Consider the following 56,207-nt stretch of genomic DNA (forward strand, 5'->3'; position numbering starts at 1 on the left):
CCCCAATGGATACTGAACAGGCATCTCCCACCCAGCAAAATCAACCAACTTACCACCCAACTCAACATGCAAAGCGTGAAGAGGCGTGCGTCTTAAGGATGTCATGATGGCTACCTTCTTATTATATAGTGAACAGAAGCTATCCCGTCAGTCTGACCCAAGCTGAATATTTTGCAACGATTCAGCCCCGGTTTTCGATGGCAGACCAAGGACTGGCCAGGCTCGTATGCGAGTGTATGCTTTAATAATGTTCCTATAGGAAACTTTTTTCCATTAAGCAACACTCTTTAGATCGCGCCTAACATACTGCTTTGCTTTTCCAATCCTTCCCAGACCATACGAAGGTAGAAGCTCAGATCTTACAGCACCTTATCACATTCATGACCTCAGTTTCTGAACCGCACAATCCAGAACCTTCAAGCCGGCAACCAGGTCAGTTTCGGCTGTATCCTCGGCAAAATCGTGGCTGATTCCACCAATCGACGGGACAAACAGCATCGCAACCGGCATCATGCGCGAAACATTGGTTGCATCATGCAAAGCCCCTGATGGCATCCGTCGCCACCGGCCTGGCGCGATCTGCTCGGCAGCCGCTTCCAGCGCTTTGCGAAGTTTGTGATCCATCGCCACAGGCTCCAAGCCCAGAAGGGCTCCAAAGCTAAGCTCCACACCCGTTTGTGCGGCGATATCGCTCGCGGTGTTGCGAATGATCTCTTCCATCCTTGCCAGCCGATCTGCATCTCCATCGCGCCACTGCATCGAAAAACGCGCACGGCCCGGCACGATTGAGGACGCGCTGGGGTGCAGGTCTACATGCCCAATTGTCCAGACTGTTTGCGGCGTTACGACGTTACAAAATTGGTCATTAAGGCGTGTGTTGAACAGGGACAGCGCTTGAAATGCGTCGCGTCGCAGGTGCATGGGCGTTGTACCTGCGTGGTTTTGCTGGCCATCAAACTGAACCACCATATCGCGAATGCCGACGATGTCGGTAACAACACCGATCTGGTCACCTTGCGTGTCAAGCGAGGGGCCTTGTTCGATATGCATTTCGACAAACCCGGTGAACCGACCCGGGTCGACGAAACTAGCGGCACAATCCGCCATCGACGCGCGTGCGCAACCAAAGGTCTCTCCGGTATGGTCAGTCAGCTCATCTGCCCGTTCCAGATCCAATCCGCCAGACCAAACCACCGAGCCCGTCGTGACACCGAACCGACCTTCTTCATCTTGAAAGCTGACAACTGAAATAGGTTGCTCACTGGACCGCGCGACCTCAAGCGCCGCTATCACACCCAATGCGCCATCCAGCCAACCGCCTTCGGGTTGGCTATCTGAATGCGACCCCATCAACAGCGACGGTTCTTCGGCTAATCCGAAAAGGTTTCCAACCGGGTCGAAATGGGGGGTCAACCCGGCTTCGGCCATGCGGCCTGCCAGCCAATGACGGGCTGCAATATCAGCTTCAGAATAAGCAGGCCGAATGACACCTTTGCCCACGCCAGAAGCTCCGAACTGCCGTAATTTGTGCAGATCTTCCAGAAACCGTTTTTCGTCGACTGCCATTACATTCCCCCGATCAACCAGAATGCACAATACGCCCGTCAGATTAGCTCGCAAGGGAGGGGCGTGAATTGATGCAGTTTTTCCCCAAACCCCTCTGGCCCCGAACGCGAAGCTGCCCTAAGACTTCGTCGCAAGAGGGTTCGAAATGTCATTCATTACATTGGTGCGTCACGGGCAGGCCAACACCGCCGCGCGGGACGAGAATAGCTACGACAGGCTCAGCGATCTGGGCCACCAGCAAGCGCGTTGGCTGGGTGCGCATCTGAAAGATACCCAGGCCCATCACCCTCGGGTCTATTGTGGCACCCTTACACGTCATGTGGAGACAGCAGCCAGCATGGGTTTGGCCGAACCTGTGCACGACGCGCGCCTCAACGAAATTGAGTACTTCACCCTCGCGCAGCTGTTTCATGAGCAACATGGCGTGGCGATTCCAATCGACCGCGAAGAGTTTGTGGAACATCTTCCCAAGACATTTACCGCTTGGGCCAATGGCGAAATTGAAAACCCGCCAGAGACCTTCGTCGAATTTGAAACCCGCGTCCGCGACGCGTTGCGCGACATCGGGACCGAAGGCGGGCCCGCGATTGTTGTCACGTCCGGGGGGCTGATCTCGATGGTGGTCCGGCAGGCTATGATGCTGGATATCACTTCGATGGCACGGGTGGCGCTTGCCATCATGAATACGTCGATGCATCGACTTCACCCAATCGGTTCACAGCTGAGCCCGGTCCTGTTCAATGCAGTGCCCCATCTGGAAGCACCAGATCGGCATTTTGCCCAAACCCACCTGTAAGGAGGCTCGGATGCAGCTCTATTTTGCCCCCCGCACAATCTCAGTCGCTGTGGCGATTGCGCTGGAAGAGGCCGACTTGGAATATGAAGCCGTGCAGCTTGATTTCGCCGGTGGCGAGCAGACAAAGCCCGCGTACAGGCAAATTAATCCCAAAGGCCGTGTACCTGCGCTTGCGGTTGATGGTGGCATTTTGACTGAAACCGGCGCCCTACTGGAGTTTGTTGCCGCCAAAGCACCCGAGGCCGGGCTGGTTCCGGCTGATCCCGTGATGGCAGCGCGAATGCGGGAGGTAATGTATTATCTGGCCTCGACCATGCATGTGAACCACGCGCACAAACTGCGCGGGCCTCGTTGGGCGGACAAGAAGGCCAGTTGGAAGGACATGAAGGACAAGGTACCCCAGACGATGACCGCGTCATGCGACTATATCGTTACAAACGGGCTGCGTGGTCCGTTCGTGTTGGGTGAGACACTCTCGCTAGCCGACGCTTACCTCTATGTGGTCTGTAGCTGGCTGGAAGGTGACGGCGTCGACGTTTCGGCCTTTCCCAAGATCATCGCCTTCCGCGAGGCGATGGAGGCTCGGCCATCGGTTCAGGCGGTGCGCGCCGCCGGAATGCTCTGACAAAAGGAAGTATGATGACACATCTCTGGGTCCGGGCGGAACAGCGCCCGAACGAGGAACGGGTCGGGCTTACCCCTGAAGGTGCCGCCGCACTGATCGCTGCAGGCATTCGTGTGACGGTCGAAAAAAGCTCTGTACGGGCTATTCCTTTGGATGGTTACAGACAGGCAGGTTGCGAAATCGCGTCCGAAAATTCGTGGCCAGAAGCCCCGCTTGACGCAATCGTCTTTGGCTTGAAAGAGCTGCCCGAGGATGGCACGCCCTTGCCTCACCGCCACATCATGTTTGGCCATGCTTATAAGGGTCAGCATTCTGGACGCGAATTGTTGCGGCGGTTTAAGGCCGGTGGCGGCACGCTTTATGACTTGGAATATCTGGTGGACGCAGATGGCCGCAGGGTTGCAGCCTTTGGCTATTGGGCTGGGTACGCCGGGGCTGCAGTTACACTGAAAACATGGGCAGCGCAGCAACGCGGGCGGGAATGCCCACCCGTTGGTGTTTATGCCAACAAAGACGCGTTGAATGCTGAACTGATGGCCGAACTGGATGCTACAGGAGCCGAGCGTCCCCGCGCCATCGTTATCGGCGCGTTAGGCCGTGTCGGCACCGGCGCCGCCGATATGTGCGAGGCCATGGGGGTTGCCGTCACCAAATGGGACATTGCCGAGACGTCCAGCGGCGGGCCATTTCCCGAAATCCTTGATCATGATCTCTTCCTGAACTGCATCTTCGCCCGACCGGGCACCCCGGTTTTTGTCCCGCGCGATGCTCTGAGCGCAAAACGCAGTCTGACGGCCATCGGCGACGTGGCCTGCGACCCGGACAGCGATTACAACCCAGTGCCGGTCTATGACCGTGCCACCTCATGGAACGCCCCTGCTTTGCGCGTGGCGACCAACCCGGTCATGGATGTGATGGCCATCGACAATTTGCCGTCGATGCTGCCCGTCGAAAGCTCGCAAGACTACGCGGCGCAATTGCTACCGTCCCTGCTGACGCTGACCGATCTGGACAGCGGTGTCTGGGGACGGGCTGAGGCAACCTACAAAACACATATCGAAGGGATCTGAGAGATGACGATTCACTGGTGTGGCACCGGCCTGTCGGCCATCCCCGGCCTGCGCCGCCTAATCGAAGGCGGGCACAAGGTCGCTGTCTGGAACCGGACCGTGGACAAGGCCAAGGCCGAGGTCGGAGACCTGACTGATGACATCCGCGCCTTCGACATCGACGCCCTAGGCGCGGTGCTTGAGAAGGGCGACATCATCGTCTCGATGCTGCCGGGTGACTGGCATGTACCACTGGCAGAGCTGGCAATTTCGAAAGAGGCCAACTTTGTGTCGTCTTCCTACATCGCGCCCGAGATGCGCGCTTTGGACGACAAGGCGCGCGAGGCAGGTGTCGCGCTGGTCAACGAGGTCGGGTTGGACCCTGGGATCGACCACCTGATGGCGCATGCTCTGGTCGCCGACTACCGCGCCTCGGGCGCCTTCGATCCCCAGAACCACCTAAGCTTTATCTCGTATTGCGGCGGGATCCCGAAGAACCCAAACCCGTTCCGCTACAAGTTCAGCTGGTCTCCATTGGGTGTTCTAAAGGCGCTGCGCTCACCGTCGAAATCAATCCGCGACTATGCCCCATTGGACGTCGCGCGCCCGTGGGACGCGATCAGCAGCTATATCGCCCCGCTGCCCACGCCCGAAAGCTTCGAGGTCTACCCGAACCGCGACTCGATCCCGTTTAAGGCCGAGTACCAGTTCGAGGATCACTGGCCGGTCAAAGAATTCGTCCGCGGCACCCTGCGCCTGAACGGTTGGGCTGACGCGTGGTCGGATGTGTTTACTGAAATCGAGACCCTCACAGGGCCAGAAGGCGACGCCCGCCTGAAAGAGATGTCGGATCAGTTCTGGGAAGAAAACGCCTATGACGAGGGCGAACCCGACCGCGTGGTTCTGTGTGTGGGCCTGAAAGCCGAGAAAGAAGGCGTTGAGGTCTGGCATAAGACCTATGTCATGGACGCTTGGGGTGACGAACGCGGCACGGCCATGGCACGCCTGGTTTCGATCCCGGTGTCCCTTGCAGTCGAAGCCGTCCTGAACCGTGCTATCCCTGCCGGTGTCCACGCCGCGCCAAGTGATCCGAAACTGGTACAGGGTTGGATGGACGAGATCGACACACTGGCGCAACACCTGCAAATCGCGGACCACACTGCCTAAAACGCAATCAGCCGCTTCGAACACGCGAAGCGGCTGATCACATTGTGGCGTCGCTGACAGCCGTCAAATATATTGCGCTATCACCGCTTCAACATCGCAGCGATTGAGCCCAAGCTCTGACAATTCGAAATCTGAAAGACGGTTCAGCTCTTGACCGGCGCGAACGATATCGGCTTGGATTGCGCGCATTCTCATCGCCTGATCGAACAATAACAGCGCACTGTTAGACACGTTCTGTTTCGGATTTGGGTTGCTATCCAGCATATTCGTTACCTCGCGCTTACTTACATAGATTGCTTTTCGGATCGCACCGGACAGTACCTAAGAGCAGGCCTGATAGGGCGTGTTGTGATAAACGTTTCGATATACGCGCTGCCGTATCTCAGCGCGTGGGATGCCGATATCGCTAAGCTGATGATCATTGAGCTTTTCAAGCACTCGGATCGTCTTGTTGTAAACTCTGCGACGCTGCCATGCAGATGGGGCCTCAGGCTGGTTCGCAAACTGGCCGAAGAAAAGAGACCGATAATCAGCCGCGGTTGTATTGACGTGTGCCATGTCGAATTCCTCCAGTATTCATCGTTGCTGTTGATGAACCTGATAAAAGAACTCGACATTAACCTCGGAGGAACGCCGCATTAATATTGTTTAATGAAAGCGGATCAACCAATCCGATGCGCCAGCATCCGGACCAACCCATACGCCATAACGCGAGAACAGGGATTACATCAGATCGTTTTCAACATCTTCGGCAGAGATTCCCAGCGCATCCAACCCATTTTCCAGGTGATCGGATAAATGCGGCGTTCCTATCAGATAATCCGCGCAAGGGGTTGAGGCCTCGGACTTTGCGGTAGCAATGGCCTCGGCCAGATCTTCAGCGAAGAAGCTCTCACGACCGACCCACATGACGGCGACCAGTTCTGCTTGTTCATCCTCGCTCATGCGTTCGATGAATGCGCGTAACTCGCCCTCGGCCCGGTTCAACTCTCGCCCCATCATGGCAACCTGGGCGATTTTTCTTGCCGAGATTTCCAACATGTCCCAACTCCTCGTGTTCGCGGTTCACTGTTATCTGAACGATGCCACAGGCGACCGTCTTTGATCTTGCGCAAAGCAGAGGGTTTTACTGATGTGAACGCGATACAGGCTGATCAGGGACGGGAGCGGTGCGAAAGGGGCTGAATCGTGCGCGCTTGACCCATAGCTTAAGCGCTTGCCAGTGGATCAGAAACACCGCCCTTCGCGCTCCGAAAGGTCGGCGCCAGAGCGATTTCAGAATAATGCGGTTGCTAAGCGGCCGGCGTGAACCCGTCAGGGTGGCGATCAGCCCCCCGCTGTCGCGACCATAATCGATCCAGACACCCACGCGCTCGTCGCGATAATCAAATCGAAACGTATAGGTCCCTTCAATCTCTTGAAACGGTGAGACATGCATCAACTTGTCAGCCAGTATCCGATCAGTTGACGCGATGGGCGAATGATCGGGTTTGTGGCACAGATAGCTGTGACGCGTACCATAAGTATTGGTCACTTCAGCAACCACAGCATAGAGCTGATTCACGTCATCTAAGCAGAACCAGAAACTCACGGGATTGAACACATGCCCAAGCATGCGCGGTTGGGTCAACAGAGTGATCTGATCCGGCTGAGGAATACCCTGCGCCTCAAAACACTCACGCAGCCAAATCGCGCCGCGACCCCGACCAGGCTCGCCACCGTGATCGCTATCTCGCCATCCGGTCAGATTCACCTTGTTGAACGAAAACAAAAAGGGCGTCTTGGCACATGCTTCAGGGTCAAACAGAACATAATCGATTGAATAGCGAAACGAATTATCGATCGCACCCTTGCGCCCGTGAAAGGTATGACCCGCGATGTGATCAACAGTGTTCATAACGCAGATGTTCCGTACTGACTGCAAACTGTTCAAAAGACATCCATTTCCGAATGCCCCTGCATCATACATTACGAAATACTGCTCGTTTTGGATGAAATTTTTTGCACCAGACTGATCCAACTTGGGTCAGACAACGTAATGAGGTTATGTTTACCGAGATAGATACCGTGACCTTGGACGATGCGGCAGCACAACCTGCTGTCAAAAGTGCCGTGCACGGAGCCAAACGATTCAAAGGTAAATCGGTGAACGGACAAAACAAAGGTTGTGACACGAGAAAGGAATGGGTGGATCACATCCGTCGCATCCGAGATGCGAAGGATCAGATCGCATTTGCTGAACTGTTCCAGCATTTTGCACCTCGAATAAAGGCATTTCTAATCAAGTCCGGGTCAGACGCTGCACTGGCGGAGGAATGCGCGCAGGAGGTCATGGCGACCTTGTGGCACAAGGCGCATCTGTTTGATCCGACAAGGGCAACGGTTGCGACCTGGGTGTTCACTATCGCAAGAAACAAGCGCATTGACGTATTGCGAAAGCAACGCCGCCCTGAACCCGAAGACCTCTGGTGGGGCCCAGAGGCGGAGCCGGAACAGGAAGACGTTCTGGCGCTGCAACAGGAAACCGCGCAGCTGCGTGATGCCATGGCGGCATTACCCGAGGCGCAAAGACAGCTGATCGAGAAGGCCTACTTCGGAAATCTGAGCCATCGAGAAATCGCATCTCAGACCGGGTTACCTTTGGGGACGATCAAATCACGGATACGGCTGGCGCTGGACCGCTTGCGCTACGCGATGAACTGAGATGACGAGCATGAGAAACGAGATTAAACATCACCTGACAGACGACCTGCTGATGGCCTATGCCGCAGGCAATCTGCCCGAAGCGTTCGACCTGATGGTCGCCACGCACCTATCTCTTTGCGACCACTGCCGCGCCCGCGCTGAAAGCTTCGACGCAGTTGGCGGATGCGTTTTACAGGAACAAGATGCGTCTGCAAGCATGAGCGACGGTTCATTGGCGGCAACAATGGCATTGATTGCTCAGGGTGCACCAAAGGCGAAACCCGCGCGCCCATCTTGTGCAGTGCTTCCGGCACCGCTGCAGGACTATGTTGGCGGCGACGTGAACGCGATCAAATGGAAGCCCGTCGGCATGGGTGTCAAACAGGCAATCCTGCCCACGACCAGCGAAGCCACCGCCCGGTTGTTGTTTATCCCCGCCGGGGCAGCGGTGCCGGATCACAGCCATAATGGCATAGAACTGACGATGGTCCTGCAGGGTGCATTCTCTGACGAGATCGACCGCTTCGACCGCGGCGATGTCGAAATTGCAGACCAATCTATCCATCACACGCCTACGGCAGACATCTCTGAAGACTGCATTTGTCTGGCCGTCACCGATGCTCCACTGAAGTTCAGCAAGCTGATGCCGCGCCTGTTCCAGCCATTCCTTCGAATCTGATCCGTTATGGTAGGGTTGTTTATCGACGCTAACCAACTGGGGGATTTCAGCAATGTTAAGGATGGCAACTATGGCGCTGTTGATGGCCTTCGGAGCCAGCGTTTCCGCTCAGATGACAGCCGACGTGAAATTCCAACCGGGCAATTTCGGTACGATGGTGAATGGTACTGTAACCGGAAACGAGTATTTCGACTATAAACTGGGCGCCAAGGCTGGGCAGGAGATGTTCGCCGACCTCAAGGTCAGTGACACCAACGGCTATGGCGTGATCTATTTCAATATCCTGCCCCCGAACAGTGACGGAGTTGCAATTTACAATGGTTCAATTGATGGCAATACCGCCCGGATCGAGCTTCCAGATAATGGCGACTACACCATACGTGTTTATCTGATGGGGAACGATCGCGACACCGGCAAGACGGTTGGTTATAATCTGGACCTATCCATCCAGTAACGCTCAGCCTTCGGTTTTTCCCAGCGGCACGACGTTGGTGTGGTCATCCGGCGCAAGCTCTTCGAAATCGAAATTGTCCAAACGTTGCGCCCGGCGACCCGCCTTTTCGGCGCTTATCTTGATTTCCGAGATGTCCTTGGCCGCCTGACCAAAATGGCGATCCAGGTTCGAGACACGTTCACCCAAACGGTCCACATCCTTGTGCAGCATTCCCAGCTCCTTGCGGATGGCACCGGCCTGCTCGCGCATGCGCGCGTCTTTGAGGATCGCGCGCATGGTGTTCAGCGTCGCCATGCAGGTGGTCGGGGACACGATCCAGACGCGTTTCGAAAAACTCTCCTGCACAAGTTCCGGGAACTTGGCGTGCAGCTCGGCATAGACCGCCTCAGAAGGCAGGAACATCAGCGCCCCATCAGCTGTTTCACCGTCCAGAATGTACTTCTCGGCGATGTCGTTGATGTGCTTGCGCACGGTACTGCGGAACATCTGCACCGCAGCTTTCAGCTCCATATCGTTGGTCGATCCGATCAGCGCCTCATAGGCCTCCAACGGAAACTTACTGTCGATCACGATAGGTCCGGGAGGGTTTGGCAATTTGATCAGGCAATCCGCCCGTCGTCCATTCGACAAAGTTGCCTGCAGCTGAAAACTATCCGATGGCAACGCCTTCGAGACGATATCGTTCAGCTGAATTTCCCCGAACGCCCCGCGCGTCTGCTTGTTCGACAGGATATCCTGCAAAGACAGCACGTCGCCGGAAAGCTTGGTGATATTGTCCTGCGCCTTGTCGATTGCCGCCAGACGTTCCTGCAATTGCGTCAGCGAGGTCGCCGTCTGTTTCGACGAACCATGCAGCGATTCCTTCATCCGCTCCTGCATCTCAGCCAAGGCGCGCGCCGATTTCATCGCGTTATCTGCCAGCCGGTCATTCATCTGCTGCTGCACGGAAGACAGGCGGGATTCGACAGTTTGGATCACCTGCACCTGCGCATTGGCCTGCGTGTCCGAGACATGCTGCAATCCGCCGCGTAGTTGCTCCTGCCCTTGGCCTAGTTGCTGCACATGCTGTCCCAAATGGGCCATCTGCCGGGCCAAGGGTTCGGCCATCCGGGCCGAACGTTGTGACGCCCGTAGCGACAGAAACAGCAAGAGCAGAATCAACGCCACAACTCCGCCAGCGATCAGGATGACGGGGTCATTCAACGCATATTGAGTACCAGCTATCTCGATCATGTCGCCTCGGATGTTCTTGTTTTATTCTTCATAGCCCGACAGGGCCGATGGATCAACTGCGACCGAACAGGCGTTCGATATCGCTGAGCTTCAGTTCCACATAGGTCGGCCGCCCATGGTTGCATTGGCCGGAATGGGGCGTCGCCTCCATCTCGCGCAGCAGGGCGTTCATTTCTTCTGCCCGCATCCGACGGCCTGATCGGACTGAACCATGACAGGCCACCCGGCTGAGGATCGCCTCAATCCGTGCCTGCACGGTTTGGCTTTCGCCCTGATCGGCAAGCTCATCCAGGATATCGAGGATCATGGCTCGAGCATCGACTTCACCCAGAATGGCCGGAGTTTCGCGCACAGCGACCGCTCCACCGCCAAAGGGTTCGATGGTCAGCCCAAAGCGCGCAAGATCATCAGCGGCTGCCATCAACCGCGCGCAGTCCCCATCTGTCAGATCGACAATTTCAGGGATCAGCAAGGCTTGGGCGGCAACGCCGTTTTCGGCCGCCTGGCGTTTGAGCTTTTCGTAAACCAACCGTTCATGCGCGGCGTGCTGATCCACGATCACCATGCCATCTGCTGTCTGGGCAATGATGTAATTCTCGTGCACCTGACCTCGCGCGGCCCCCAATGGCAGGTCCTGCGGTTCTTCCACTGGAGCAGTTTCTGGCACCGGCTCCACGATACGCCCGCTATAATTCTGTGACAGCTCCGCAAAGCCAGGAGATTGCGCACGATAGGCCGCCTGACGCGCCATCGGCGACGGACGATCCATCTGATACACCCGCGTTGGCGCAGCGGGCGCGGGCTCGGGCCGCATCGCACCCAAGGTTGCATTTGCGACAGTCGAAGACGCACGATGTCCGGCCTCGGCCAGCGCGTGGCGCAGGCTGGATACGATCAACCCACGTGCTAGGCCCGGATCGCGGAACCGAACCTCGGATTTAGCCGGATGCACATTCACGTCCACCATCGTTGGATCACAATCGATAAACAGCGCTGCGGCCGGATGTCGATCGCGACTGAGAAAATCGAAATAGGCCGCGCGCAGAGCTCCGGTTAGCATCTTGTCCCGCACGGGTCGTCCGTTGACAAACAGATACTGCGCGACGGCAGCCCCACGCGAATAGGTCGGAAGCGCGGCATAGCCATACAGCCTGAGCCCTTCGCGGGTGGCATCAATCTGCAACGCGTTCTCAGCGAATTCACGTCCTAGTATGCGCGCCAATCGGGCGTGCAACGCATCAAACAGATCGCCATTCTCGCGGTCGGCGCGGAAGGTCACGCGACCTTCTCCACCACCCGAAACATCACGTAGGGTGAACGCTATTGCAGGCTCGGCCATTGCAAGACGTTTCACGATGTCGGAAATTGCCTGCGCCTCAGCCCGGTCCGTGCGCATGAACTTCAGCCGTGCCGGGGTGGCGTAGAATAGGTCTCGCAGCTCGACCACTGTCCCCGTGCGCAAAGCGGCAGGCTTCACCGCCTCCATTTTGCCACCCGCCACGTGGATTGTAGCGGCTTCAGAGCCCGGTACCCGACTGGTGATGGTCAAACGACCAACCGCTCCCAGCGAGGGCAGCGCTTCCCCGCGAAACCCAAATGTGTGGATATTTAGCAGATCGGACCCGTCGATCTTTGATGTCGCATGACGCGACAACGCCAGCGGTAAATCTTCAGCGGCGATGCCGCAGCCATCATCGGTGACACGAATCAGGGTCTTGCCGCCATCCGCGACTTCGACGGCAATGCGTTTGGCCCCGGCATCTATGGCATTTTCGACCAATTCTTTAACTGCAGAGGCCGGCCGTTCCACGACTTCACCAGCAGCAATCCGATTGATCGCTGCATCATCAAGCTGCCGAATTACCGGGCGATCGTTGCTGATATTGGGGTCTGCATACACCATACCACTAGACCTAGCATAGATATGCGCGATTCGACCACAGGTTTGGATGGTTCAGCGGGCGAGCAAATGAGGTATCCGGCCAGCTTGACCCTGTCGTAAAGGGGGTAGCGACTTAGGTCAATACTGGCCGGATATACCAGAGTGAGTGGTGGTCTTGTGGTATTTGATTAACGCTTGCGTACCATCGCACATAGAATAAATCCCGTTAATATTTGGAAATTGTTTCCATTTGGCGAAGTTCAGCCGAAACCTTGCGAAAACCATTGGCGTGAATACGCCAAGTTAAGCCTGGCTGGGGGCTCCGCTGCGGGTTCGACAGGGGCCAAGGACGGCGGTCAGCGCCAGTATCAAGCCAGATATCGTCGCGATCATTCCCGCAGCACTAACAGCATCTGCACCCCCCAGCCACAATGGGCCGTACCCAGCCAGAACATATCCCGAGATGGCTGAAATGGTCGCGAACAGAACGCTCCAGACAATCTGGGTTTCCAGTCGGTTCGTCATCATCCGAGCCGCAGCGGGTGGACAGATGAACATGGCGATCACGATGATTGATCCCACGGCATCAAATGCAGCTACGGCAGCGATCGCCGCTGTGATGACCAGCGCCATACCCAACGCTCCGGTTCGGATGCCAATGGTACGAGCAAATCCTTCGTCGAATGTCGAGATCTTGAGCGGCCGCCAGAACAACCAGGTAAACAAGATGACACCCACCATCGTCAGTGCAATTCGGGGCAATTCGGGGGGCAGACCAGCCAATGCCTGTAAGTCCAGCAGAGACGACCATCCTGTGGCATCCAACCAGATCAAGCTTTCCAGATTGCCATAAAGCGCGTGTTCCACGTCCAGATGAACCGTCGAAGTATCAGTCTGTTCCAACAGTAATACCCCGCCCGCAAACATGGTTGTGAACACCACTCCCATTGCGGCGCCGGGTTCAATCTGACCTAATCGTCGGATCGCCTCGATCATCACAACGGCAACGACAGCGGCCCCGGCCGCGCCGAGCATCATGGGCCAAGTAGAGATCGCACCTGTCAGCAGAAACGCCACGACAATGCCGGGCAGCACCACATGGCTGATTGCATCGCCAATAAGGGCCTGTTTACGAAGAACCAGAAAGTTTCCGGGAAGCGCGCAAGCGATGGCTGCAAATGTTCCAATCAACAGAGGGGTCAGCGACAGAGGGACAAATTCTTCACCACTCATGGCATGACCTCCTGCGGGCCACCGATGCGACGGTCTATTTCGGCGATCTGATCGCGCGTTAGAACAGTCTCGATATCACGCAAACCATCGTACAGCGCCGCGGTGGCCTCGTGCGCCTGATCGGCACGTACGAATTCCCACCGCTTTTCGTCCCGCAGCGCTTTGGCGGCGCGCGCTTTCCCTTCATCGGTCGCGACACCATCGGCGCGCACGATACCCGCACGACGCAGCAGGCGAATGGTCAGTGGCTCATAGATCTTCTGACCTTGCGCCAGCGCCAGAAGACCCTGCCGGATATGCACGCGTCGCTGGAATCTAAGGTGCCGCAGTACCGCCGCCAAAACGCCGCGAACCGGTGCGAACAAAAGTGACAGCGCGAAAGATCCAAAACTGACCAGGACAATGATCGGACCGGTTGGCAGGTTCGGTGCCGAGGCCGAAATTCCTGCCCCCAAAAAGCCAGCAAGCCCCCCGGATATCCCTGCCAGCAGCACAACACGATCGGATCGCTCTGTCCAAAACCGCGCAGTCACCGGAGGAATGATGAGCAGCGCGACAATCAGGATCAGGCCAACGATCTTCAACCCGACCACAGTGACCGCCATAACAAGCCCCATCATCGCCAGATCAATCCGGTGCACAGGCAATCCACGCGCGGCGGCGTATTCAGGATCAAAGGCCACCATCGTCATCGGACGGCGGATAATCATCACCAGCAACAGAGTCGCCGCACCACCGATTGCAATCACGAGCGCGTCTGCCCAGAGCATTCCGGCGGTGGACCCAAGCAAGAACCCCTCCAAACCGGCTTGACGTCCAACACCCATGGTCTGAATCACCGTCAGCAGGACAACACCAAACCCGAAGAAGACCGAAAGAACCGCACCGATTGCAGCATCCTCTGCAAGCCGCGTATGGCGCGTTAGCCAGTTCATGCAAAGCAGGCCGACCCAAGCCGATATGGCCGAACCGACCAACAGTCCAATTAGATTGCGCCCATCCCCTCCAAACGCCACCAATGCCATGAAGGCAAGGCAAACCCCCGGCAGGGTCGCATGGCTAATGGCATCACTTACGAGGGCACGCTTACGTAGGAATAGAAACGTGCCGGTCACTCCCGCTGAAATGCCCAGCAACGTCGCACCGATCGCGACCAGCGTGGCGTTATAGCCAAGCTGCAGGGTCAGAGCATCCCAAAGCATGATTATCCCAGTGCGCGTGAAATCTGATCGATCTGTGCCGTTGCGAGGCGTCCGCCAAAAGCGGCTTGCAACGTTTCCGCAGTAAAGGCCTGCTCAACCGAACCTTCGGCCACTTTGCGGGTGTTGATCAGGAACACATGATCGAAATAGTCCGCGACCGTCGCCAAGTCGTGATGTACCACGACAACGGTCTTGCCAGCTTCTTTCAGCGATTTCAGTACAGCAATGATAGCCCTTTCGGTCGCGGCGTCTACGCCCGCAAAGGGCTCGTCCAGCAGGTACAGATCAGCATCCTGTGCCAATGCACGCGCAAGAAAGACCCTCTGCTGCTGACCACCGGAAAGCTGACCAATCTGACGGTCAGCAAACTCTCGCATTCCGACACGGTTCAAACAGTCCATGGCGCGGGCCATATGACGTGCGCGAACACGACCCAGCAGACCCAACTGGCGCGACAATCCCATCAGAACCACGTCAATCACGCGTGTCGGAAAATCCCAATCCACACTGGCGCGCTGCGGGACATAGGCGATGCGCGCACGCTGATCTTCGAGCGGCTGGCCAAACACCGTCACCTGACCGGAAAGAGGCGATACGATCCCCAACGCGGCCTTGAGCAAAGTGGACTTGCCAGCCCCATTCGGTCCGATGATCGCCGTCATCGCGCCGGGTTGCACCGTCATATCCACCGAGAACACTGCGGGCTTCTGACCGTACGAGACAGTCAGACCGCGAATGGCGAGCGGGCAGCGATCAATATCCTGCCCTTCAATTGAAACACCTTGAACTGTTGCGAGTTCCAGCATGGCTCAGAACCCCGCCGACAGTTTGCCGTTCATGCCACGCTGCGGCACATCCGCGCCCAGCGCCCCGGCAATCACGGTGATGTTGTGATCAAGCATTCCGATATAAGTGCCCTCATATGTGCCGGGCTCTCCCATCGCGTCCGAGTAAAGCTCTCCACCGACACCGACCTCGTGGCCTTCAGCCGCGGCACCCTCGATCAGAGCACGCATAGACCGGTCAGAGACCGAGCTTTCCACGAAGACCGCTTTCAACTGACGGTTCACGAGTGTGTCGACCAACTCACCGATGCGGTTCAAACCGGCCTCTGATTGGGTCGAGATGCCCTGAACACCCAGCACTTCATAGCCATATTCAGCACCGAAATAGCCAAAGGCGTCATGGGCGGTTACCAACATACGGTTGTCTTCAGGAACTGCAGTAAGCATCTGTTCGCCATAAGCGCTCAACGCGTCGATCTCGGCCAGAAACGCTTGAGTATTTGCAGAAAAGAATTCTGCAGCCTCAGGGCGAGCTAGAGTCAGAGCGTCTTGCACCTCAAGCACAACATCACGCCATAGCACCGGGCTCATCCAGACATGCGGGTCATATTTGTCGGCGTAGTCGTCATGAGCGCGTAATTTGCCTTTGTCGACACCCTCCGCAACTGCCACAACGGTTTGCTTGCGTCCCAGATCATCGAAGAAATCTTCCATCTGCGCTTCGAGATAGAGGCCGTGCCACAGCACTAGATCTGCGCGGGTCATCGCAACAATATCTGTGCGCGTCTGACGATAAGCATGTGGGTCAACACCTGGGCCCATCAAACCTTTAACTTCAACCTGATCACCGCCGATTTGCCGGGCCGTATCAGCGATCATGCCGGTCGTTGCGACAACCTTCAACGGCGCCTCGGCAATAGCGGCGGCTGGTAATGCAGCAACGAAAGCCAATGCTGCAAGAAAGGTACGGCGAATCATTTGCGACTCCATTTAGGTGCCTTGTTACCTCTGAATATGCGAACCATTCGCAACTAAGTCAATGCAAATGCGAATTACTCGCAAGAAAACATCTTTTTTGTCCATTTGGTCAAAATTTTACTCTTTGCAGGGGTCGGCACACCTTTCTTTTCTTCGCAGCCCATGCGAATTTGGCGCAAACCTCCAAAAGGACGGAAAAATGGAAACGCAGAGCTCAGAAAGCCCCGTGCGCACCCCGCATCTGCCGCAAGTGACCGAGCCCCGGAACCCGGGAATGGACCTGGATCTGGATTGGGTGCGGGCCGTACAGGCCAACACTTCGGCCATCGAACGCCGCGCCGCGACGCTGCCCGGTCGGCGGTCGGTAAAGAAGGAATACCAGGCAGCATGGCTGCTGAAGGCGATCACAATGATCGACCTGACCACCCTATCGGGTGATGACACAGTAGGGCGGGTTCGCCGCCTTTGTGCCAAGGCTCGGCAACCAGTGGCATCGTCGGTTCTGCAGGCGCTGGACATGCCGCCAATCACAACCGGAGCGGTCTGCGTCTACCATGACATGATCGAAACGGCTGTGGACGCATTGGAAGGCACTGGTATTCCGGTTGCGGCGGTATCCACTGGCTTCCCGGCTGGTCTATCTCCATTCCATCTGCGCGTGGCCGAGATCGAAGAAAGTGTGAAAGCGGGCGCCGAAGAGATCGATATTGTGATATCGCGCCGTCATGTGCTGTCCGGCGATTGGCAGGCCCTTTATGATGAGATGAAAGCGTTCCGCGTCGCTTGTGGTGATGCCCATGTCAAAGCCATCCTTGCCACCGGCGAACTGGGCAGCCTGCGCAATGTCGCCCGCGCCTCTCTGGTCTGCATGATGGCAGGTGCTGATTTCATCAAGACCTCGACCGGCAAGGAAAGCGTCAACGCAACCTTGCCTGTTTCGCTGGTGATGATCCGAGCCATTCGCGACTATTATGACCGCACCGGCTATCGCGTAGGCTACAAGCCTGCGGGTGGGATTTCGAAAGCCAAGGATGCGCTGGTCTATCTGTCGCTGATCAAGGATGAGCTGGGCGACCGCTGGCTGGAACCGGATCTGTTTCGCTTTGGCGCCTCATCACTGCTGGGCGATATCGAGCGGCAGTTGGAACACTATGTCACCGGCGCTTACTCCGCTGGTTACCGTCACTCCATGGGCTGAGGACAAAAACAATGACAGTCAAAGAGATTTTCGAGACCATGGACTACGGCCCTGCCCCCGAAAGCGCAGCCGAGGCTCTGGCCTGGCTGGTCGATCAGGGCGACAAGTTCGGCCACTATATCGATGGCGCATTCACCAAACCCGGCAAAGGGTTTGATAGCCGCAATCCGGCGACCGGAGAGGTTCTGGCCAAGCTGACGCAAGCGAAACAGGGTGACGTGGACGCTGCCGTTGCCGCCGCGCGCAAGGCGCAACCCAAATGGGAGAAGCTGGGCGGCGCGGGGCGTGCACGTTATCTCTACGCGATTGCGCGCCTGCTGCAGAAGCATTCGCGCCTGTTTGCCGTGCTCGAAAGCCTCGACAACGGTAAGCCGATCCGTGAATCGCGCGATATCGACATCCCGCTGGCGCAGCGGCATTTCTATTACCATGCGGGCATGGCGCAGTTGATGGAAAGCGAACTGCCCGACGCTCAGGCGCTGGGGGTTTGCGGCCAGATCATTCCGTGGAACTTCCCGCTGTTGATGCTGGCGTGGAAAATCGCGCCTGCGCTGGCAATGGGCAACACGGTGGTTCTGAAGCCGGCCGAGTACACCTCGCTGACCGCACTGCTGTTCGCCGATATCTGCTCGCAGGCCGGGTTGCCGAAAGGCGTGGTCAATATCGTGACCGGAGACGGTGCGGTGGGCGAGATGATCGTAAACGCGGACGTCGATAAGATCGCCTTTACCGGTTCGACAGTTGTGGGGCGGCGCATCCGCGAGGCGACTGCAGGGTCGGGCAAGGAGCTGACATTAGAATTGGGCGGTAAGTCCGCCTACGTCGTCTTTGATGACGCCGATATCGACAGTGCCATCGAAGGTCTGGTCGACGCCATCTGGTTCAATCAGGGTCAAGTCTGCTGCGCAGGCTCGCGCCTTCTGGTTCAAGAGGGCATCGCCGATCGTTTCCACGCTAAGTTACGTGCCCGGATGGACACCCTGCGCATCGGTGACCCGCTGGACAAGTGCATCGACGTGGGCGCTGTAGTGGACCCTGTTCAGCTGCAGACCATCAAGGGCATGGTTGAAAGTAACACCGCTGGTCGCGTTCATCAGGCCGCTTGCGACTTGCCCGCGAACGGCTGCTACTACCCGCCAACGCTGATCTCGGGGTTGGAGACCTCTGACCCGCTGATGCAGGAAGAGATCTTTGGACCGGTACTAGTTTCGTCTACCTTCCGCACCCCCGAAGAAGCGGTCGAACTGGCTAACAACACCCGCTACGGGTTGGCCGCAACGGTCTGGACCGAAAACGTAAACCTCGCGCTGGACATCGCGCCCAAGCTGGTTGCTGGTGTGGTCTGGGTGAACGCGACCAACCTGTTTGACGCCGCCGCCGGGTTTGGCGGCGTGCGCGAAAGCGGCTTTGGTCGCGAAGGCGGCTGGGAAGGTTTGGCGGCATACACAAAGCCCAAGGGCAAAGGTAAACCGCTGGCGAAGATCGAGGCGACCATGGGCGAAGGTGCTCCGGTCGATCCAATCGACCGCACCGCCAAATTGTATATCGGCGGTAAACAGGCGCGGCCTGACGGTGGCTATTCAAAGCCCGTCTGGGGTAAATCCGGTCTGCTGGGCCATGTGGGGCTTGGTAATCGCAAGGACATCCGGAATGCGGTTGAGGCCGCAGCTGGTGCCAAGGGTTGGTCCAAGACAACCGGCCACCTGCGCGCGCAGATCTTGTACTACATCGGCGAAAACCTCTCGGCCCGTGCCGATGAATTCGCCGCGCGTATCGACGCAATGACCGGCAAAAAGGACGGCGCGAAAGAGGTTGAAGCCTCAATCCAGCGTCTGTTTGCCGCCGCTGCCTGGGCCGACAAGTATGACGGTCAAGTGCATGGCGTTCCGATCCGGGGAGTCGCTATTGCGATGAAAGAGGCCGTTGGCGTGATCGGTGCTCTGTGTGCCGACGAGGCACCACTTCTGGGTCTGGTTTCTGCGATGGCGCCGGCGATTGCTATGGGCAACCGGACAGTTCTGCTGGCTTCCCAGCCCTATCCACTGGCGGCAACAGACTTTTACCAGATCCTCGAAACTTCGGACGTCCCCGCTGGCGTGGTCAATATCCTGACCGGCAGTCATGCGGAATTGGCGAAACCGCTGGCCTCACATATGAACGTCGATGCGGTCTGGTCGTTCTCGTCCACCGACTTGTCGAAAGAGATCGAGGTTGTCTCGGCCGGGAACCTGAAACGGACCTGGGTGAATAACGCGACGGCATTTGATTGGGGCGTGGACCATTCCCGCCGCTTCCTTCAGGCTGCGACCGAAGTGAAAAACATCTGGGTGCCCTACGGCGAGTAGGGCTCCCTGCCAAGGGAGGTCTACATGGATTTTTCAGGAAAAACCGTCATCGTCATCGGCGGAACCAGCGGCATCAATCGCGGCATTGCCGAGGCCTTTGCGGCCTCGGGCTCCAAACTGGCTGTAGCCAGTCGTTCGCAGGAAAAGGTTGATGATACAGTCGCGGCTCTGAAAGCCGCTGGCGCGCAAGATGCCATCGGTGCAGCGTTTGACGTGAGGAACCCTGAGGCCGTAGCGGCGGGACTGAAACAGTTCCATAATACATTAGGCGATTTTGACGTTTTGGTCTCGGGCGCAGCAGGTAACTTCCCGGCGCTGGCGGCAGAGATGTCAGTCAATGCGTTCAAAACTGTGATCGATATCGACCTGATGGGCACGATCCACGTGATGAAGGGGGCCTACCCGTTCCTCAAACGCCCCGGCGCCAGCATCATCAACATTTCGGCCCCGCAGGCCTACTTACCTTATGAAGGTCAGGCCCATGTCTGCGCGGCAAAGGCGGGCGTGGATCAAATCACCCGGACCCTTTCGATGGAATGGGGTGTGGAAGGCATTCGTGTGAACTCGGTCGTGCCCGGTTTCATCGAAGGCACCGAGGGAGCCAAACGCCTTGCCCCCACCCCGGATGCTGGGGAAGCGTTACGCAAAGACGTACCGTTGGGCCGTTGGGGCCAGCCGCAGGACGTGGCAAACGCCTGCCTGTTCCTCAGCTCAGATATGGCGAGCTATATCAGTGGCACGGTTCTGGCGGTCGACGGGGCACTTTATCAGCGCGGGTCAGGCAAGTTCGGGCAAATGATGGGGCAAATGCTGCGTGCACAGGCAAAACAGAACTGAGCACCTGTCAGGACATTGGCATCGCCAACATTTTAGGACTCGCGGGATTACCGTTTCAAATAAGGCTAGGAGCGTTTGACATACAGTCCAGCTGCAACCAAAAACGTAGTCAGCGAACCGGCCACAACATAGAGAATGAATGCGCTGAGCAGGGATTGGCCGAGAGCCAGAGAGGCCGCAAATGTCAGCAGCCCCGCAAGTATCCCAATTCCTAATGCCGCAACTATCATGGCGTCTTTCTGTCCTACCTATTGTCGAACGAGACACCGGTTTGATCTAACCGCTCAATCGCCTCGACAATGAAAGCATCCTTGATGTTTCTGGCCAAATTATGACCGCGACTCATTAATGAACTCTTAAGTCACAAAATTGCACGCCAAGGGATTTCTGGTACCCTTGGCAGATTTATAGATTGCGACTAGCTCAACACAATCACACCGTCATGACGCGCAGCAAGGTCGTCTGGCCGCTATCCGTCCAGACCGATCGGTTTCCCAACCACGGTGAAATGCAGGCCTTCGGGGTCCAAAAACTCGGTCGCTACCCGGTTTATATCCTCCAGTGTCACCGCGTTCACCTTGTCATTGCGGGTTGCGATATAGTCGATGGGTAAGTCTTCCATCTGCATCCCCACCATGATCCCCGCAATCTGACCATTCCCGTCGAACCGTAGCGGATATGCGCCTGTAAGATAGGTCTTGGCGTCATCCAGTTCCTCTTGGGTAAATCCCTCGGACGCAGCCCGGGCCCACTCATCTCGGATCACGTTAACCGCGTCGGCAATCCGGTCGTTGGCGGATGAGACCGAACCAAGGTAAACCGAGGCCAGATCCTTGGGCACCAGAAAGGTCGAGACACCGTAGGTTAGACCACGCTTTTCCCGCACTTCGTGCATCAGGCGGCTTTCAAATCCACCACCGCCTAATATGTGATTCAGGATAAAGGCTGCAAAGAAATCAGGATCGTCGCGGTCAATGCCTTTTTGGCCAAAAAGAGCAACCGATTGAGGCGTGTTGAATTCCACCACACTTATGCCGCCATCGATCTTAACATCGGCCTTATCCGGGATGGCTTTCCCTGTTGCTGGCAAATCCACCAGCAACGTATCCAACAATGTGCCCAGTTCTTCGGCGGTGATGTCACCGACGGCCCCAACATATAGCCGATCCTTGGCAAAAACGTTCTGGTAGGCCGCAATGATATCGTCACGGGTCAGCCCCGAAACACTTTCGATCGTCCCTTTTCCGTCCGTCGCGTAGGGGTGATCTCCGTAAGCCATTGCTGCAAAACTGCGTCCGGCAATATCGTTCGGATCAGTTTGGTCCGATTTCAGACCCGAGAGCACCTGCCCCCGCACCCGTTCAATGGCATCTTGGTCAAAGCGGGGTTCGTGAATTGTAGTCCGCAACAGATTGACCGCATCATCGCGGTTCTCGGTCAGGAAGCGGGCTGAAATCGAGACTGTATCATCCGTCGCGCGGTAGCTGAATGAGGCCGCCAATGCCTCAAGCTCGCGCGCATAGGTCCGGACATCCATGTCGCCCGCGCCTTCCTCGATCAACCCGCTCATCAGGTAAACCGCGCCGCGTTTGTCGGGATCATCCAAGGAGGTGCCGCCGCGAAATCGCATCTCAAGCGCGGTAAAGGGTATTGAGTGATCTTCGACCAGCCATGCGGTGATTCCTCCTGGCGAGGTTACCTCCTGGATTTTGATTTCAGCCCATGCGGGCAACGCGATAACAACAGCGATCAGGGTCGCGAGAATGCGTTTCATTGTGTCACCTCATCATCGCGCATCAACCAACCGGTTACAGATGTTTCGGGCTGTATCACTTCTCGTGCCGCCGCGATGATGTCATCGCTTGTCACCGCCTGCAGGATATCCGGCCAAGCCTGTACATCCTCAACCGTCAACCCGCTGGTCAGCGCGCGTCCATAGCGGTTTCCGATACCGTCCACATTGTCGCGCGCATAGGTTTGAGCGGCGCGAAGCTGCATCTTGATGCGATCCAGATCCTCTTCATTCACGCCTTCGGCAATAAAGTCTGAAACGACCTGATCCATCGCATCCTCGGCCTCCTGCAACGAGACACCTTCAGCCGGAACAACAATCAGATCAAAGGTTGTGTCATCCAGTGAAACGCCCCGGTAGAACGCACCGGTATAGACGACCAGTTGCTGCTCAAACTGCAGCTTTTCATTCAGATAGGATGTAGTGCTACCGCCCAGTAACTCGGCCAGAAGAAACAGCGCCGCGGCTTTCTCTTGTGCGCCTGCATCGCGTTCGGGTGCCAGATAACTGCGTTGCACATAAGGCTGCGAGACTCGGGCGTCTTTGTAGGTCAGGCGGCGCTCAGCCGTTTGCGGGGGCTCCTGCGAACGGATCCTTTCGGGCAGGTCCGGATTGGCGGGTATCACACCATAATACTGATCTGCCAGCATTTTGACCTCGTCCGGGTAAACATCACCAGTCACGACCAGAATGGCGTTATTGGGCGCATAATGGGTCTGATAAAAGGACAGGGCATCGTCCATGTCGAGCTCTTCCATCTCGTGCTTCCAGCCGATAATGGGAACGCCATAGCGGTGGTTCAGATACTGCGCTGCGTTCATCTGTTCGCCAAACAGCGCGCGTGGATTGTTCTCGGTCCTCTGGTTACGTTCCTCAAGGATGACGTCGCGCTCGGTCACGATGTCATTTTCGGTCAGGCGGATGTTGCGCATCCGGTCCGCCTCCATCCGCATCATCAGTTCCAACCGATCGGCGGCAACGCGCTGGAAATAGGCAGTGTAGTCATACGAGGTAAATGCGTTGTCATTTCCCCCGTTGGCCGCGACGGTGGCCGACAACTCGCCCGCTTCCATTGTATCTGTGGCCTTGAACAAGAGATGTTCCAGAAAGTGCGCTACACCAGAGGACCCGATCGGTTCGTCTGCCGAGCCTGCCCGATACCAGACCATATGCTGCACCACCGGCGCGCGGTGGTCTTCGACCACTACGACGTCCATGCCGTTATCAAGCGTGAAAGTGGTAACCGCCTCATGCCCCTCTTTGGCCAAAAGAGGGGATGCTGCGATCAGGGCAGCCGACAATGCCAGGGCCCGAACCATGGGGCATCCTCCGTTTCGTTTCTGGTATTCAAACTACGGTGGTGCTGCCAGTGTTCAAGGCCAATGACGGAATGTTAAGAAAAGTTCATTCCAACGGAGGCGCAGAAGGTGTTTCGATACCACGCTGCCGCGCCGCTTCGTTTGCATTGTTCGCATCGATCGACTCGCGCCGATATGCCTGCGAATAACGATCCACCGGGAAAAGGCGCAAACGCGTGAAGCGCTGCTTCTTCTTACGGAAATCCGCATCTTCCTGAGCAACAACCTGCCGCGTATTGGCGGGAACACCATATCGGCTTGAAGCTGTGACCAGCGCTGCATCACTCGCAGGGATCGCGGTATTGGGGTTCAGGGCCGCTTCGCTGCCGCCGAGAGCCACAACAGCATCTGCCTTTGGATTGGGATCCGTCAGATTCGCACCACCGGGGGTAGGTGCAGGTAGAAACGCATAATCCTTTGGTTGGGTCAGCGGCTTAACCGGCAGGACCGAGAACTCATCCGGCCCGGGTCCGGGCGCCCGAAGATTGCGCAAACCAATATCAGAACAGCCCGCAACTGTCGCGGCGAGTGTCAGAACAAGAATGGTGCGTGGCATACGCATCAGTGTCTCCAGTCAGTTTCAGGCGCTTTTATCGCATATCATCGGGCAGGTCACGAGGGCTTTTTGCCATCGAACAGGACCAGACCCAATGCTCCCGCAAATATGAACACATCCGCCAGATTGAACACAAACGGGTTATTGATCCCACAGCAGGACATGTTCAGAAAATCCAGAACATAGCCATAAAGCACCCGGTCCACGACATTTCCCAGCGCGCCGCCGATCAGCAGGCCACCGCTGAATTGTTGAAACCTCGTCGGAGCTATTCGGCCCAACCAAATCAGGACACCCAGACAAATCGCCAGAGAAATGCCGATCAGGACCCAGCGCGCTGCATCGCTGTCGCCCTGAAACAGCCCGAAGTTGATGCCGCGATTCTCACCGTATTTGAACACCAGAAACGGCGGCAGGACGCCGATATCGCCCTGCGCCACGCGCAGCACATGAACGACCAGATACTTGCTGATCTGGTCGATCAAAAACGCCGCCAGTCCGGCCCAGAGGAGGAGCGGGCTGCGCATCAGTGACGGAAATGCCGCATACCGGTGAAGACCATGGCCAGACCTGCCTCATCTGCCGCCGCGATCACCTCATCGTCACGCATCGAACCGCCGGGCTGAATGACGCAAGTGGCGCCTGCCTCGGCGGCCTCCATCAATCCGTCGGGAAAGGGAAAGAACGCATCAGATGCCACGGCCGAGCCGATGGTCAGTGGTTGGGGCAGTTCCAGTACGTCGGCCATGCGCTCGGCCTTTTTGGCGGCGATCAACGCTGAATCGACGCGGCTCATCTGGCCTGCACCAACGCCTACGGTTGCGCCGTTTTTAACGTAGACTATAGCGTTGGATTTTAGGTGTTTGGCGACCTTCCAGGCAAACAGCAGATCGCGCATTTGTTCGTCAGACGGGGCCTTCTTGGTGACGACCTTCAGGTCATCCATGCCGACAAAGCCGTTATCCTTGTCCTGCACCAGCAGGCCACCGGCGACCTGACGCACGGTTTTCCCTCCTGCTGTCACGTCAGGCAGAGCCTCTGTGGTAAGCAAGCGCAGGTTCTTCTTCGCGGCAAATATCGCTTTGGCCTCGTCCGACGCACCCGGAGCGATCACGACCTCGGTAAAGATTCCAGTGATCTCTTGCGCGGTTTGCGCATCCAGAGGCTGGTTCAGAGCAACGATTCCGCCAAAGGCCGAGGTCCGATCACAATCGAACGCGGCTTTGTAGGCCTCAAGCAACGTAGCCCCCTTGGCCACACCGCACGGGTTCGCGTGCTTTATGATGGCACAGGCTGCGCCGTCCGCCGGATCAAACTCGGCGACCAGCTCAAACGCTGCGTCCGTGTCGTTGATGTTGTTGTAGCTCAGTTCCTTGCCCTGATGCTGCACAGCGGTCGCCACGCCAGGGCGATCCGTACCATCTGTGTAGAATGCAGCCTGCTGATGGCTATTCTCGCCATAGCGCAGGGTCTGTTTCAACTCACCCGCAAAGGCGCAGCGTTTCGGCGCCTCAAGCTGCAATGCGTCGGCCATCCACTTGGACACGGCGGTGTCATAAGCGGCGGTCCGGGCATAGGCCTTTTGCGCCAGCCACTGTCGGAAACCCAGCGACGTCTTACCGTAGTTTTCTTCAAGTTGATCCAGCAGCGAAGAATAATCCTCGACATCCACAACGACGTTAACGAAGGCATGGTTCTTGGACGCCGCCCGGATCATCGCAGGTCCACCAATGTCGATATTCTCGATGCACTCATCGTAACTTGCACCCTTCGCCACGGTCGCTTCAAACGGATAGAGGTTCACGACCAGCAGGTCGATCGCAGCAATCCCGTGTTCGTTCATCGCGGCAACGTGGGTATCATTGTCGCGCAGCGCCAGCAGACCGCCATGCACCATCGGGTGAAGCGTTTTGACCCGGCCATCCATCATCTCAGGAAAACCGGTCACCTCGCTCACATCTTTGACCTCTAGGCCAGCATCACGCAACGCTTTGGCCGTGCCGCCAGTCGAAAGTAACTCGACCCCGCGTTCGGACAGTGCCTTGCCCAGTTCGATCAATCCGGTCTTGTCGGAAACGGAAAGCAACGCGCGGCGCACGGGGTGAAGATCGGTCATGGGTCCAATGGTCCTTTTGGCGTCAGTCGAAAACGGGCTCGTCCCGGTGCGTATCGCGCACGGCATAGGCTGTATCCTGAGCCTTGCTGAGCGTCCACCGGATGCGCGTCGCATACTCCATTGCGCGCCCAGATAGAACGATCTGTTTTGTCGCGCGCGGCTTTAATCGACCTTTTTCCAAGTAAACGCTTGGTTCAACTGACAACTTTCCAACGCGATCGTGGCGGAAAACCCAGATCTCGCCGCTTTTGAGCGCCATCGACACGGCCGCACCGCCCAAATCCAACGCCGCATCAACGTCGGGATGCAGGTGAAAACGGATATCAAAGGCGATCCCATTCAGGCCCGCCCCGTCCATGGCCCGGTCAAATTGCCGTTTGGCTTTGTCGGTTGCGGTCAACAGTATATCTTCCCCTTCAAGCTCGCGCCCATCAAATCGCAGCTCGAGCGTACGGGCGTGGGTCAGACCGAACACTTTGTTGTAACCATCATGGCCGACCATGAACCGTGTGCCCTCAAAGGCATCTTCGAAATCCACCGGGACGTCCCGAGGGCCATCGACCAGCGCCTCCTGCGACGATCCTTTTGCGACTTCGGCAAGCCGCGCGCTGGAGTAGCCGTCGACACACAGGGTTGAATGGGACGGGGTTGCGCGCCCCGCACGTCGCCAATCCTGACCAAAACTGCCACCCGATCCACAGTTCACGATCAGCGGGCGCCGGCCCGAGGTCAGTTCAAACGCAAGGGTGGACGCGTGCGCGTTATACGAGGCTGCGCCTTTGGGTGGCGCGCTGGCATCCACCAGAACCGTCGTGCGCGAGGCCGCCAGACGCGCATAACCCATCGACAGGTCCGAGTGCTGCTGCGGCTTTACCCCGCTTTGCGCCAACGCCTGATCCAACCGTCCTTCCAACCCGCGCCCACCGCCGTGAAATCTGGCCAGCGCCCCATCCGCATGGCGCAGATTTCGCAACGTCGGCGCGATGCGTTTGATCGCTTCGGTCTGCGAAGCAGGTGTGCCGCGGCCCACTTCGCTGAGAGCCGCCGAAGTCCAGGACAACAAGGTAAACACCTCAAGCAATTCTTCGGGATTGCGGGTTGGGATACCGCCTTCGGCATCAATCTGACGTTCACACTCACGGGCCAGAGCACGCAAGGCCGGGTCTGCCATCTGCTCCTGACCTTCCAACGCCAATCCGGCCTGCACAAGACCGGCCAGAGCCTCGAACCTTGGCAATCCCGGTGTTGCCGCTGTCCAGCGTTTGGACAGAAACCACGTCTGCTGCGACAGCGATCGAAAGAAAGCCTTGCTTTGCGCCTCATCAACACCGCGCAGCAGAAAAACCGCGTGATTGATCCAACGCATGACCCGCCGCCCTGTCAGGTCCGGCGCCCAACCAGGGCCTTTGCCGCGCCCATGCGCATCTATCCAACCCCAGACCCAACGCTGCGCTTTTTCCCGGGCGCGCATGTCGCCCACGGCCGCCAAATCGTCCAGCCACACAAAACCGTGGCGTTCGTCATCGAAATCAAGGCTTGGCGCGACCACATCCCAGAGGTCGGTGTCATCAGCCTCGACCAGATATCCCGCAAACAGCAAATTCCCGGCCACCAGTTGCCGACCACGGGCAAAAGACCCAACCGTACGCGGCTCGGGCTGGCCGACGAATCCCGAGACCGCCTTCCGCCTTTGACTCAGGCGCGCGTAAAGACGGTTCTGAAACCGCGTCCAGCGATTGGCCATTGTATCCGTGTTTGACATGACGCTTGCGACTCTGCCCCTTGCGCTCTGCGGGCGCTTGAGCACACGATAGACCGGTCCGCTCGTCAAGTCATCGAAAAGCGTCGCGTCAGGCGGATTTGTTCAGACAGGCGATATAAAACCCGTCCATCCCGCCCTTGTCCGGCCAGTAATCGGGACGCAAGCGCAGGCCACCTTCTTCAGTGATCCAATCTGCTTCAACGCCCGCAATCTCAAGAGCGGCGCGGTCAACCTGCATATCGGAATAGCTATCCAGTGCCTCTTCAATCTGTACTTCACCCTCGTCCGGCAGCAGCGAGCATGTGCAATAGACCAACCGCCCGCCAGGCTTCAGCAAAGTCCAGGCATGGGCCAGCATGCGCGCCTGTAACTCGATCAACCCGCCAAATTCCGAACCGTCCTTGGCGAAAGGCAAATCCGGATGGCGGCGAATCGTACCCGTTGCCGAACAGGGTGCGTCCAGCAAGATAGCGTCATACTGGCCCTTATGCTCCAGCGCATCTTGGGCGAAAACCTTAGCTTTCAGGCCGGTTCGTTTCAGGTTCTCGCGAACGCGCACAAGCCGCGCTTCCGAGATATCCAGAGCGGTGACATCTGCACCTGCAGCAGATAGCTGCAAGGTTTTTCCACCCGGCGCGCCGCAGAGATCCAGAATTTTCTCTCCGGCTTTCGGGGCCAGAACCCGAACGGGTAACGCCGCCGCCGCATCCTGAACCCACCAATCCCCGGCCTCATATCCCGGCAGGGTCGAGACCTGCCCCGCATCCTGCAGCCGCGCCGAACCGGTGGGCAAGATCTCTGCACCCGCGATCTCGACGCTTGGTTTTGGCGTCAAATCCAATGGTGCCCCGTTGAAATGCGCGTGCTCCATACCTTTCACGGCGTCTTCACCCCACGCCATGATCAGCGGTTCGCGCAACCACTCTGGCAGGCGAGGCACGCGCATCTTAGGCCAAGCGTCGGGACCGTCGGCGGCAATCTTGCGCAGTACCGCGTTCACCAACCCCTTCAGTCGACCATGCTTGCGCGAACGGCCCACGATCTCGACCATGGAATTCACCACCCCGTGCGCTGCTTCGCCCTGACACAGCTCGACTGTGCCAAGCCGCAAGGCGTTGTGAACCGTCAGCGCGGGCGTTTGTCGCAGGTGATCGGCCAGCAGCCGGTCGGCACGCTCGAGCCCGCGCAGGGTTTCGATCGTCAATCGTTGCGCCCGCGCGCGATCCTCAGGGGCCAATCGATCCAGCGCACCTGCCGCAAGACATTCGGGCAACAGCCGCCCCTCGCCGAGTATCTGATCCAGCAGATAGATCGCACTTCGGCGCGCTGCTGTGGCGGAATTTAACATGATGCTGAGTGCCTCTCGTGACCTTTGCCCGCATTGCCTTGGGCGGACGAGGGCGTATATCAAGGCCCTGTACGGAAAGGAACCCAATGTCATGAGTGACGAGCGCAAAGACCTGCCCCCTGCCGCCCAGCGCGCCCTTGCCGAGGCAGAAGAACGCCGCAAAAACGCAGAGGCCGAAGCGAAGGCACGGCCCAAAGAGCTGGGCGGGCGCGACGGACCAGATCCGGCCCGTTACGGTGATTGGGAGAAAAAGGGCATCGCAATCGATTTCTGATCAGCCATCGCGCAACGCCTGCAAGAAGTCATCGATCAAAGCGCGCTGTCGGTTCGAGCGCACCCTATCCTCGGGCCATGTCAGCCAATAGCCATCTTTTGTCGCAAGCTCGGGCATATCCAGTCTGCGAAGTTGACCGGTCTCCAAACTGCTCGACGCCAATGGGAGTGATCCCAACGCGATCCCCATGCCCTGACGCGCTGCAGTGATGGCATGACCCACCGAGTCGAAACTGATCCGGCCAGCCGGCAATTCATCAACCCCCGCAACCTGCGCCCAATCCTTCCAGCCGGGGCGTTCTCCGCGTAGATCAATCAGCGGCGCGCCCCACTTGATGCCAGATGCTGCCATCGGTGCCAGCACTTCAGGCGCGATAAGCTTTGCCTTTCGCCCAGGCCAGACGCCTCTGCCATAGCGGATCTGCAGCCAGGTACGCTCTTCCTCCAGCGAAGCGCGACGCGCCATCGAATCTGTCATCACACGCACTTTGGGCTGCGCCTCCAGGAACGTGGGCAAGGCAGGGAGAACCAGCGCGTGGATATGCGACGAAAGTCCTGCGACGCGAAGCTCGCGCGGGTTTTTTCCGAAAAGGTCCTCGGTATGGCGTTCCAGTGCCTGCAGACTGTCCTGCACCAATGGCAGATAGCTTTCACCCTCGATTGTCAGCGACACGCCCCGTGCCTCGCGCACAAACAGCGACCGACCCAACCAAGCCTCAAGATTGCCGATCCGTTGACTGACCGCTGCCTGCGTCAGACCAAATTCGCGCGCAGCGGCAGAAAAACCGCCCAGTCGCCCGGCAGCTTCGAACACGCGCAGCCAGTCCAGAGGGGGTAATCCGATCTTATTCTTAGCCATAAGATTTTCCAGGCCTCAGTGGCAATAAGGTTTAATTGTGGTAATGCCACGAAGCGCGTATCTCCTCAAGCAAAGCCCGCGCTGAACAGGAGAACCCCCATGCTGCGCTCTGCCACCCATGACCCCTCGATGGTCACCATCGATTTTGCGAACGGCACTCAATCCCGATTTCACGCCATCTGGTTGCGCGACAACGCTCTGGACCCCGAAACACGAGCGTCGGGCAATGGTCAGCGCCTGATCACAATCAGCGATATTCCGGCTGAGACTTCGATCAGCGCGGCAGAGGTCGTTAACGGAGATCTGATCGTCACATTCCAACCCGAAGACAAAACTGTGACTTTTCCGGCCAGTTGGTTGGCCGAACACATCTATGATCGCGATCGGGACAGCGAGATCGGCCGCCTGGCCCCAGACATCACAACTTGGGAACGCGGCATCGACGCGCCGTGTGGTGACTGGAATGCGGTACATGCCAACCCCACAGCCAAGCGCGACTGGCTGGCCGCAGTGGCGGAATACGGGTTCGCTAAGCTAACAGATGGCCCCACCGAGCCAGAATCGCTGCTGAAAGTGGCCGATTTGTTCGGCTATGTGCGTGAGACCAACTATGGTCCCTATTTTGAGGTCCGGACCGAGGTAAATCCAACCAACCTCGCCTATACCGGATTAGGGTTGCAGGCCCATACCGACAACCCTTATCGCGACCCGGTCCCGACGCTGCAAATCCTCTACTGTCTTGAGAATTCGGCCGAAGGTGGGGATTCCATTGTTGTCGATGGCTTCCGCGCGGCCGAGCGTCTACGCGATCAGAACCCCGAAGGTTTCGCCCTGCTGGCGGGCTATCCGGCGCGGTTTGAATACAAAGGCTCTGACGGCGTCTGTCTGCAGTCGCGTCGCCCGATGATCGAACTGTCTACGGATGGCGAATTGATCGGCATCCGCTTCAACAACCGTTCCTCCGCTCCGTTCGTTGATGTGCCTTTCGATCAGATGGAGGCCTATTACGCCGCCTATCGTCTGTTGGGTGAGATCATCGACGATCCTGCCATGGGCGTGTCTTTCAAGCTGGAACCGGGCGAAAGCTTTATTGTCGACAACACCCGCGTCCTGCATGCGCGTCTGGGTTACTCCGGCGCGGGGTCACGCTGGCTGCAGGGCTGCTATGCTGACAAGGATGGGTTGCTTTCGACCTTGGCAGCCATGCGGATGGCACAGCCGGAGGCAGCAGAATGAAACCCGACTTTTCAACCCTGAACCAGGACAACATCGTGGCATTTATCGGCGACATCTTCGAGCGCCGTGGTGGCGAGGAATATCTGGGCGAACCCGTGACCATGGCCGAGCACATGCTGCAAGGTGCCACGATTGCCGAACAAAATGGGCAGCCCGAAGAAATCATTGTCGGCGCGCTGTTGCATGACATTGGTCACTTCACATCTGAATTTGGCACCTATCATCCCGACGACACCGAAGATCGCCACCACGAGGACGCGGGAGCAGAGGTGCTCGAGCAGTTCTTCCCCGCGGTCATCACCGATTGCTGCCGTTATCATGTGGCGGCCAAGCGATATCTCTGCGCGACGAAGCCTGATTATTTCAACCGCCTGTCCGCCGCCTCGATTCATACGCTAGAACTACAAGGCGGCCCGATGAGCGCCGCGGAGGTCGCGGAGTTTGAGGCCAACCCGAACCTGAAAGAGATCATCCAGGTGCGCTATCTCGACGAGGCGGGCAAGCGCGCGGAAATGGAAACACCGGATTTCGCCCATTTCGCGCCGATGGTGCAGCGCATGGTCGATAAACATCTGGGTTCGTCATGACCGCGCCAGAGTACATCTTCGAGGCCAGTTCAAAACCATCCCTGCCCTGGCACGAGGTGCCGCTGATCCGCGCAACGGATACTTCGGTCAAGGGGTATGGCTGTCTGGTCGACACCCCGGATACGTTCGAGATCGAAATTGTGCGCTGGCCGCAGCAAGGTTGGCGACCAATTGACGAAGGAACCGGCGACGAAGCGGGTTGGGTCGAAGGCACGTTTAACTGCGACTGGCAGGGCGATGTTCTTTATGGTGAGAACGAGGCCGTCAAAGGCCACTACGTTCTGGGTTGGTCCACCGATCCGCAAAAGGCACAGAAGGGCCGTCAAACCGGACCCCGCGATCAGGTCTTGCTGTGGCATATGAACTACCACCCGGACGGGGGGCAGATGTTCTGGCCGCTGGACAACAAACCCTTCATCGTCCCCGCCGCCCTGCCCGGCGACAACCTAACGCCCGAAAAAGTGGTGGCGTTCTGGTGCGACGGCTCACGCGGGCTCTATATTCACCCCGGCATCTGGCACGAGGGGATTTTCCCGGTCGAAGACCACCAGCGTTTCCTTGACCGGCAAGGACGGGTTCATGCCCGCGTCAGCGCCGATATCGGGAAAGAATTCGGCGTCTATCTGGCCTGCCCGCTGCGAGCGGACAAGATCAGGGATTTATGACCAACGCCGCCTGATGACTCGAACGTTTGCGGGCGATCCAGAACTGTACGACCAGCAGATAAGGCACGAAGAACGCGAAGTTCTGCACCAGATCGAAAGGGCCCGAGAAATCGGGCTCTGACCCCACTCCACCGGTCAGCAGGTACCAAAGCGTGTAATGAACACGGTATAGCCATGACCCAAGAGCCAGCCAGAACAGCCGCAACCCCCAGGCCCAATGCCCTGCACGATCCCTGATCAGCGCCATCCTCGCCACCATTAATCCAGCGGTGAACAGGCAGAGCCCATACAGAAAGAACGCTGCAGACATGAGCGGTCCGCCGATGGTTCCGCGCAACGGGATATAGGTCATGCCCGCCAGGCCGGTTATCAGCGCCATCGTGACCAGCAGCCCGCCCAACATGCGATGAAATCCGATAAACCGCAGCCGAAGACCCCGCAGCAGCTGCAGCGGCACCAGCGCCACCAGCAAAGTTCCGGCAAAGATATGCAGCATCATGACCGCGTTGCCGACATCTTGACGGTCGGAAAAGAGATAGCTCTGCCTAGCCGCGTCCTCGGACAGGCCAACACCGATCATACCCAGCCCGTGCATCAAAAAGGGCAGCAGCGTCAGATAGAACACGATCAGCACCAATCCGGTCGCCACTCGAGATGTAAGGTTCCGCATAGGCCCGAGTTTAACGCCGTTGCGCGGCCCGTCGATGGCTTACAGCCCGAGCACATCCACCATGTCATACTGACCCGGTGCCTTGCCCTGCCCCCATAGCGCTGCCTTCAGCGCGCCGCGGGCAAAGATGACGCGATCCGTGGCGAGATGGCGCAATACGATGCGTTCTCCTGGCGCGGCAAACAGGACGTCGTGTTCGCCGACGATGTCTCCACCGCGGATGGCGTGGAAGCCGATATCGCCGCGTTTGCGCGCGCCGGTTATGCCGTCGCGACCTCGGTCGGACACATCCGCCAATTTGACGCCGCGCCCTTCGGCAGCGGCTTCACCCAGCATCAAGGCCGTACCAGAGGGTGCGTCGACTTTATGATGGTGGTGACCTTCAATTACTTCGATATCGAAATCCTCATCCAGCGCGGCGGCGACCTTTTTGGTCAGTTGCACCAGCAGGTTCACGCCAAGGCTCATATTTCCTGCCCGCACGATCACCGCATGGCGCGAGGCCGGTTCCAGCGCCGCAATCTGTTCGTCACTCATGCCGGTGGTGCCGATCACATGCACGCAGCGCGCCTGCGCGGCCAAAGCGGCAAACTCCAGCGTCGCCTCGGGTGCGGTGAAGTCGATCACCGCCTGCGCCTGCGCGAAGGCCTCCAGCGGATCATCGGTGACCAAAACTCCCAGCGCAGGGCCACCCATTGCTTCACCAACATCCTGACCGATCCAATCGTGACCCTTGCGCTCGACCACACCAACCAGGCGTGCCTGATCACTGTCGGTCACGGTCTTGATCAGCATCTGCCCCATACGGCCCGAAGCCCCTGTAATGACGATCCCCGGAATATGGGTCATTGCGTTGGTCCTTTTCTAAAGTCGGCTCAAAGCCTCCTACCCCGTTCGCACCCGCTTGGCAAAGCCCGGCTTTGCGCTTAGATCGGGGTTTATGGCTAAGAACAAATTCCACGATGGCCCCGGCCCGTCCCAACGACAGCTGCGTGTCGGCGAACTGATCCGCCGTACCCTGTCCGAAGTTTTGGCGCGCGGAGATGTCCACGACCCCGATTTGAACCGCATGTCGATCACCGTGGGCGAGGTGCGCACCTCGCCCGATCTAAAGATCGCCACCGCCTATGTGCTGCCATTGGGCGGCAAAGGGCAGGAGGACGTGATCGAACTGCTCGCTCGCAACAAGGGTGAATTGCGGCGCATGGTCGGCAAGAAGGTCGGACTGAAATTCTCTCCCGATCTACGTTTTCGGTTGGATGACACATTCGACCGACTGGATGACACCCGTCGCATGTTCGAACAGGACGCGGTGCGCCGCGATCTGGACGAGTGATCCGCCTATCTGTCACATTAGGCGCAGTTGTTTGGGCCGCACAGGCTGGGGCAGTGACTTGTGAAAAGCTGACCCACGAGGACAAGCGCTATACCATTTGCGAGGTAGACGCGGCATCCGAAGATTTGCGCCTGTTCCTGAACGATGAGAATGGCGACCTGTTGGGCCATTTCTCGTCAGTGAACGAAGCTCTGGCCCCTGACGGTAAGCGTTTGGCCTTTGCGATGAACGCGGGCATGTATCATGATGATCGCTCGCCCGTGGGTCACTTTGTTGAAGACGGCGAAGAACAGATGCGTGTGATCCCGAATGCTGGCCCGGGAAACTTCGGTCTGTTGCCCAACGGTGTGTTCTGCATTCGCGACGGACGCGCCGATGTGTTTGAGACATTGGATTACATCGAACGCGCGCCGGAATGCCGGTTCGCCACCCAATCCGGCCCGATGCTTGTCATCTATGGAGAGTTGCACCCCCGATTCCTGCCGGATTCGACCTCTCTCTATATACGCAATGGGGTCGGAACCAACGCTGAAGGGACCCGTGCGGTATTTGCAATCTCTGAGGATTACGTCACCTTCCATGAATTCGGCAGGTTGTTCCGCGACGCGCTGGATACTCCGAACGCATTGTTTCTGGATGGCAATATTTCGCGGATGTATGACCGCGCCAACAACCGATCGGACATCGGGTTTTCACTGGGACCAATAGTAGGCGTCGTCGAGAACGTACCGGCAAATTGACAGCGTCGAAGCGATCCGCTAACTCGCGCGCCTCAGTAAGTTTCAAGGTGCAAGATGGGACGCAAACGCAAGGGTCGTGACATTTCCGGTTGGCTGGTGGTGGACAAGCCTGCGGGCATGACTTCGACCGCTGTGGTCAACAAGGTGCGTTGGGCGATGGATGCCAAGAAAGCAGGCCATGCAGGCACGCTGGACCCCGAAGCGACCGGCGTTCTGGCGGTAGCTTTGGGCGAGGCGACCAAGACTGTTCCCTACATCACCGATGCGCTGAAAGCCTACACATTCACTGTGCGATTAGGACAGGCGACTAATACCGACGATGCCGAAGGCAAAGTTATCTCGGAAAGCTCTGCACGCCCGACGGATGAAGACATCAAACAGGCGCTCTCACCGTTCCTCGGGGACATCATGCAGGTGCCGCCCAAGTTTTCAGCTGTGAAGATCGACGGTCAGCGCGCGTACAAACTGGCCCGCGATGGCGAAGATGTGGAACTGTCCGCACGCCCCCTGTGGGTTGAAGAGTTGATCCTTGTCGACCGACCCGACACCGATCATGTGGTGTTGGAAATGACCTGCGGCAAAGGCGGGTATGTCCGTTCGATCGCGCGCGATCTGGGCGAAGCGCTGGGCTGCTACGGCCACGTCAAAGAACTCCGTCGCATCTGGTCGGGTCCGTTCGAGGCCGAAGACGGCCTGTCCATCGAACAGATCGACGAGATGGCCAAATCCACAGCATTGGATGAATACCTGCACCCGTTGGAAACCGGCCTGTCTGATCTGCCTGAGTTGAAATGCACCTCGGAAGGGGCAACCCGACTGCGCAATGGCAATCCGGGAATGGTGCTGGCATCCGACGTCGAATACGGCGACGAGGCCTGGGCTTCGCTGGATGGCAAGGCTGTGGCCGTCGGGATATACAAATCCGGCGAATTGCATCCCAGCCGGGTGTTCGTCGTTTGAACCACGTGTTAGGCGAAGGGCATGATCACCCGTTCTCATACCAAGGGCGACGCGCCCTCGACCGCCATCTACTCCGACTGCGAAAAGTATCGCTATAGCCTGACCCGCATCTGGGATCCGGCGGGGCGCAAGGCGCTGTTTGTGATGCTGAACCCATCAACCGCAACCGAGGTACAGAACGACCCGACGGTTGAACGCTGTGAACGGCGGGCGCGAACATTGGGCTTCGGCGCATTTCAGGTTACCAACATTTTTGCGTGGCGCGATACCGACCCGCGCAAAATGCGCGCAGCCGCGGATCCTGTTGGACCGCAGAACGACCAAGCCATTCTGGAAGGTGTTGGCTGGGCCGATCAGGTTATTGCTGGATGGGGCACACATGGCGCGCATCTTGATCGCGGTCGATCTGTCGAAGCACTGCTGCGCGCCACTGGTCAACCGATGTATCATCTGGGGCTCACCAAAGACGGCCATCCAAAGCACCCGCTCTACATCGCTTACGCGCAACAGCCTCAGTTGTGGTGACGAAGGGTTAACCACGCCTGCAACTTGGCTTTGACCAACCTCTTGATTGCATGAGATTTTTTACACTCGGGGCAAGTGTGCTTGCGGAGGGTAATCATGTTTCTGATCGGTTTATTCGGGATGGCTGCATTAGGAGGGGCCGCCTATGCGATAAGCGACGTTCTCGTACCCGACGAAACAACCGAGGAGGATGGTGAGCAAATTTATGACTCGGTTGAGGATGAATTGACCGAAGGCAACCTCCTCGAACTGGATGAAGATGTTGAAGAGCCCGATTCATCCGAAGATGCCAACACAAGTGAAATCATCTCTGAGCATGAGGGAAGTCTGGTCATCGCGGGCGATGAGGATGCAAATGTTCTGACCGGACAAGAGGGTAATGATCAGATTAATGGGTACGAAGGCGGCGACCTCATCGACGGGGGGGACGGAAACGACATCATCTACGGTGGTTCCGGAGAGGACACGCTGATCGGAAACGTCGGGAACGATGTGCTCCATGGCGGGTATGGCGACGACAATTTGGCCGGAATGTCAGGCAATGACGACCTGTATGGTCATTTCGGAATGGATGAGTTGGAAGGTGGCGACGGCGATGACCGGATTTTCGGCGGTCAGGACGATGATGTCTTGAGGGGCGATGACGGCGACGATCAATTGCAAGGTGGCGACGGCGATGACTATCTGACAGGCGGTGCAGGACAAGATGCCCTGTTCGGTGGAGACGGGGATGACATTCTGAACGGCAACGATGGTCGGGAGGAGACTTCCCCTGACTTTCTGAACGGCGGCGCTGGCGATGATGTCATACTGGCCAAAGACGGAGATATCGTCACCGGTGGAGACGGCGATGACGAAATAATCGTGCAGCCAAAACCGGATCAGGAAGCCGCAACAATCATGGATTTCCAGATTGGTCACGATAAGCTGCTAGTCACCTGGGACGGCCCAGAAGACCCTGAGCTGACCATCGAGCCAGACAGCGAAAACAATGACCTGACCCATGTCAGGGTCAACGGCGTGAATGTTGCGCAGATATTTGGTGCAGAAGGTCTAGCCGCAGAGGATATTCTGTTTGTGACCGAAGCCCAATTGGCACAATACGCTTTCACTGGTTGAACCCGCAGAATCCCTTTGCCATTCGCAGCAAAAGCGCCTATATGCGCCCATCCGCTTCGGAATCGGTGCGGTTTTCTCCATGGGCCTGTGCTGGACGACATCCCGGCCTGCGCCATCAACTCTAACCTTTAAAGGAGACCCCGATGTCGATTACTGCCGCTGAAAAAGCACGCGTTATGAAAGAATTCGCAACCAAGGACGGCGACACCGGTTCGCCAGAAGTCCAGGTTGCAATCCTGACCTCGCGCATCACCACCCTGACTGAGCACTTCAAGACCCACAAGAAAGACAACCACGGTCGTCGCGGTCTGCTGAAAATGGTCGCCCAGCGCCGTAAGCTGCTGGACTACCTGAAGGGCAAAGAAGAAGCGCGCTATCAGGACCTGATCAAAAAGCTGGGCATCCGCCGCTAAACGCTTTTTGTGGTCGTTGGTTGGGCTTTACTTAAAACCAATTAACACAAATATCGCATATGAAACGCTCGCCTATTGGCGAGCGTTTTCTGTTTAACTGGTGCAAAAAACTCCGCGACAATCGGAGTGTTTCTTGGTCTTCTCAAATTGAGTTTTTCGACGGCGCTGGAGAAATGCAGTGACTCCCAGCGCGGACAGCAACAACGGCAGACCTGCCGGAAGTGGAACCGGCGCGACGTCAGCAAAACTCACACTCAAGGAACCATTGCTGCTATCCAAAGAGAATGGCGAACTCGAGGAAAAGTTCGCAAACGAAAAGAAACTGGAATCGATCAGGTTTGCGCTGAAAAGCTCAAATGTATCCGTTTCAGATGGCAGAAAACCGTCAATGAAACTGATCTCGATATCGAATACATCCGTTGCGAACAGGCTTCCTCCAACCAGTATCGAGTCGAATAATGATGGTGCGGTACCGCCGATCTCAAACAGCATTGACCCACTGCGCAATTCCAGATCACCCGTAAATTCAAGCGTGCCCGGCGAAAATCCTGCTGAAATAAACCCGCCCGACAAAACGGTTTGAACCGCATCGATCGTTCCGTTGCCCGTAATGCTGCCTCCGGTGCCGACGACAACCTCTGGGGCTCGGAGCACACCGCTGTTCAATATAATTTCACCAGTCTGGTTGTTCGTCCCGGAGAATGCCGAGCCAAATTGAATGCCAACATCTGAGTCGAAGGTCGCACCCAGAACGGACAAAGTACCCGAGCCGGCCTCCGTGGTAGCACTATCAGAACCAATCTGCACGCGACCGGACGTTCCCCTGACTTCGAAATCGCTTCCGCCAAGCACAGTAATAGAACCTGTACTTCCGGCGCTGCGTCCAATTTCAAGGTTGACCTCACCCGATGAACGCAAGGCAGCGGTGGAAATGGCTCCAACAGACATCGTTCCTGACGAACCAGAACCTTCACCAAAAACGGCGTTGATTCCATCCCCGGTCACTTCAAAATTTGAACCGAACGCCATCGAGATGTTGCCGTCTCCGCCATCCGTTCCCACACCGAGGAAAGTTCGTCCATTTGGTGTGTCCAGAGTGATCTCTGAATTCACCAAACCAATATCCCCAGTGCCATTTTCCTGATCCCCAACTACGATGAAACTTCGCTGCGTAGTTGTGAGATTGGTCATGTCGATCGTGGAATCGGTCATATCGATCACACCGTTGCCGGCGATTGGCGTGTTTCCGTCAACGCCAACCAACAAGCCAACCCGGCTGTGCCCGGTGGCGTTAATCGTCCCATTGTTCATCAAAAGTGTGCCATCGGCCTGATCTTCACCAAACTGCAAAAGGATATTTTCGTTATCGTCTCCTGAAATCGGGCCATCATCCGTCATGTTGATCGTAGCACCATCAAGTACTTCCAAAGTCCCGGAGTTGCCGGCGAAAGTACCAACCTCGAGCTTGGAACCAGAGTTTGTACCGTTCAAGTTCACCGTGGTCCCCAGACCGGTTATGGTGACGGTGCCAACCCCGCCATCACCGACGTCGATCTTGGGGCGCGCTTCAAATTCTACAGGTGATGTTCCACTATTCAGCGTAACAGTATCTCCACCATCAATGGTGACAGTGCCATCGCCGCTGCGACCCGCATCTATCTGCCCACCTTCTAATCCGTTCGCTAGATACACAATGCCATCACCGGTGGTTACCGTTGCAGCGTGAGTTTCAAATACGATGAGAATTGCCGCGCATGAAGCGCTTGTAAGCAGCTTAACCATAACTTTCCCCCAGAAAAGCACTCAGAAAAAACACTAAGAATGAGAGAAGGGTATCAATTTTTGTAAATTTGCAAACAACCCCGATATTTAGCTGGATATAAAGCTAATCAAAATAGGGATTTAGGTCTTCAACATGCAGTCAAAACAGTCTCAAATGAGCTCTTAATTTCTGCGGCTTGCGACAGCCAATGAAGCTCTTAAAAAACACTACCGGCTTCTAAACCCATTTCTTGCGAAGCCGGTCCGATGGTTAACGCGCCTTAGACATTTCTCCTGCAAAAACATCTACTTCGCCCCAAAAGCTTCGCATTGATTTTTGCGCTAAGGCAAATTTTTTAACTTCCTGTGAACCACTTCACTGACCAGACCAAAAGAATGCGCCATGCTGACATTGTTAGTGAGTAGGCGCTTCTTTTGTTTCGGGCGTCAGGTTTTCATAGTCCTCCCTATCTTTACTGGGCGCGCCTCTGACAGGCGCGCCCTTTTGTTACCTTGATCTCCCGGAATGCGAGCGATTCTCAGCCGATTTGCATCAAATCCAGGAAGAAGTTCGTGCTCCGGAAGACGAGAAGACCCTTAATCAATCAAGGGTCTAATTGTGACGTGGCGTCGTGACCTTATGGCGATAGCTCCGATGGTTGACGTAAGCGTAAGTAATACAGCTATATTTTTACCACTTGATCAAAAATGATGCGAAACGTGGAATCCTTCCCCCTTTCTCAAAGTCAAATTTTTCATACATGCGCCGTGTCGCTGCGGGTTACCACTCACGGCATATGATCTTTGAGCTTCTCCCTCGAGGCTCAGATCTGACCCGCAGCGACAAGCATCTGGGCGAATTAAGTTGTTGGGAGGTGAACGATGCCATTGAAAGCTGTTCTGGACAGAGTGTTTTCGACTAAAACAATTCGAACGGCTGATGTTGTTAAATCATCGGTGGTGCCTTCCAGCCCAGATGGAACGCGAAAACCAATATCGAAGGTCGAAACCGCCGCTGTTCTCCGAGGAATTCTCAGAGAGGAACAGCTGAGTCCGGCGAAACCGCGCGCGCGCGAAGACCCAATACAATAGCGCGCCAATGTCATCACATCCGGCCTCTGTCATCGGGATTCCAGTGCCAAATATCGAAGCAATGCGCACTATTGAAAACGCCCGCAACTCGGCGGGCGTTTAATGGGGGTCAGGTGAACTCGGGCTGCTATTGCGACATGCCACCTTCGCTGCTGACCTGTTCCTGAACGTGGGTCTCATTGCCCACGGTCGCACCACGTGGAGGGAAATCCGCAAAAGTCGCCAGATGTGCCTGAACCAGCCGGGCTGCCGGACCAAAGGCCCACATCTTGTTGCCCATCCAGCGGGTATACATCCCGGATTCCTCGGCCGCTTTCTCATAAGGATCGCGGCGTAGGTTGAACAGCAATGGCGCGTTCAGTTCCTCTTTAGGACCGGCCCAGCCCTTTTCCTGAATGGTGAAATGCGCCTTCCAGTCGTTATAGCGGATCGCCTGCAGATCGGTGCCTTCGTAATAGACAATCTCTTTGCGGTTACTGGGTGTTTCGCCAGTCAGATATGAAAGCTGATTATACCCGTCCAGATGCACCTGATAGCCTTCGAACCCTTCAAGCAGATCGGCAGGAAGGTTCTGCGATCCGCCTGCTGCCGCGACAAGAGTGGGCATCCAATCCATGCCGTCGAAGATACCGTTCAGCACCTGACCTTCGGCAACTTTGCCGGGCCAACGGATGATCGCGGGAACGCGGAATCCTCCCTCCCAGGTGGTGCCTTTTTCGCCGTGGAATGGCGTGGTGCCACCATCGGGCCATGTCATCGTTTCCGGGCCATTGTCCGAGGTGAAGATAACGATGGTGTTGTCGGCGATACCAAGCTCTTCCAGATGCGCGGTCACCTTGCCGACATTATCGTCAAGCTCTTTCATGACCACATCCTGCAGGCCGCGCCCGTCGCCCAGCATCGCCTCGTATTCCGGGCTGAGATGGGTCCAGACATGCGCCCGCGCAGGCGCCATCCAGACAAAGAACGGGGTTTCGCTGTCAACTGCGCGGTTGATGAAATCGATGGTGTGGGCCGTGACCTCATCATCCAGGGTTTTCTGACGTTCAGGCGGGGCTGGACCGTCATCAATGATGCGCTGTTTGCCCACCGGCCCCCAGCGGGGGTCGACGGTCTCGTCAACGGTATCCGTGGCAAACGAGTGGATAATGTTGCGCGGACCGAACTGAGCGGCAAATTCCGGATCATCCGGCCAGTCGGGGTCGGTCGTGTATTCCATTGCGTTGAGGTGGTAGAGCCAGCCCCAATATTCATCAAAACCCTTGGCGGTTGGCAGGAACTTGTTCAGATCGCCCAGATGGTTCTTACCGAACTGCCCCGTGGTATAGCCCATGGATTTGAGGATATTTGCCAACGTCGGGTCTTCGTCGCTAAGCCCGACCGGATCGCCCGGAAGGCCCACCGTGTGCATGCCGGTACGTACCGGGAACTGACCGGTGATAAAGGCGGAACGCCCTGCGGTGCAGCTGGGTTGCGCATAATAGTCGGTCAACCGGGCGCCCTCGGCGGCAAGCTGATCCAGATTCGGAGTCTGGATGCTTTTGACACCTTGATGATAGCTGCCAAGGCTGGCCCATCCGACATCGTCAGCCATGATCACCAGGATATTGGGCTTGTCGGACTGTGCAACGGCCGTCGTGGCAACCGCCCACAAAGCCGCAGCGAGGCTGGTAGTTACTGATTTTATTCGAAACATTCGGTTCGACTCCTGCGTTCAATCGGATTGGCCGAGTGGGCCGATATGCGGTATGTCCTAGCGGGTGGACCATTCGCTCCGCAAACGCGGCTTTACTTTTTTGCAGGATCTGAAACTTAATGTTCAGTAACTGAAACTTGAGGACCATCGTGTTAACTGAAAAGACTCTTTCCGCCTTTCTGCACCTTGCCGAGACGGGCAACTTTCAGGAAGCGGCCAAACGTCTGGGCGTCTCGAACGCGTCGCTGTCGCGTTATGTTTCGATGGCCGAGGAACAAGTCGGCTTTCCGCTGTTTCACCGCAAACGCGGCAACAGCGGACTGACGCGTGAGGGGCAAACGTTCCTGCCGGTGGCAAAAACTCTGCAGGCGGATTTGAATCGCTGCGCTGATCAAGTGGAGCGTATCCGTCTGGATACCGGTCAAACCGTGCGGATCGGCTGTGGCCCTTTGACGCCGCGTACGCTGGTGCGGCCCGCGATTCAGGCCGCCTTGCAGCAATCCCCCGCATTCCGTTTCAGGGTGGATGTCAGCGCGCGGCAGGCACCGATCGAGATGCTCGAGAATGGTGAAATCGACATCTATCTGGGCGATCTGACCCATACGTCAGAGACCGATAATATCGAGCTGATGATGTTCGAAAAGCGTGCGGTGGTGTTTGCTGCCCATGTTTCACATCCATTGCATGAAACCGCCCCTGTAACCTTGAATGCGCTATTCTCGTATCCTTTCGCCTCGCCGCATCTGCATAAGCATTGGCGTGCGGCGATCACGCGGGCATTGGGCGGCAGCGACGATGCGGTTGAAAAAGTCAGAGCGTTGCCTCAGGTGGAAAGTGATGATTATGCCTTTCTGACGTCGCTGCTGACGGGCCCCGAGTTTGTTGTCGGCGGGATGCCTGAAACCTTCGCCGAACTGGTCGCGGACGGATCGGTCAAGCTGATCGAGACCACGCCGCCGATTACCTGGAACATATGCGCTGCACGAAAGGCAGGACCGGGTCAGCCTGCCACCGAAGCCCTGTGGAAACAGCTTGAGGAACTGGCTGGTCAAAACCCTGGGTGATGCATTATTCACCCAAATGGTTGACTGAAGCATGAAAGGGGTATAATTCATCCAAATGGTTGAACGAGAGAGTCGCTATGACCTGGGCGCAATATTGAAGGCCGCGTCCGACCCGACACGCCGAGCGATCCTGACAATGCTTGCGCAGCAGGGTCCCTTGCGGGTGACGGATATCGCGCGACGCTTCGAGATGAGCCTCAATTCGGTATCCAAGCACATCAAGGTGCTGGAAAATGCCGGGTTGGCGCAGCGTCGGACAGAATGGCGCGAACATCTGATCGAGGTTCAGATGGATCCCTTGTCAGCCGTGGATGAATGGTTTGCCGGGCTGCGTTCGATTTGGGCGCTTCGGCTGGACGCCTTGGAAACTGCTTTGGAGGACCCAGAAGATGACGGAACTGTCCCTTGAAATAACGCGCGCCATCCCGCACCCGCCTGAAAAGGTGTTTGACGCGTGGCTGAACCCGGAAATGCTGGCTAAATTCATGCTGCCCGGCCCCAACATGACCGTGCCCGAGGCACAATCCGACGCCCAGGTCGGTGGCCGGTTCAAGATCATCATGCGCGCACCCGAGGCCGGAGACCTCCCGCATGAGGGCGAATATAAGGTCATCGACCGGCCCAACCGGCTGCAATTCACCTGGAACTCTCCCTACAGCCAGGACGATTCCACCGTGACGCTGGATTTCACACCCACTGAAAAGGGCACCAAACTGCGCCTGCACCACATCCGCTTTCCGTCACAGGAAAGCCGCGACAATCATGAAGGCGGCTGGACCCGAATCCTTGAATCGCTGGAGGGTGCGCTGTGATCAACTGGCTCGCCCTGGGCGCGGGCGTAATCGCCGCCTTTCTGTTGGGGTGGCTGGTCTACGGCCCCATCGGATTGCAGAAACGCTGGGCCGAAGGCACGCGGATCGATCCCACCCCACCCGCTTCTCCACCTCTGCCGCAAATGGCAGCCCAGATCGTGTTTTTGATCCTGCTGGCCTCAGTGATCGCCGTAACTGAGACGACCAACAGCCTTGGGGTTGCGGTACTCGCCATCCTTGCAGTCGTAGCGCAGACGGCTTCGGTCGGGGCATGGGCGCAGAAAAGCGGCTTCGCCATCGCGGTCGATACTGGATATGCGTTCGGCTGCGGCGTGGTGATGATCCTGGCGCACGCGATCCTTTGATATATCGGCCCCTGCCCGGCTTGGGCAGGGGTTAGGCAATCCCCTGCCCCTTAAAAACTCCCGACTTTCCAAAGCTTGCAAACTGATGTATGGGCCAGTCATCTGAGACGTTGTGCCCTGACCCTGGCACTCGAATGGAAGATAAAGTGGGGTCGGCGGCAATGGGGCCGCCATGCAAAACGGGAGACCCGCAGGGGCGGGAGTGCTCTCATCTAGGATACGCATATGTTTGATGTAACAAAGAAATCGATTCAGTGGGGCGAAGAGACGCTGACACTGGAAACCGGCAAGGTTGCCCGTCAGGCGGACGGCAGCGTGATTGCCACGCTGGGCGAAACCAGCGTCATGGCGAACGTGACCTTTGCCCGTGCGCAAAAACCCGGTCAGGACTTTTTCCCGCTGACCGTACATTACCAAGAGAAATACTATGCCGCCGGTAAGGTTCCGGGTGGCTTCTTCAAGCGCGAGGCGCGCCCGACCGAGAAAGAGACGCTGACTGCGCGTCTGATCGACCGTCCGATCCGCCCGCTGTTCGTTGACGGCTTCAAGAACGAAGTTCTGGTGATGTGCACCGTGCTGTCCCACGATCTGGTCAACGATCCCGACATCGTTGCGATGATCGCGGCATCCGCTGCCCTGACCATTTCCGGTGCGCCGTTCATGGGCCCGATCGCCGGTGCTCGCGTTGGCTTCGAGGATGGCGAATACGTTCTGAACCCGACCGTCGATGACATGCAGGACCTGCGCCTGAACCCCGAGCAGCGTCTGGATCTGGTTGTTGCCGGCACCAAAGACGCCGTGATGATGGTCGAATCGGAAGCGTACGAGCTGTCTGAGGCGGAAATGCTGGGCGCGGTGACCTTTGCGCATGAGCAGATTCAGCCCGTGATCGACCTGATCATCTCGCTGGCCGAAGAAGCCGCAAAAGAGCCGTTCGACTTCGAAGCGCCGGATTACTCGGAGCTGTCCGCCGCTGTTTCGGCTGCCGGTGAAGAGCAGATGCGCGCCGCCTTCGCGATCACCGACAAGCAAGAACGCACCGCTGCTGTTGCCGCGGCCCGTGAAGCGATCAAGGAAGCGTTGACCGAAGAGCAGCTGGAAGACGGCAACCTCGGTTCCGCGATGAAGAAGCTGGAAGCTGGCATTCTGCGTGGCGACGTTGTCAAAGGCGGCAAGCGGATCGATGGTCGTTCGACCACCGATATCCGCTCGATCGTAGCAGAAACTTCGATGCTGCCGCGGACCCACGGTTCCGCGCTGTTCACCCGTGGTGAAACGCAGGCGCTGGCCGTGACCACGCTGGGCACCGGTGACGACGAACAGTTCATCGACGCGCTGCATGGCAACTTCAAATCGAACTTCCTGCTGCACTATAACTTCCCTCCGTATTCGGTTGGTGAAGTTGGCCGCGTGGGTGGCCCGGGCCGTCGTGAGATCGGCCACGGCAAGCTGGCATGGCGCGCGCTTCAGGCGGTTCTGCCTGCGGCGACCGACTTCCCCTACACGATCCGCATCGTGTCCGAGATCACCGAATCCAACGGATCAAGCTCGATGGCGTCGGTCTGCGGCGGTTCGCTGTCGATGATGGATGCGGGTGTTCCGCTGAAAGCACCGGTTGCCGGTGTGGCCATGGGTCTGATCCTGGAAGATGACGGCGAATACGCCATCTTGTCGGACATTCTGGGTGACGAAGACCACCTGGGCGACATGGACTTCAAAGTGGCTGGTACCGAAAACGGCATCACCTCGCTGCAGATGGACATCAAGGTTGCAGGCATCACGCCCGAGATCATGGAGAAAGCCCTGGCGCAAGCCAAGGACGGCCGGATGCACATTCTGGGTGAGATGGGCAAAGCCCTGTCCGAGACCAACGAATTCTCGGTCCACGCCCCGCGCATCGAGACCATGAACATCCCGACCGACAAGATCCGCGAAGTGATCGGCTCGGGCGGTAAGGTCATCCGCGAGATCGTCGAGGTTTCGGGTGCCAAGGTCGACATCAATGACGACGGCGTCATCAAGATCGCGTCGCCCGACGGTGAATCGATCAAGAAGGCCTATGAGATGATCCACTCGATCGTTGCTGAGCCGGAAGAGGGCCAGATCTACACAGGTAAAGTGGTCAAGATCGTCGACTTCGGTGCCTTCGTGAACTTCTTTGGCAAGCGCGACGGTCTGGTGCACGTGTCCCAGATCGAAAACCGCCGCCTGAACCATCCCTCGGACGTTCTGAAGGAAGGTCAGGAAGTGAAGGTCAAGCTTCTGGGCTTTGACGACCGCGGCAAGGTGCGCCTGTCGATGAAAGTGGTCGATCAGGAAACCGGCGAAGAGATCGTTCCCGAGAAGAAAGAAAAGAAAGAGGAAAGCGCAGAGTAATCTGCCCTCTTCTTTGAAAGCGAAGGCCCCGGTGATCTGCCGGGGCCTTTTTTGTCGGTATGGTGCGCATCAGCAGAAACAAGTACTGCCCGCTTCTGACCTATGTGTTGGCGCGGAGCTCTCTTTCCAAATCCGCTCCGAATTGCAGAACAGTGTCGATAAATAGCTCCAGATCTTGCCGCTGCGTGCGGTGATTGTTGATCGCCACGCGCAAGCAATGCTTCCCGTCCAGGGTGGTATCAGAGGGAACCGCGATGCCGGATTCCTGAACCCGTAACATGATTTCTGTGTTGATTTCCCTAAGCCGATCTTCATCCGCGATCCCATTGGTATAGCGAAAGCACACGATGTTCAGATCCACGGGCGCAACGAGTTCAAGCCGCTGGTCGGCACTCACCAATTGCTGCAGATATCGCGCCTGTTCGATGTTCTGATCGATCAGACGGCCAAACTTTTCGACCCCGTTCTCTTTCAGTGACATCCAGATCTTGAGTGCTTTGAACCCACGGCTAAGCTCAAAACTATAGTCGGCCAAAAACTTGCCAGCGATCAGCCCGCGTTCCTGAATTTGCAGATAGTCGCCGTGCATCTCAAACGTATCGAAATGGCGCTTTGCGTCCCGGACCAGTACGCAGCCAGCTTCGAAAGGGGTGTGCAGCCATTTATGCGGGTCCAAGGCGATGGAGTCGGCCAACTCTATTCCATCAACCAAATGTTTGTTGGCGGGCGCCAAGCGCAGGAAAGCACCAATACAGCCGTCAACATGGAACCACATCCCTTCGCGACGACAGATTTCCGCGACCGCAGTGAGATCATCCATTGCACCGGTATTCGTCGTCCCTGCCGTCGCGATCACGCAGGCCGGTTTGATGCCTTTGGCCCGGTCTGCTGCGATGGCGTTTTCCAACGCAGGGATGCGCATTCGATTGTGGTCATCGCTTGCAACCTCTGTCAGCGACTTTGCGCCATGGCCCATCGTCTCGAGTGCTTTCTGATGGCAGCTATGTACTTGGTCTGAAGAGTAAAACCTGAGGGGTTGCGGCATGCCCAATATGCCTTCGGCGCGAACGTCAACGCCGGCAAGTGCGTTTCGCGCCACATTCAGAGCCACCATATTGGCCATCGAGCCACCGCTGGTCAGAGTTCCACTAGCGTCCTCGGGAAAGCCCATCAATTCCTTGAACCAGTCAACCACCTGATTGTCGATCATCGCCGCAGCCGTGTTGCCGCCACCAAGGTTCGAACCGTCAACCGCGGCAATAAAATCGCCCAGTGCACCGGTGAAATTGGACGAACCCATATACCATCCCCAGAACCGTGGATGGATGTTGCCCATGGAATACGGGAACAGGTTTTCGCGCAGGTCGGCATAGACGGCATCAAGCGGCTGCGGCGTCATGGGTGCCGGGGATTTGAAGAAGTTTCGAACCGTATCCGGCATTTCCTGCCAGACATGCCGATCACGGACCTGGGACAAATGCCCGATCGCATCGTCAACCATCTGATGTGCAAGATTGCGCGATAGGGTCCAGTCTTCCGGATCCAGAGATTCTTCAAAATTGCCCATGTCAAAACCCCCAAGTGTTCAAAAGCCGCAAGTGTGGGGTGCACATGATACTTAGTCAATCTGCCTTGGATTCTGATCCTGATTTGGCCGGTCAATAAAGCTGTGAGACCCTATGCGCGCTTCATTAGAAAGGGGACACCCACGGGGCCTCGGGTTCCGCTCACACCGTCCTTAGCCGCACTCAGGTGCTGGTTCGGTAAACCAATTCTTAACACTTATAAGTTGAGTTAGCTCAAAGTTAAGGAATATAACGATATCCGGGAAATCGCTCCGCTTTGGCCTCGATCACCATCTATGAAATCAGCGGCGACCCGTTTGGCAATCCAAGCGTGACCATCACCGAAGGGTATCAGGTCGAAATCACCGATGATGACGGCCTTCTTGAGGATCCGGATGGAAACGGCGGCCAGCAGTTTAACACCAGTACGCTTCCTAACCTGGACAACTCGGGCAACCTCCAGATTTTCGAAGGTTACACGGCCACTGTAAGCGGGGCGCCAGTTACCTATACTCTGATTAATTTTTCAGGTACGCAATACATCGTCGTGACCTCTGGCGATGTTGAAGTCGGCGATGTTCTGACAGGCAACACGCTGGCGCAGAACTCCGCGCCGCCGGTGGCCTATGACAGCCTGCCTAGCTTTGTCTGCTTCACATCGGGGTCCTACATCCTAACTCCGTCCGGTCGCCGTTTGATTGAAGAGATCAAAGTCGGGGATCAGGTGATCGTCGCGGATGGCACCAGCCGGGCCGTGCGCTGGGTGGGCAGGCGGTGGCTGAGCGAGGCGGATCTGCATCAGACCCCGAAGCATTGTCCGATCCGGATCAGCGCAGGCAGTCTTGGACCGCAAACGCCGTCACGAGATCTGCTGCTGTCGCCGCAGCATCGGGTGGTCGTTTCGTCACCGGCAATGGAACTTCATCATAGTCACTCGATGATGCTGGCGACTGCTAAATCTCTGATCAACGGTAAGAACATCAATCAGCTGCCGCCGGAAGGAGGTGTCGAGTATATTCACATCCTGTTCGACCAGCATGAGTTGGTGAATGTTGAAGGGTTGTGGTCGGAATCATTTTATCCCGGCGACCATACACTCGACGTGATGAGCGTGGCGGTGAAGGAAGAACTATTCGATCTGTTTCCCGAACTGCAGTCGGGTGCACGCGGCTATGGTGATACCGTGTTGCCGGTGCTGAGATCATTCGAAGTGCAGATCTTGCGCTCGGGTTTGTGCGCCCCTTCCGGGACCACACCAGCATTTTTGCATTGAAAGAAGCAGGGGGCTTTTGCCCCCTGCCCGTCTATCCGTTTAGGACGGCGCTTTGGTCTTACGCAGATAAGGGAAGATCGTCTCGAACTCGCCGAACTTTTCTTTCGCCTCATCATTCGATACCGCAGGCGGGATGATCACATCCTCACCCGGCACCCAGTTGGCGGGAGTTGCCACGCCCTTGGCGCTCATTTGCAGCCCGTCCAGTGCACGCAGGATTTCCGCAAAGTTCCGGCCCACGGTCATTGGGTAGGTCATCGACAGCTTCAATTGTTTGTCCGGACCAATGATAAAGACCGAACGTACGGTGGCACTGTCGGCAGGAGTGCGACCGTCGGGCAGATACGCTTCTGCCGGCAGCATGTCGAAGGCTTTGGACACGGCCAGCCCATCATCAGCAATGATCGGGAAGCCGGGGTTGGCGTTGCCATATGCTTCAATGTCTTTCTTCCACTTCTTGTGGTCTTCGACACCATCGACCGACACACCCATCACCTTGGTGTTTCGCGCCGCCCATTCATCGTTCAGCTGCGCAACGGCCGAAAACTCGGTCGTGCAGACGGGGGTGAAATCCTTGGGATGCGAGAACAGGATTGCCCAGCTGTCGCCGATCCAGTCATGGAATTGGACGGTACCTTGATCCGTTTCTGCTGTGAAATTCGGGACGGTGTCGTTGATACGCAAACCCATTGGAAAACTCCTCTACTGTGAAAATCGTGAGTCGGTTGCTGCCAATCTAATCACTTACCGCAAAGGTTAAACCATTCATGTTGCCCTGTCAGGAAATTCGGTAGATACATAATTTGATCAAATTATGATTCTCACTTGCCTTGCACCAAGTCAGGTGACAGAGTGCACATGAAAACCGACCGTACGGTCGATTTATTTTTGCTCCGGAGGATGAGCCATGATCGAAAAGCGCGAGTTCTATATCGACGGCAAATGGGTTGCCCCATCAGAACCGAATGATTTCAAAGTCATCGACCCCTCGACCGAAGAGCCCTGCGCGGTGATCTCGCTGGGATCTGAGGCCGACACGAATGCGGCGGTCGCTGCGGCCAAAGCCGCCCTGCCCGGCTGGATGGCCACACCCGTCGAAGAGCGCATCGGCTTGGTGGAAAAGCTGGTCGACATCTATGCTACGCGTTCGGAGGATCTGGCGCAGGCGATGTCCATGGAAATGGGTGCGCCAATTGACATGGCGCGTACCCAGCAATCCGGTGCGGGCATCTATCACCTGAAAAACTTTATCCGCGCCGCCAAGGCGTTTCAGTTCGAACGTCCGCTGGGTGATCACGCGCCGAATGACCGGATCATCTATGAGGCGGTAGGTGTCGCCGCCCTGATCACGCCCTGGAATTGGCCGATGAATCAGGTCACGCTCAAGGTGGGCGCCGCCGCGATCGCGGGCTGCACGATGGTGATAAAACCCTCGGAACAGAGCCCGCTGAACGCGATGATTTTTGCCGAGATGATGGATGAAGCTGGTTTCCCAGCAGGCGTCTTCAATCTGGTGAACGGCGATGGAGTCGGCGTCGGCTCGCAGCTATCGGGGCATCCGGATGTGGATATGGTCAGCTTCACCGGCTCGACCCGCGCAGGTACTGCAATTTCCAAAAACGCTGCCGATACCCTGAAAAAGGTGCATCTGGAACTGGGTGGCAAAGGCGCAAATGTGGTCTTTGCGGATGCCGATGAGAAAGCAGTCAAACGCGGCGTGCTGCACATGATGAACAACACCGGCCAAAGCTGCAACGCGCCCAGCCGGATGCTGGTGCAGCGTCCGGTCTATGACCAGGCGGTTGAGACCGCCGCCGAGGTGGCCAACAAGATTACCGTGGGCAGCGCCGCTGAAGAAGGTCGCCATATCGGGCCGGTGGTGAATGAGGTTCAGTGGACCAAGATTCAGGACCTGATCCAGAAGGGTATCGACGAAGGGGCGCGCCTGGTTGCTGGTGGCACCGGTCGGCCCGAGGGATTGAACAAGGGCTATTATGTGCGCCCCACAGTATTTGCTGATGCAAACAATCAGATGACTATCGCCCGCGAAGAAATCTTTGGCCCCGTCCTGACCATGATCCCGTTTGATACCGAGGATGAGGCCATCGAGATCGCCAATGACACGCCTTATGGGCTAACCAATTATGTGCAGACCCAAGATGGCGACCGCGCCAATCGAATGGCCCGCGTGTTGCGATCCGGCATGGTTGAGATGAATGGCCAGTCTCGCAGTGCAGGGTCACCGTTTGGGGGTATGAAGCAATCCGGGAACGGACGTGAAGGCGGCGTGTGGGGGTTGGAAGACTTCCTGGAAGTGAAGGCCGTAGGCGGCTGGGCTGCGGAGTAAGTATCCATAACATTTGACTTTGGGGGAGTGCGCTTCTCAGGCGCGCTCCGCTTACATTTGGATACGCATCCCTGCGTCTCGGAACTGGCCAAACTTGAAAAAAGCCTTCTGAGTGACCATACCTGCCAGTTATGCAAATAGAAGAAATCTGGCCAAACTACCGCGCACGTATCAAGGCGTTCCTGCATTCCAAGGTGGCAAACCCGGCGGATGTAGATGACCTTTTGCAGGAAATCTCGATCAAGGTTTTCACAGGGCTGCCGACACTCAGCGACCCTTCCAAGTTGCAATCCTGGCTGTTCCAGACTGCTGACCGCACAATCATCGATTTCTACAGAAAAAACGCGCGGGCAAAGACCGTTGATCCTGAAGATCTTTGGTATTCCAGTGACGATCCGGGCATCCGTCAGGAGCTGGAAAATTGCGTCGAGCCATTTATCCGCGGCTTGCCCGCCGAGACGGCAAAGCTACTTATGGATATCGACATCAATGGCATGTCCCAAAAAGAATATGCCAAGGCTCACGGACTTTCTTATTCGACATTGAAATCCAGAGTTCAAAAGGGTCGCGACGACCTGCGTAAAGCATTTGACGATTGCTGTAATTGGACCATCGATACACGCGGAAATATCGCGGAATATCATTTAAAATCTGATAACTGCAAAAAATGTTGAGCCATTCTTCGTCTTTTTGATGCGGGCGCCGTCTTACAGGTGAACGTATCAAAAGGATAAAACGATGATCAAAATTATCAGCTTCAAAATCTGCCCGTTCGTGCAGCGTGTCACCGCTATGCTGGAAGCAAAAAACGTAGCCTATGACGTGGAATACATCAGCCTAAGCGACAAACCGGACTGGTTTTTGGAAATTTCACCGACGGGCCAAGTGCCTGTCCTGGTAACCGAGAACGGTACCGCGCTGTTCGAATCCGACGCGATCGTGGAATATATTGACGATGTCACAGCGCCATTGCAGACAGACATTTCGCCCGAGCAACGCGCAGTTAATCGCGCTTGGTGCCATCAGGCGACGAAACACTATCTGGTCCAATGCAGTACGATGCAGAGCTCCGACAAGGCGACGCTGGATGATCGCATCCGCAAACTGGATGCGTCATTCGCCAGGATTGAGAAACAACTGGGCGAGGACTCATTTTTTGCCGGCGAAGAACTCGGCAATGTTGATATCGCGTGGCTGCCGCTGCTGCACCGCGCGGCTATTGTCGAAAAACACAGCGGTTATGACATGCTTGCGGGTTATCCCAAGGTGAAGGCATGGCAGCAGGCTGTGCTGCTGACGGGAATTCCGGCGAAATCCGTACCCGCGGATTTCGATCAGAAGTTCTCGGATTTTTATTTGGCCGAACGCACATGGCTTGGGCGAGGCGCAAACCTGAATGAAGCACCCAGCGCGCCCGCAAAATCAACCGGGAGCGGGTGCTGCGGATAGAATAGAAATGCTCCTGCCCTGCAATCGCCGGGCAGGAGCTCGCCATCAAACCGGTCGAATGGTCAGTTGAGGCTCTCCATTCGAGGTGTGCCGGGTGGATCGACCATCCCAGCCAATCTCGCCGGTGACACGCTGCCGATAAGCCGAAAAACTATCGAACTGTACCACATCTACAGGCGCGTCGAACTGCAGGGTCACCCGCCGATGTGATCCATCACCCAAGATTGTCAGGCCACGGATTTCCGCAGTAAAGGGCTGACCCAAATATCGGCCCTCAACCCGGTCACCAACGCGTAGTTGCATTCGGTTACCGGCCAAGGCGTGCAGGGTGTTCCAACCGCGCACACCATGCTGATGTGCCAGCAATTCCAACGCCTCGCTATGCGATAGCGTAACACCTGTATCTTGCAGGCGTTTGCGCAGGCGTTTTGCCTGCTCTTTCAGCTCCGCAACCGGAGCGATGTTTTGAGTTTGTGTCATGATGTGCCTCGTTTCCTTGAACGGGCGCGAAATCTGGACGGGGCTCGCATTGCCATCCGCGCGCCAAGAAAAGGCAACAGATGCTATTCAACCGGGTTTCACCAAAACCAAAGGCTGCGAACGGCAGGGGACCCGAACCTGCCGCGCCTTTTGGCAGCCTCGGATCGACCTGTCAATCAGGCGTCTGCCTGCGCCGCCTCAAAGGCCAGCATGGCGCGTTTGACCGGCAGTCCCCAGTGGTAACCACCAAGACCACCCGATTTGCGCAAAGCACGGTGACACGGGATCAGCCAGCTGACCGGGTTCCGGCCCACCGCCGTGCCCACCGCACGCACCGCTTGTGGCGAGCCAACCCGCTGCGCGATTTCTGAATAGGTAGTGACCTGTCCAGATGGGATATGCATCAACGCCTCCCACACTTTAATCTGCAACGGCGAGCCAATCAGATAGAGCGGTGTCGGTTGCAAGCGGTCACTTTCCGCGCCAAAGGCACTAAGAACCCATGGGCGCAGGCGCATCGGGTCTTCGACGAACTCGGCCTGAGGCCAGCGCGACAGCATGTCTTCCATCGCCTCTTCTTCACCTGTTTCAGCGCCAAATGCGATGCCGCAGATCCCCTTGTCAGTCCCCATGACCAGAGCCGGGCCAAACGGGCTTTCAAACCAACCCCAATAGATCGTCAGACCCGCGCCTTTACGTGCGTATTCGCCGGGGCTCATGGATTCCCATTTCAGGAACAGATCGTGTAACCGCCCGCTACCGGATAATCCGACGTTATGCGCGGTCTCCAGCGTGGTAAAACGTTCGCGCAGCAGTGCCTTGGCATGGCCCAAAGTCAGGTACTGCTGGTATCGCTTGGGTGACACCCCAGTCCAGCGCGAGAACAGGCGCTGGAAAT

56 protein-coding genes (1 of these 56 running past the window's edge) are annotated in these 56,207 nt (G+C 57.1%); 29 read left to right on the forward strand and 27 right to left on the reverse strand.

Annotation, left to right across the window (positions count from 1 at the left end):
- Positions 1 to 378: 378 nt before the first annotated feature.
- A complete protein-coding gene (locus ACR0JR_RS08500) occupies positions 379 to 1,566 on the reverse strand; it encodes a Zn-dependent hydrolase (RefSeq protein ID WP_480455818.1) in 1,188 nt (395 codons plus the stop codon).
- Between the two features lie 145 nt (positions 1,567 to 1,711).
- Here ACR0JR_RS08500 and ACR0JR_RS08505 point away from each other — a divergent pair, with 145 nt between their 5' ends.
- Genes ACR0JR_RS08505 through ACR0JR_RS08520 form a run of 4 tightly spaced genes read left to right on the forward strand, consistent with a single transcriptional unit; the run spans position 1,712 to position 5,203 of the window.
- Positions 1,712 to 2,362 carry a histidine phosphatase family protein gene (locus tag ACR0JR_RS08505; protein ID WP_010438686.1) on the forward strand — a complete coding sequence of 217 codons (651 nt, stop codon included), beginning with the start codon at positions 1,712 to 1,714 and terminating at the stop codon, positions 2,360 to 2,362.
- Between the two features lie 10 nt (positions 2,363 to 2,372).
- Positions 2,373 to 2,987, forward strand: a complete 615-nt coding sequence (locus ACR0JR_RS08510) for a glutathione S-transferase family protein (RefSeq protein WP_480455819.1) — start codon at positions 2,373 to 2,375, stop codon at positions 2,985 to 2,987.
- 14 nt (positions 2,988 to 3,001) lie between these two features.
- Positions 3,002 to 4,057, forward strand: a complete 1,056-nt coding sequence (locus ACR0JR_RS08515; protein ID WP_480455821.1) for a saccharopine dehydrogenase — start codon at positions 3,002 to 3,004, stop codon at positions 4,055 to 4,057.
- Positions 4,058 to 4,060: 3 nt separating this feature from the next.
- Positions 4,061 to 5,203 (forward strand): saccharopine dehydrogenase C-terminal domain-containing protein, encoded by a 1,143-nt coding sequence (locus ACR0JR_RS08520; RefSeq protein ID WP_170780343.1) that lies wholly within the window; start codon positions 4,061 to 4,063, stop codon positions 5,201 to 5,203.
- A gap of 63 nt (positions 5,204 to 5,266) precedes the next feature.
- Here ACR0JR_RS08520 and ACR0JR_RS08525 read toward each other — a convergent pair whose 3' ends face one another.
- The 4 genes from ACR0JR_RS08525 to ACR0JR_RS08540 form a co-directional block, all read right to left on the reverse strand.
- Positions 5,267 to 5,392, reverse strand: a complete 126-nt coding sequence (locus ACR0JR_RS08525) for a DUF1127 domain-containing protein (RefSeq protein WP_170780342.1) — start codon at positions 5,390 to 5,392, stop codon at positions 5,267 to 5,269.
- A 132-nt stretch (positions 5,393 to 5,524) separates the two neighbouring features.
- Positions 5,525 to 5,761, reverse strand: a complete 237-nt coding sequence (locus ACR0JR_RS08530) for a DUF1127 domain-containing protein (RefSeq protein ID WP_170780341.1) — start codon at positions 5,759 to 5,761, stop codon at positions 5,525 to 5,527.
- 165 nt (positions 5,762 to 5,926) lie between these two features.
- Positions 5,927 to 6,244 (reverse strand): DUF3775 domain-containing protein, encoded by a 318-nt coding sequence (locus ACR0JR_RS08535; RefSeq protein ID WP_010438669.1) that lies wholly within the window; start codon positions 6,242 to 6,244, stop codon positions 5,927 to 5,929.
- Between the two features lie 85 nt (positions 6,245 to 6,329).
- Positions 6,330 to 7,100 carry a DUF1365 domain-containing protein gene (locus tag ACR0JR_RS08540; RefSeq protein ID WP_480455822.1) on the reverse strand — a complete coding sequence of 257 codons (771 nt, stop codon included), beginning with the start codon at positions 7,098 to 7,100 and terminating at the stop codon, positions 6,330 to 6,332.
- Positions 7,101 to 7,249: 149 nt separating this feature from the next.
- On the opposite strand from ACR0JR_RS08540, the gene ACR0JR_RS08545 reads away from it, so the two are divergent.
- The 3 genes from ACR0JR_RS08545 (at position 7,250) to ACR0JR_RS08555 (ending at position 9,021) form a co-directional block, all read left to right on the forward strand.
- On the forward strand, positions 7,250 to 7,906 hold the full coding sequence (locus tag ACR0JR_RS08545) for a sigma-70 family RNA polymerase sigma factor (protein ID WP_480455823.1): 657 nt from the start codon (positions 7,250 to 7,252) through the stop codon (positions 7,904 to 7,906).
- Positions 7,907 to 7,916: 10 nt separating this feature from the next.
- Positions 7,917 to 8,567, forward strand: coding sequence for a ChrR family anti-sigma-E factor (locus tag ACR0JR_RS08550; RefSeq protein ID WP_170776053.1), 651 nt, complete (start codon positions 7,917 to 7,919; stop codon positions 8,565 to 8,567).
- 70 nt (positions 8,568 to 8,637) lie between these two features.
- Positions 8,638 to 9,021, forward strand: a complete 384-nt coding sequence (locus tag ACR0JR_RS08555; RefSeq protein ID WP_480455824.1) for a hypothetical protein — start codon at positions 8,638 to 8,640, stop codon at positions 9,019 to 9,021.
- A 3-nt stretch (positions 9,022 to 9,024) separates the two neighbouring features.
- On the opposite strand, the gene ACR0JR_RS08560 is transcribed toward ACR0JR_RS08555, so the two are convergent.
- The 6 genes from ACR0JR_RS08560 to ACR0JR_RS08585 form a co-directional block, all read right to left on the reverse strand.
- Entirely contained in the window at positions 9,025 to 10,254 is a 1,230-nt protein-coding gene (locus ACR0JR_RS08560) for a DNA recombination protein RmuC (protein WP_480455825.1), read from the reverse strand.
- Between the two features lie 52 nt (positions 10,255 to 10,306).
- On the reverse strand, positions 10,307 to 12,157 hold the full coding sequence (mutL, locus tag ACR0JR_RS08565; RefSeq protein ID WP_480455826.1) for a DNA mismatch repair endonuclease MutL: 1,851 nt from the start codon (positions 12,155 to 12,157) through the stop codon (positions 10,307 to 10,309).
- Positions 12,158 to 12,439: 282 nt separating this feature from the next.
- Positions 12,440 to 13,369 carry a metal ABC transporter permease gene (locus tag ACR0JR_RS08570; RefSeq protein WP_480455827.1) on the reverse strand — a complete coding sequence of 310 codons (930 nt, stop codon included), beginning with the start codon at positions 13,367 to 13,369 and terminating at the stop codon, positions 12,440 to 12,442.
- Complete coding sequence (locus tag ACR0JR_RS08575) at positions 13,366 to 14,571, reverse strand: metal ABC transporter permease (protein WP_170471832.1); 1,206 nt, start codon at positions 14,569 to 14,571, stop codon at positions 13,366 to 13,368. Before ACR0JR_RS08575 ends, ACR0JR_RS08570 begins: the two co-directional genes overlap by 4 nt.
- A gap of 2 nt (positions 14,572 to 14,573) precedes the next feature.
- Positions 14,574 to 15,377 carry a metal ABC transporter ATP-binding protein gene (locus ACR0JR_RS08580; protein WP_480455828.1) on the reverse strand — a complete coding sequence of 268 codons (804 nt, stop codon included), beginning with the start codon at positions 15,375 to 15,377 and terminating at the stop codon, positions 14,574 to 14,576.
- 3 nt (positions 15,378 to 15,380) lie between these two features.
- Complete coding sequence (locus tag ACR0JR_RS08585) at positions 15,381 to 16,334, reverse strand: metal ABC transporter solute-binding protein, Zn/Mn family (protein ID WP_480455829.1); 954 nt, start codon at positions 16,332 to 16,334, stop codon at positions 15,381 to 15,383.
- Positions 16,335 to 16,533: 199 nt separating this feature from the next.
- Here ACR0JR_RS08585 and deoC point away from each other — a divergent pair, with 199 nt between their 5' ends.
- From deoC to ACR0JR_RS08600, 3 genes are read left to right on the forward strand one after another with little or no spacing between them, the layout of a single operon-like run.
- Entirely contained in the window at positions 16,534 to 17,532 is a 999-nt protein-coding gene (deoC, locus tag ACR0JR_RS08590) for a deoxyribose-phosphate aldolase (RefSeq protein WP_170541747.1), read from the forward strand.
- A gap of 11 nt (positions 17,533 to 17,543) precedes the next feature.
- Positions 17,544 to 19,877, forward strand: coding sequence for an aldehyde dehydrogenase family protein (locus tag ACR0JR_RS08595; RefSeq protein WP_480455830.1), 2,334 nt, complete (start codon positions 17,544 to 17,546; stop codon positions 19,875 to 19,877).
- Positions 19,878 to 19,901: 24 nt separating this feature from the next.
- Complete coding sequence (locus tag ACR0JR_RS08600; protein ID WP_480455831.1) at positions 19,902 to 20,714, forward strand: SDR family oxidoreductase; 813 nt, start codon at positions 19,902 to 19,904, stop codon at positions 20,712 to 20,714.
- A gap of 469 nt (positions 20,715 to 21,183) precedes the next feature.
- Here the strand turns inward: ACR0JR_RS08600 and ACR0JR_RS08605 are convergent, their stop codons facing one another.
- The 7 genes from ACR0JR_RS08605 to ACR0JR_RS08635 all read right to left on the reverse strand — a co-directional run bounded on the left by ACR0JR_RS08605 (position 21,184) and on the right by ACR0JR_RS08635 (position 29,646).
- Complete coding sequence (locus ACR0JR_RS08605; RefSeq protein WP_480455832.1) at positions 21,184 to 22,488, reverse strand: M16 family metallopeptidase; 1,305 nt, start codon at positions 22,486 to 22,488, stop codon at positions 21,184 to 21,186.
- Positions 22,485 to 23,825, reverse strand: a complete 1,341-nt coding sequence (locus tag ACR0JR_RS08610; RefSeq protein ID WP_480455833.1) for a M16 family metallopeptidase — start codon at positions 23,823 to 23,825, stop codon at positions 22,485 to 22,487. Before ACR0JR_RS08610 ends, ACR0JR_RS08605 begins: the two co-directional genes overlap by 4 nt.
- 85 nt (positions 23,826 to 23,910) lie before the next feature.
- A complete protein-coding gene (locus tag ACR0JR_RS08615) occupies positions 23,911 to 24,426 on the reverse strand; it encodes a DUF3035 domain-containing protein (RefSeq protein WP_010438645.1) in 516 nt (171 codons plus the stop codon).
- 50 nt (positions 24,427 to 24,476) lie between these two features.
- Positions 24,477 to 24,947, reverse strand: a complete 471-nt coding sequence (lspA, locus tag ACR0JR_RS08620) for a signal peptidase II (RefSeq protein WP_480455834.1) — start codon at positions 24,945 to 24,947, stop codon at positions 24,477 to 24,479.
- Positions 24,947 to 26,536 (reverse strand): bifunctional phosphoribosylaminoimidazolecarboxamide formyltransferase/IMP cyclohydrolase, encoded by a 1,590-nt coding sequence (gene purH, locus ACR0JR_RS08625; RefSeq protein ID WP_480455835.1) that lies wholly within the window; start codon positions 26,534 to 26,536, stop codon positions 24,947 to 24,949. Before purH ends, lspA begins: the two co-directional genes overlap by 1 nt.
- A gap of 22 nt (positions 26,537 to 26,558) precedes the next feature.
- A complete protein-coding gene (locus tag ACR0JR_RS08630) occupies positions 26,559 to 28,298 on the reverse strand; it encodes a heparinase II/III family protein (RefSeq protein ID WP_170776038.1) in 1,740 nt (579 codons plus the stop codon).
- 88 nt (positions 28,299 to 28,386) lie between these two features.
- The gene (locus tag ACR0JR_RS08635; RefSeq protein ID WP_480455836.1) at positions 28,387 to 29,646 is read right to left on the reverse strand and encodes an RsmB/NOP family class I SAM-dependent RNA methyltransferase; all 1,260 of its coding nucleotides are present in this window, start codon (positions 29,644 to 29,646) and stop codon (positions 28,387 to 28,389) included.
- 91 nt (positions 29,647 to 29,737) lie between these two features.
- On the opposite strand from ACR0JR_RS08635, the gene ACR0JR_RS08640 reads away from it, so the two are divergent.
- A complete protein-coding gene (locus ACR0JR_RS08640) occupies positions 29,738 to 29,920 on the forward strand; it encodes a DUF1674 domain-containing protein (RefSeq protein ID WP_010438637.1) in 183 nt (60 codons plus the stop codon).
- Here ACR0JR_RS08640 and ACR0JR_RS08645 read toward each other — a convergent pair whose 3' ends face one another.
- Complete coding sequence (locus ACR0JR_RS08645) at positions 29,921 to 30,778, reverse strand: LysR family transcriptional regulator (RefSeq protein WP_480455837.1); 858 nt, start codon at positions 30,776 to 30,778, stop codon at positions 29,921 to 29,923.
- A 99-nt stretch (positions 30,779 to 30,877) separates the two neighbouring features.
- Between ACR0JR_RS08645 and tmpA the strand changes: the two genes are divergently transcribed.
- The 3 genes from tmpA to ACR0JR_RS08660 are packed head-to-tail and all read left to right on the forward strand — an operon-like array spanning position 30,878 to position 33,266.
- Positions 30,878 to 32,014, forward strand: coding sequence for a 2-trimethylaminoethylphosphonate dioxygenase (gene tmpA, locus ACR0JR_RS08650; protein ID WP_480455838.1), 1,137 nt, complete (start codon positions 30,878 to 30,880; stop codon positions 32,012 to 32,014).
- Complete coding sequence (tmpB, locus tag ACR0JR_RS08655) at positions 32,011 to 32,601, forward strand: (R)-1-hydroxy-2-trimethylaminoethylphosphonate oxygenase (protein WP_480455839.1); 591 nt, start codon at positions 32,011 to 32,013, stop codon at positions 32,599 to 32,601. Before tmpA ends, tmpB begins: the two co-directional genes overlap by 4 nt.
- Complete coding sequence (locus tag ACR0JR_RS08660; RefSeq protein WP_480455840.1) at positions 32,598 to 33,266, forward strand: ureidoglycolate lyase; 669 nt, start codon at positions 32,598 to 32,600, stop codon at positions 33,264 to 33,266. Before tmpB ends, ACR0JR_RS08660 begins: the two co-directional genes overlap by 4 nt.
- Here the strand turns inward: ACR0JR_RS08660 and ACR0JR_RS08665 are convergent.
- Positions 33,253 to 33,936, reverse strand: a complete 684-nt coding sequence (locus ACR0JR_RS08665) for a DUF2306 domain-containing protein (RefSeq protein WP_480455841.1) — start codon at positions 33,934 to 33,936, stop codon at positions 33,253 to 33,255. The two genes, ACR0JR_RS08660 and ACR0JR_RS08665, sit on opposite strands and share 14 nt — an antisense overlap.
- Positions 33,937 to 33,975: 39 nt before the next feature.
- The gene (dapB, locus tag ACR0JR_RS08670; RefSeq protein ID WP_170703575.1) at positions 33,976 to 34,785 is read right to left on the reverse strand and encodes a 4-hydroxy-tetrahydrodipicolinate reductase; all 810 of its coding nucleotides are present in this window, start codon (positions 34,783 to 34,785) and stop codon (positions 33,976 to 33,978) included.
- A gap of 91 nt (positions 34,786 to 34,876) precedes the next feature.
- Here dapB and rbfA point away from each other — a divergent pair, with 91 nt between their 5' ends.
- The 6 genes from rbfA (at position 34,877) to rpsO (ending at position 39,029) form a co-directional block, all read left to right on the forward strand.
- Entirely contained in the window at positions 34,877 to 35,272 is a 396-nt protein-coding gene (rbfA, locus tag ACR0JR_RS08675; RefSeq protein ID WP_010438628.1) for a 30S ribosome-binding factor RbfA, read from the forward strand.
- The gene (locus ACR0JR_RS08680; protein WP_480455843.1) at positions 35,269 to 36,012 is read left to right on the forward strand and encodes a phosphodiester glycosidase family protein; all 744 of its coding nucleotides are present in this window, start codon (positions 35,269 to 35,271) and stop codon (positions 36,010 to 36,012) included. Before rbfA ends, ACR0JR_RS08680 begins: the two co-directional genes overlap by 4 nt.
- Positions 36,013 to 36,066: 54 nt before the next feature.
- Positions 36,067 to 36,972 (forward strand): tRNA pseudouridine(55) synthase TruB, encoded by a 906-nt coding sequence (gene truB / locus ACR0JR_RS08685; protein WP_480455845.1) that lies wholly within the window; start codon positions 36,067 to 36,069, stop codon positions 36,970 to 36,972.
- A 21-nt stretch (positions 36,973 to 36,993) separates the two neighbouring features.
- A complete protein-coding gene (locus ACR0JR_RS08690; RefSeq protein WP_480455847.1) occupies positions 36,994 to 37,497 on the forward strand; it encodes a DUF1643 domain-containing protein in 504 nt (167 codons plus the stop codon).
- A 96-nt stretch (positions 37,498 to 37,593) separates the two neighbouring features.
- Entirely contained in the window at positions 37,594 to 38,616 is a 1,023-nt protein-coding gene (locus tag ACR0JR_RS08695) for a calcium-binding protein (RefSeq protein ID WP_480455849.1), read from the forward strand.
- Positions 38,617 to 38,759: 143 nt separating this feature from the next.
- Positions 38,760 to 39,029 (forward strand): 30S ribosomal protein S15, encoded by a 270-nt coding sequence (rpsO, locus tag ACR0JR_RS08700; RefSeq protein WP_008757925.1) that lies wholly within the window; start codon positions 38,760 to 38,762, stop codon positions 39,027 to 39,029.
- Positions 39,030 to 39,122: 93 nt separating this feature from the next.
- Here rpsO and ACR0JR_RS08705 read toward each other — a convergent pair whose 3' ends face one another.
- Together ACR0JR_RS08705 and ACR0JR_RS08710 are read right to left on the reverse strand one after the other, a co-directional pair.
- Entirely contained in the window at positions 39,123 to 40,832 is a 1,710-nt protein-coding gene (locus ACR0JR_RS08705; protein WP_480455850.1) for an autotransporter outer membrane beta-barrel domain-containing protein, read from the reverse strand.
- Positions 40,833 to 42,009: 1,177 nt separating this feature from the next.
- Positions 42,010 to 43,578 carry an arylsulfatase gene (locus tag ACR0JR_RS08710; RefSeq protein WP_010438617.1) on the reverse strand — a complete coding sequence of 523 codons (1,569 nt, stop codon included), beginning with the start codon at positions 43,576 to 43,578 and terminating at the stop codon, positions 42,010 to 42,012.
- Between the two features lie 149 nt (positions 43,579 to 43,727).
- On the opposite strand from ACR0JR_RS08710, the gene ACR0JR_RS08715 reads away from it, so the two are divergent.
- The 5 genes from ACR0JR_RS08715 to pnp all read left to right on the forward strand — a co-directional run bounded on the left by ACR0JR_RS08715 (position 43,728) and on the right by pnp (position 48,195).
- Positions 43,728 to 44,642: a LysR family transcriptional regulator gene (locus ACR0JR_RS08715; RefSeq protein WP_170780312.1), complete on the forward strand. Its 915-nt coding sequence runs from the start codon at positions 43,728 to 43,730 to the stop codon at positions 44,640 to 44,642.
- Between the two features lie 55 nt (positions 44,643 to 44,697).
- Positions 44,698 to 45,051: a metalloregulator ArsR/SmtB family transcription factor gene (locus tag ACR0JR_RS08720; RefSeq protein ID WP_170780311.1), complete on the forward strand. Its 354-nt coding sequence runs from the start codon at positions 44,698 to 44,700 to the stop codon at positions 45,049 to 45,051.
- A complete protein-coding gene (locus ACR0JR_RS08725; protein ID WP_170776024.1) occupies positions 45,032 to 45,454 on the forward strand; it encodes an SRPBCC family protein in 423 nt (140 codons plus the stop codon). Before ACR0JR_RS08720 ends, ACR0JR_RS08725 begins: the two co-directional genes overlap by 20 nt.
- A complete protein-coding gene (locus ACR0JR_RS08730) occupies positions 45,451 to 45,819 on the forward strand; it encodes a DUF1761 family protein (protein ID WP_170780310.1) in 369 nt (122 codons plus the stop codon). The genes ACR0JR_RS08725 and ACR0JR_RS08730 overlap by 4 nt, the downstream gene beginning before the upstream one ends.
- Positions 45,820 to 46,044: 225 nt before the next feature.
- Entirely contained in the window at positions 46,045 to 48,195 is a 2,151-nt protein-coding gene (pnp, locus tag ACR0JR_RS08735; RefSeq protein WP_480455851.1) for a polyribonucleotide nucleotidyltransferase, read from the forward strand.
- Between the two features lie 100 nt (positions 48,196 to 48,295).
- Here the strand turns inward: pnp and ACR0JR_RS08740 are convergent, their stop codons facing one another.
- Entirely contained in the window at positions 48,296 to 49,762 is a 1,467-nt protein-coding gene (locus tag ACR0JR_RS08740; RefSeq protein ID WP_480455852.1) for a pyridoxal phosphate-dependent decarboxylase family protein, read from the reverse strand.
- Positions 49,763 to 50,037: 275 nt separating this feature from the next.
- Here ACR0JR_RS08740 and ACR0JR_RS08745 point away from each other — a divergent pair, with 275 nt between their 5' ends.
- Positions 50,038 to 51,033, forward strand: coding sequence for a Hint domain-containing protein (locus tag ACR0JR_RS08745; RefSeq protein WP_480455853.1), 996 nt, complete (start codon positions 50,038 to 50,040; stop codon positions 51,031 to 51,033).
- A 39-nt stretch (positions 51,034 to 51,072) separates the two neighbouring features.
- Here the strand turns inward: ACR0JR_RS08745 and ACR0JR_RS08750 are convergent, their stop codons facing one another.
- A complete protein-coding gene (locus tag ACR0JR_RS08750; RefSeq protein WP_058274981.1) occupies positions 51,073 to 51,723 on the reverse strand; it encodes a peroxiredoxin in 651 nt (216 codons plus the stop codon).
- Positions 51,724 to 51,940: 217 nt separating this feature from the next.
- On the opposite strand from ACR0JR_RS08750, the gene ACR0JR_RS08755 reads away from it, so the two are divergent.
- The 3 genes from ACR0JR_RS08755 (at position 51,941) to ACR0JR_RS08765 (ending at position 54,829) form a co-directional block, all read left to right on the forward strand.
- Positions 51,941 to 53,380, forward strand: a complete 1,440-nt coding sequence (locus ACR0JR_RS08755; protein ID WP_480455854.1) for an aldehyde dehydrogenase family protein — start codon at positions 51,941 to 51,943, stop codon at positions 53,378 to 53,380.
- 131 nt (positions 53,381 to 53,511) lie between these two features.
- Positions 53,512 to 54,054, forward strand: coding sequence for an RNA polymerase sigma factor SigZ (sigZ, locus tag ACR0JR_RS08760; RefSeq protein WP_480455855.1), 543 nt, complete (start codon positions 53,512 to 53,514; stop codon positions 54,052 to 54,054).
- A 64-nt stretch (positions 54,055 to 54,118) separates the two neighbouring features.
- A complete protein-coding gene (locus tag ACR0JR_RS08765; protein ID WP_480455856.1) occupies positions 54,119 to 54,829 on the forward strand; it encodes a glutathione S-transferase family protein in 711 nt (236 codons plus the stop codon).
- A 45-nt stretch (positions 54,830 to 54,874) separates the two neighbouring features.
- Here the strand turns inward: ACR0JR_RS08765 and ACR0JR_RS08770 are convergent, their stop codons facing one another.
- Positions 54,875 to 55,309 carry a glyoxalase superfamily protein gene (locus ACR0JR_RS08770; protein ID WP_480455857.1) on the reverse strand — a complete coding sequence of 145 codons (435 nt, stop codon included), beginning with the start codon at positions 55,307 to 55,309 and terminating at the stop codon, positions 54,875 to 54,877.
- A 176-nt stretch (positions 55,310 to 55,485) separates the two neighbouring features.
- Positions 55,486 to 56,207: the 3' portion of a bifunctional helix-turn-helix domain-containing protein/methylated-DNA--[protein]-cysteine S-methyltransferase gene (locus ACR0JR_RS08775; RefSeq protein ID WP_170471759.1), read on the reverse strand. 130 nt of this gene lie beyond the right edge of the window; 722 of the gene's 852 nt are visible here — the last part of the coding sequence; its start codon lies off the right edge, out of view; the stop codon is at positions 55,486 to 55,488.

It is taken from the genome of Ruegeria sp. AA3 (assembly GCF_056542905.1).

Coding starts and splice junctions, on each gene's coding strand:
- ACR0JR_RS08500 (WP_480455818.1), bottom strand. CDS start 1,566: ATGGCAGTCGACGAAAAACGGTTTCTGGAAGATCTGCACAAATTACGG.
- ACR0JR_RS08505 (WP_010438686.1), top strand. CDS start 1,712: ATGTCATTCATTACATTGGTGCGTCACGGGCAGGCCAACACCGCCGCG.
- ACR0JR_RS08510 (WP_480455819.1), top strand. CDS start 2,373: ATGCAGCTCTATTTTGCCCCCCGCACAATCTCAGTCGCTGTGGCGATT.
- ACR0JR_RS08515 (WP_480455821.1), top strand. CDS start 3,002: ATGACACATCTCTGGGTCCGGGCGGAACAGCGCCCGAACGAGGAACGG.
- ACR0JR_RS08520 (WP_170780343.1), top strand. CDS start 4,061: ATGACGATTCACTGGTGTGGCACCGGCCTGTCGGCCATCCCCGGCCTG.
- ACR0JR_RS08525 (WP_170780342.1), bottom strand. CDS start 5,392: ATGCGCGCAATCCAAGCCGATATCGTTCGCGCCGGTCAAGAGCTGAAC.
- ACR0JR_RS08530 (WP_170780341.1), bottom strand. CDS start 5,761: ATGGCACACGTCAATACAACCGCGGCTGATTATCGGTCTCTTTTCTTC.
- ACR0JR_RS08535 (WP_010438669.1), bottom strand. CDS start 6,244: ATGTTGGAAATCTCGGCAAGAAAAATCGCCCAGGTTGCCATGATGGGG.
- ACR0JR_RS08540 (WP_480455822.1), bottom strand. CDS start 7,100: ATGAACACTGTTGATCACATCGCGGGTCATACCTTTCACGGGCGCAAG.
- ACR0JR_RS08545 (WP_480455823.1), top strand. CDS start 7,250: ATGTTTACCGAGATAGATACCGTGACCTTGGACGATGCGGCAGCACAA.
- ACR0JR_RS08550 (WP_170776053.1), top strand. CDS start 7,917: ATGAGAAACGAGATTAAACATCACCTGACAGACGACCTGCTGATGGCC.
- ACR0JR_RS08555 (WP_480455824.1), top strand. CDS start 8,638: ATGGCGCTGTTGATGGCCTTCGGAGCCAGCGTTTCCGCTCAGATGACA.
- ACR0JR_RS08560 (WP_480455825.1), bottom strand. CDS start 10,254: ATGATCGAGATAGCTGGTACTCAATATGCGTTGAATGACCCCGTCATC.
- mutL (WP_480455826.1), bottom strand. CDS start 12,157: ATGGTGTATGCAGACCCCAATATCAGCAACGATCGCCCGGTAATTCGG.
- ACR0JR_RS08570 (WP_480455827.1), bottom strand. CDS start 13,369: ATGAGTGGTGAAGAATTTGTCCCTCTGTCGCTGACCCCTCTGTTGATT.
- ACR0JR_RS08575 (WP_170471832.1), bottom strand. CDS start 14,571: ATGCTTTGGGATGCTCTGACCCTGCAGCTTGGCTATAACGCCACGCTG.
- ACR0JR_RS08580 (WP_480455828.1), bottom strand. CDS start 15,377: ATGCTGGAACTCGCAACAGTTCAAGGTGTTTCAATTGAAGGGCAGGAT.
- ACR0JR_RS08585 (WP_480455829.1), bottom strand. CDS start 16,334: ATGATTCGCCGTACCTTTCTTGCAGCATTGGCTTTCGTTGCTGCATTA.
- deoC (WP_170541747.1), top strand. CDS start 16,534: ATGGAAACGCAGAGCTCAGAAAGCCCCGTGCGCACCCCGCATCTGCCG.
- ACR0JR_RS08595 (WP_480455830.1), top strand. CDS start 17,544: ATGACAGTCAAAGAGATTTTCGAGACCATGGACTACGGCCCTGCCCCC.
- ACR0JR_RS08600 (WP_480455831.1), top strand. CDS start 19,902: ATGGATTTTTCAGGAAAAACCGTCATCGTCATCGGCGGAACCAGCGGC.
- ACR0JR_RS08605 (WP_480455832.1), bottom strand. CDS start 22,488: ATGAAACGCATTCTCGCGACCCTGATCGCTGTTGTTATCGCGTTGCCC.
- ACR0JR_RS08610 (WP_480455833.1), bottom strand. CDS start 23,825: ATGGTTCGGGCCCTGGCATTGTCGGCTGCCCTGATCGCAGCATCCCCT.
- ACR0JR_RS08615 (WP_010438645.1), bottom strand. CDS start 24,426: ATGCGTATGCCACGCACCATTCTTGTTCTGACACTCGCCGCGACAGTT.
- lspA (WP_480455834.1), bottom strand. CDS start 24,947: ATGCGCAGCCCGCTCCTCCTCTGGGCCGGACTGGCGGCGTTTTTGATC.
- purH (WP_480455835.1), bottom strand. CDS start 26,536: ATGACCGATCTTCACCCCGTGCGCCGCGCGTTGCTTTCCGTTTCCGAC.
- ACR0JR_RS08630 (WP_170776038.1), bottom strand. CDS start 28,298: ATGTCAAACACGGATACAATGGCCAATCGCTGGACGCGGTTTCAGAAC.
- ACR0JR_RS08635 (WP_480455836.1), bottom strand. CDS start 29,646: ATGTTAAATTCCGCCACAGCAGCGCGCCGAAGTGCGATCTATCTGCTG.
- ACR0JR_RS08640 (WP_010438637.1), top strand. CDS start 29,738: ATGAGTGACGAGCGCAAAGACCTGCCCCCTGCCGCCCAGCGCGCCCTT.
- ACR0JR_RS08645 (WP_480455837.1), bottom strand. CDS start 30,778: ATGGCTAAGAATAAGATCGGATTACCCCCTCTGGACTGGCTGCGCGTG.
- tmpA (WP_480455838.1), top strand. CDS start 30,878: ATGCTGCGCTCTGCCACCCATGACCCCTCGATGGTCACCATCGATTTT.
- tmpB (WP_480455839.1), top strand. CDS start 32,011: ATGAAACCCGACTTTTCAACCCTGAACCAGGACAACATCGTGGCATTT.
- ACR0JR_RS08660 (WP_480455840.1), top strand. CDS start 32,598: ATGACCGCGCCAGAGTACATCTTCGAGGCCAGTTCAAAACCATCCCTG.
- ACR0JR_RS08665 (WP_480455841.1), bottom strand. CDS start 33,936: ATGCGGAACCTTACATCTCGAGTGGCGACCGGATTGGTGCTGATCGTG.
- dapB (WP_170703575.1), bottom strand. CDS start 34,785: ATGACCCATATTCCGGGGATCGTCATTACAGGGGCTTCGGGCCGTATG.
- rbfA (WP_010438628.1), top strand. CDS start 34,877: ATGGCTAAGAACAAATTCCACGATGGCCCCGGCCCGTCCCAACGACAG.
- truB (WP_480455845.1), top strand. CDS start 36,067: ATGGGACGCAAACGCAAGGGTCGTGACATTTCCGGTTGGCTGGTGGTG.
- ACR0JR_RS08690 (WP_480455847.1), top strand. CDS start 36,994: ATGATCACCCGTTCTCATACCAAGGGCGACGCGCCCTCGACCGCCATC.
- ACR0JR_RS08695 (WP_480455849.1), top strand. CDS start 37,594: ATGTTTCTGATCGGTTTATTCGGGATGGCTGCATTAGGAGGGGCCGCC.
- rpsO (WP_008757925.1), top strand. CDS start 38,760: ATGTCGATTACTGCCGCTGAAAAAGCACGCGTTATGAAAGAATTCGCA.
- ACR0JR_RS08710 (WP_010438617.1), bottom strand. CDS start 43,578: ATGTTTCGAATAAAATCAGTAACTACCAGCCTCGCTGCGGCTTTGTGG.
- ACR0JR_RS08720 (WP_170780311.1), top strand. CDS start 44,698: ATGGTTGAACGAGAGAGTCGCTATGACCTGGGCGCAATATTGAAGGCC.
- ACR0JR_RS08725 (WP_170776024.1), top strand. CDS start 45,032: ATGACGGAACTGTCCCTTGAAATAACGCGCGCCATCCCGCACCCGCCT.
- pnp (WP_480455851.1), top strand. CDS start 46,045: ATGTTTGATGTAACAAAGAAATCGATTCAGTGGGGCGAAGAGACGCTG.
- ACR0JR_RS08740 (WP_480455852.1), bottom strand. CDS start 49,762: ATGGGCAATTTTGAAGAATCTCTGGATCCGGAAGACTGGACCCTATCG.
- ACR0JR_RS08750 (WP_058274981.1), bottom strand. CDS start 51,723: ATGGGTTTGCGTATCAACGACACCGTCCCGAATTTCACAGCAGAAACG.
- ACR0JR_RS08755 (WP_480455854.1), top strand. CDS start 51,941: ATGATCGAAAAGCGCGAGTTCTATATCGACGGCAAATGGGTTGCCCCA.
- sigZ (WP_480455855.1), top strand. CDS start 53,512: ATGCAAATAGAAGAAATCTGGCCAAACTACCGCGCACGTATCAAGGCG.
- ACR0JR_RS08765 (WP_480455856.1), top strand. CDS start 54,119: ATGATCAAAATTATCAGCTTCAAAATCTGCCCGTTCGTGCAGCGTGTC.
- ACR0JR_RS08770 (WP_480455857.1), bottom strand. CDS start 55,309: ATGACACAAACTCAAAACATCGCTCCGGTTGCGGAGCTGAAAGAGCAG.